Annotated in this window: 52 protein-coding genes (1 of these 52 running past the window's edge); 38 read left to right on the top strand and 14 right to left on the bottom strand. The window is 68.9% G+C overall.

The genetic code is table 11. The features are described 5' to 3' along the window. Positions 1-242: the start of a class I SAM-dependent methyltransferase gene (locus AC1DBL_RS16045; protein ID WP_441419404.1), read on the bottom strand. Its footprint begins 373 nt before the window's first position; the window shows 242 of its 615 coding nt (coding positions 1-242); its start codon is at positions 240-242; its stop codon lies beyond the left edge, outside the window. 559 nt (positions 243-801) lie between these two features. Here AC1DBL_RS16045 and hflX point away from each other — a divergent pair. Together hflX and AC1DBL_RS16035 are read left to right on the top strand one after the other, a co-directional pair. Beyond that, positions 802-2385 (top strand): GTPase HflX, encoded by a 1584-nt coding sequence (gene hflX, locus AC1DBL_RS16040; protein ID WP_476926463.1) that lies wholly within the window; start codon positions 802-804, stop codon positions 2383-2385. Continuing rightward, the gene (locus AC1DBL_RS16035) at positions 2378-4513 is read left to right on the top strand and encodes an ATP-dependent DNA helicase (protein WP_476926462.1); all 2136 of its coding nucleotides are present in this window, start codon (positions 2378-2380) and stop codon (positions 4511-4513) included. Before hflX ends, AC1DBL_RS16035 begins: the two co-directional genes overlap by 8 nt. A 256-nt stretch (positions 4514-4769) precedes the next feature. Here the strand turns inward: AC1DBL_RS16035 and lexA are convergent, their stop codons facing one another. After that, positions 4770-5519: a transcriptional repressor LexA gene (gene lexA / locus AC1DBL_RS16030; protein WP_175323240.1), complete on the bottom strand. Its 750-nt coding sequence runs from the start codon at positions 5517-5519 to the stop codon at positions 4770-4772. Between the two features lie 450 nt (positions 5520-5969). Between lexA and AC1DBL_RS16025 the strand changes: the two genes are divergently transcribed. The 8 genes from AC1DBL_RS16025 to AC1DBL_RS15990 all read left to right on the top strand — a co-directional run bounded on the left by AC1DBL_RS16025 (position 5970) and on the right by AC1DBL_RS15990 (position 12329). After that, the gene (locus AC1DBL_RS16025; protein ID WP_441419453.1) at positions 5970-6314 is read left to right on the top strand and encodes a LysM peptidoglycan-binding domain-containing protein; all 345 of its coding nucleotides are present in this window, start codon (positions 5970-5972) and stop codon (positions 6312-6314) included. A gap of 101 nt (positions 6315-6415) precedes the next feature. Beyond that, positions 6416-7534 carry a histidinol-phosphate transaminase gene (locus AC1DBL_RS16020; protein WP_476926461.1) on the top strand — a complete coding sequence of 373 codons (1119 nt, stop codon included), beginning with the start codon at positions 6416-6418 and terminating at the stop codon, positions 7532-7534. A gap of 67 nt (positions 7535-7601) precedes the next feature. After that, entirely contained in the window at positions 7602-8222 is a 621-nt protein-coding gene (gene hisB / locus AC1DBL_RS16015; protein ID WP_175323243.1) for an imidazoleglycerol-phosphate dehydratase HisB, read from the top strand. Continuing rightward, entirely contained in the window at positions 8219-8977 is a 759-nt protein-coding gene (gene hisH, locus AC1DBL_RS16010; RefSeq protein WP_476926460.1) for an imidazole glycerol phosphate synthase subunit HisH, read from the top strand. Before hisB ends, hisH begins: the two co-directional genes overlap by 4 nt. Further along, positions 8978-9136 (top strand): hypothetical protein, encoded by a 159-nt coding sequence (locus AC1DBL_RS16005; RefSeq protein WP_441419409.1) that lies wholly within the window; start codon positions 8978-8980, stop codon positions 9134-9136. A gap of 96 nt (positions 9137-9232) precedes the next feature. Continuing rightward, on the top strand, positions 9233-9979 hold the full coding sequence (priA, locus tag AC1DBL_RS16000; protein WP_441419410.1) for a bifunctional 1-(5-phosphoribosyl)-5-((5-phosphoribosylamino)methylideneamino)imidazole-4-carboxamide isomerase/phosphoribosylanthranilate isomerase PriA: 747 nt from the start codon (positions 9233-9235) through the stop codon (positions 9977-9979). 13 nt (positions 9980-9992) lie between these two features. Continuing rightward, on the top strand, positions 9993-10898 hold the full coding sequence (locus AC1DBL_RS15995; RefSeq protein ID WP_441419411.1) for an SseB family protein: 906 nt from the start codon (positions 9993-9995) through the stop codon (positions 10896-10898). A 63-nt stretch (positions 10899-10961) separates the two neighbouring features. Further along, entirely contained in the window at positions 10962-12329 is a 1368-nt protein-coding gene (locus AC1DBL_RS15990; RefSeq protein ID WP_476926459.1) for an MFS transporter, read from the top strand. Here the strand turns inward: AC1DBL_RS15990 and AC1DBL_RS15985 are convergent. Continuing rightward, a complete protein-coding gene (locus tag AC1DBL_RS15985; protein WP_476893583.1) occupies positions 12326-12712 on the bottom strand; it encodes a DUF1844 domain-containing protein in 387 nt (128 codons plus the stop codon). The genes AC1DBL_RS15990 and AC1DBL_RS15985 overlap by 4 nt on opposite strands. A gap of 394 nt (positions 12713-13106) precedes the next feature. Between AC1DBL_RS15985 and infC the strand changes: the two genes are divergently transcribed. From infC to AC1DBL_RS15965, 4 genes are all read left to right on the top strand, one after another. Next, positions 13107-14141: a translation initiation factor IF-3 gene (gene infC, locus AC1DBL_RS15980; RefSeq protein ID WP_476926458.1), complete on the top strand. Its 1035-nt coding sequence runs from the start codon at positions 13107-13109 to the stop codon at positions 14139-14141. Between the two features lie 115 nt (positions 14142-14256). Further along, the gene (gene rpmI / locus AC1DBL_RS15975) at positions 14257-14451 is read left to right on the top strand and encodes a 50S ribosomal protein L35 (RefSeq protein WP_009358635.1); all 195 of its coding nucleotides are present in this window, start codon (positions 14257-14259) and stop codon (positions 14449-14451) included. Positions 14452-14570: 119 nt separating this feature from the next. Next, on the top strand, positions 14571-15041 hold the full coding sequence (gene rplT, locus AC1DBL_RS15970) for a 50S ribosomal protein L20 (protein WP_175323251.1): 471 nt from the start codon (positions 14571-14573) through the stop codon (positions 15039-15041). A 65-nt stretch (positions 15042-15106) separates the two neighbouring features. Beyond that, the gene (locus tag AC1DBL_RS15965) at positions 15107-16006 is read left to right on the top strand and encodes a TrmH family RNA methyltransferase (RefSeq protein WP_441419415.1); all 900 of its coding nucleotides are present in this window, start codon (positions 15107-15109) and stop codon (positions 16004-16006) included. A 111-nt stretch (positions 16007-16117) separates the two neighbouring features. On the opposite strand, the gene AC1DBL_RS15960 is transcribed toward AC1DBL_RS15965, so the two are convergent. Further along, positions 16118-16384, bottom strand: coding sequence for a GlsB/YeaQ/YmgE family stress response membrane protein (locus AC1DBL_RS15960; protein WP_441419416.1), 267 nt, complete (start codon positions 16382-16384; stop codon positions 16118-16120). Between the two features lie 230 nt (positions 16385-16614). Here AC1DBL_RS15960 and AC1DBL_RS15955 point away from each other — a divergent pair, with 230 nt between their 5' ends. Beyond that, the gene (locus tag AC1DBL_RS15955; RefSeq protein WP_476926457.1) at positions 16615-17535 is read left to right on the top strand and encodes a cation diffusion facilitator family transporter; all 921 of its coding nucleotides are present in this window, start codon (positions 16615-16617) and stop codon (positions 17533-17535) included. 56 nt (positions 17536-17591) lie between these two features. Here the strand turns inward: AC1DBL_RS15955 and AC1DBL_RS15950 are convergent, their stop codons facing one another. Next, positions 17592-18800 carry an MFS transporter gene (locus AC1DBL_RS15950; protein ID WP_441419418.1) on the bottom strand — a complete coding sequence of 403 codons (1209 nt, stop codon included), beginning with the start codon at positions 18798-18800 and terminating at the stop codon, positions 17592-17594. Between the two features lie 186 nt (positions 18801-18986). On the opposite strand from AC1DBL_RS15950, the gene AC1DBL_RS15945 reads away from it, so the two are divergent. From AC1DBL_RS15945 to AC1DBL_RS15930, 4 genes are read left to right on the top strand one after another with little or no spacing between them, the layout of a single operon-like run. Then, complete coding sequence (locus AC1DBL_RS15945) at positions 18987-19430, top strand: (deoxy)nucleoside triphosphate pyrophosphohydrolase (RefSeq protein WP_441419419.1); 444 nt, start codon at positions 18987-18989, stop codon at positions 19428-19430. 42 nt (positions 19431-19472) lie between these two features. Then, positions 19473-20630, top strand: coding sequence for a Re/Si-specific NAD(P)(+) transhydrogenase subunit alpha (locus AC1DBL_RS15940; protein ID WP_441419420.1), 1158 nt, complete (start codon positions 19473-19475; stop codon positions 20628-20630). After that, the gene (locus tag AC1DBL_RS15935; RefSeq protein WP_476926456.1) at positions 20630-20980 is read left to right on the top strand and encodes an NAD(P) transhydrogenase subunit alpha part 2; all 351 of its coding nucleotides are present in this window, start codon (positions 20630-20632) and stop codon (positions 20978-20980) included. The genes AC1DBL_RS15940 and AC1DBL_RS15935 overlap by 1 nt, the downstream gene beginning before the upstream one ends. Continuing rightward, positions 20977-22350, top strand: a complete 1374-nt coding sequence (locus AC1DBL_RS15930; protein ID WP_476926455.1) for an NAD(P)(+) transhydrogenase (Re/Si-specific) subunit beta — start codon at positions 20977-20979, stop codon at positions 22348-22350. The genes AC1DBL_RS15935 and AC1DBL_RS15930 overlap by 4 nt, the downstream gene beginning before the upstream one ends. A 58-nt stretch (positions 22351-22408) precedes the next feature. Here the strand turns inward: AC1DBL_RS15930 and AC1DBL_RS15925 are convergent, their stop codons facing one another. Further along, positions 22409-23536: an Rv2578c family radical SAM protein gene (locus AC1DBL_RS15925; protein ID WP_441419423.1), complete on the bottom strand. Its 1128-nt coding sequence runs from the start codon at positions 23534-23536 to the stop codon at positions 22409-22411. A 93-nt stretch (positions 23537-23629) separates the two neighbouring features. On the opposite strand from AC1DBL_RS15925, the gene pcp reads away from it, so the two are divergent. Next, positions 23630-24271 (top strand): pyroglutamyl-peptidase I, encoded by a 642-nt coding sequence (gene pcp / locus AC1DBL_RS15920; protein WP_441419424.1) that lies wholly within the window; start codon positions 23630-23632, stop codon positions 24269-24271. Positions 24272-24307: 36 nt separating this feature from the next. Here the strand turns inward: pcp and AC1DBL_RS15915 are convergent, their stop codons facing one another. Together AC1DBL_RS15915 and AC1DBL_RS15910 are read right to left on the bottom strand one after the other, a co-directional pair. Further along, positions 24308-24946 carry an SIMPL domain-containing protein gene (locus AC1DBL_RS15915; RefSeq protein WP_441419425.1) on the bottom strand — a complete coding sequence of 213 codons (639 nt, stop codon included), beginning with the start codon at positions 24944-24946 and terminating at the stop codon, positions 24308-24310. Continuing rightward, positions 24943-25437, bottom strand: coding sequence for a hypothetical protein (locus AC1DBL_RS15910; RefSeq protein ID WP_441419426.1), 495 nt, complete (start codon positions 25435-25437; stop codon positions 24943-24945). The genes AC1DBL_RS15915 and AC1DBL_RS15910 overlap by 4 nt, the downstream gene beginning before the upstream one ends. A gap of 202 nt (positions 25438-25639) precedes the next feature. On the opposite strand from AC1DBL_RS15910, the gene pheS reads away from it, so the two are divergent. From pheS to AC1DBL_RS15895, 3 genes are read left to right on the top strand one after another with little or no spacing between them, the layout of a single operon-like run. Beyond that, complete coding sequence (pheS, locus tag AC1DBL_RS15905; RefSeq protein ID WP_476893576.1) at positions 25640-26701, top strand: phenylalanine--tRNA ligase subunit alpha; 1062 nt, start codon at positions 25640-25642, stop codon at positions 26699-26701. Positions 26702-26703: 2 nt separating this feature from the next. Then, positions 26704-29247: a phenylalanine--tRNA ligase subunit beta gene (pheT, locus tag AC1DBL_RS15900; protein WP_476909739.1), complete on the top strand. Its 2544-nt coding sequence runs from the start codon at positions 26704-26706 to the stop codon at positions 29245-29247. 55 nt (positions 29248-29302) lie between these two features. Further along, positions 29303-29980 carry a 4'-phosphopantetheinyl transferase family protein gene (locus tag AC1DBL_RS15895; RefSeq protein ID WP_476909738.1) on the top strand — a complete coding sequence of 226 codons (678 nt, stop codon included), beginning with the start codon at positions 29303-29305 and terminating at the stop codon, positions 29978-29980. A 28-nt stretch (positions 29981-30008) separates the two neighbouring features. Here AC1DBL_RS15895 and AC1DBL_RS15890 read toward each other — a convergent pair whose 3' ends face one another. From AC1DBL_RS15890 to AC1DBL_RS15875, 4 genes are all read right to left on the bottom strand, one after another. Next, the gene (locus AC1DBL_RS15890; RefSeq protein ID WP_476893573.1) at positions 30009-31385 is read right to left on the bottom strand and encodes a M1 family metallopeptidase; all 1377 of its coding nucleotides are present in this window, start codon (positions 31383-31385) and stop codon (positions 30009-30011) included. Positions 31386-31451: 66 nt separating this feature from the next. After that, entirely contained in the window at positions 31452-35384 is a 3933-nt protein-coding gene (locus AC1DBL_RS15885; protein WP_476926476.1) for a Pls/PosA family non-ribosomal peptide synthetase, read from the bottom strand. Between the two features lie 94 nt (positions 35385-35478). Then, complete coding sequence (locus AC1DBL_RS15880) at positions 35479-36444, bottom strand: quinone oxidoreductase family protein (RefSeq protein WP_476893572.1); 966 nt, start codon at positions 36442-36444, stop codon at positions 35479-35481. A gap of 128 nt (positions 36445-36572) precedes the next feature. Then, on the bottom strand, positions 36573-37676 hold the full coding sequence (locus AC1DBL_RS15875; protein WP_476926475.1) for a fatty acid desaturase family protein: 1104 nt from the start codon (positions 37674-37676) through the stop codon (positions 36573-36575). A gap of 185 nt (positions 37677-37861) precedes the next feature. Between AC1DBL_RS15875 and argC the strand changes: the two genes are divergently transcribed. The 10 genes from argC to AC1DBL_RS15825 all read left to right on the top strand — a co-directional run bounded on the left by argC (position 37862) and on the right by AC1DBL_RS15825 (position 48011). Further along, positions 37862-38893 carry an N-acetyl-gamma-glutamyl-phosphate reductase gene (argC, locus tag AC1DBL_RS15870; protein ID WP_476917648.1) on the top strand — a complete coding sequence of 344 codons (1032 nt, stop codon included), beginning with the start codon at positions 37862-37864 and terminating at the stop codon, positions 38891-38893. After that, entirely contained in the window at positions 38890-40056 is a 1167-nt protein-coding gene (gene argJ / locus AC1DBL_RS15865; protein WP_441419433.1) for a bifunctional glutamate N-acetyltransferase/amino-acid acetyltransferase ArgJ, read from the top strand. The genes argC and argJ overlap by 4 nt, the downstream gene beginning before the upstream one ends. 16 nt (positions 40057-40072) lie before the next feature. Further along, positions 40073-41005: an acetylglutamate kinase gene (argB, locus tag AC1DBL_RS15860; RefSeq protein WP_441419434.1), complete on the top strand. Its 933-nt coding sequence runs from the start codon at positions 40073-40075 to the stop codon at positions 41003-41005. A gap of 68 nt (positions 41006-41073) precedes the next feature. Beyond that, positions 41074-42303 (top strand): acetylornithine transaminase, encoded by a 1230-nt coding sequence (locus AC1DBL_RS15855; protein ID WP_476893619.1) that lies wholly within the window; start codon positions 41074-41076, stop codon positions 42301-42303. Between the two features lie 8 nt (positions 42304-42311). Continuing rightward, on the top strand, positions 42312-43307 hold the full coding sequence (gene argF / locus AC1DBL_RS15850; RefSeq protein WP_476926474.1) for an ornithine carbamoyltransferase: 996 nt from the start codon (positions 42312-42314) through the stop codon (positions 43305-43307). Next, positions 43307-43837: an arginine repressor gene (locus tag AC1DBL_RS15845; protein ID WP_441419436.1), complete on the top strand. Its 531-nt coding sequence runs from the start codon at positions 43307-43309 to the stop codon at positions 43835-43837. Before argF ends, AC1DBL_RS15845 begins: the two co-directional genes overlap by 1 nt. A 60-nt stretch (positions 43838-43897) precedes the next feature. After that, complete coding sequence (locus AC1DBL_RS15840) at positions 43898-45103, top strand: argininosuccinate synthase (RefSeq protein ID WP_175323273.1); 1206 nt, start codon at positions 43898-43900, stop codon at positions 45101-45103. A 5-nt stretch (positions 45104-45108) separates the two neighbouring features. Next, positions 45109-46545 carry an argininosuccinate lyase gene (gene argH, locus AC1DBL_RS15835; RefSeq protein WP_441419437.1) on the top strand — a complete coding sequence of 479 codons (1437 nt, stop codon included), beginning with the start codon at positions 45109-45111 and terminating at the stop codon, positions 46543-46545. 147 nt (positions 46546-46692) lie between these two features. Then, positions 46693-47214: a pyridoxine/pyridoxamine 5'-phosphate oxidase gene (locus AC1DBL_RS15830; protein WP_441419438.1), complete on the top strand. Its 522-nt coding sequence runs from the start codon at positions 46693-46695 to the stop codon at positions 47212-47214. A gap of 56 nt (positions 47215-47270) precedes the next feature. Continuing rightward, the gene (locus AC1DBL_RS15825) at positions 47271-48011 is read left to right on the top strand and encodes a maleylpyruvate isomerase family mycothiol-dependent enzyme (RefSeq protein WP_476893569.1); all 741 of its coding nucleotides are present in this window, start codon (positions 47271-47273) and stop codon (positions 48009-48011) included. Here AC1DBL_RS15825 and AC1DBL_RS15820 read toward each other — a convergent pair. After that, the gene (locus tag AC1DBL_RS15820; protein WP_441419440.1) at positions 48008-48523 is read right to left on the bottom strand and encodes a methylated-DNA--[protein]-cysteine S-methyltransferase; all 516 of its coding nucleotides are present in this window, start codon (positions 48521-48523) and stop codon (positions 48008-48010) included. The genes AC1DBL_RS15825 and AC1DBL_RS15820 overlap by 4 nt on opposite strands. Continuing rightward, on the bottom strand, positions 48520-50118 hold the full coding sequence (locus AC1DBL_RS15815) for a DNA-3-methyladenine glycosylase 2 family protein (RefSeq protein WP_476926454.1): 1599 nt from the start codon (positions 50116-50118) through the stop codon (positions 48520-48522). Before AC1DBL_RS15815 ends, AC1DBL_RS15820 begins: the two co-directional genes overlap by 4 nt. A gap of 102 nt (positions 50119-50220) precedes the next feature. Between AC1DBL_RS15815 and AC1DBL_RS15810 the strand changes: the two genes are divergently transcribed. From AC1DBL_RS15810 to tyrS, 5 genes are all read left to right on the top strand, one after another. Beyond that, positions 50221-50862 carry a DNA-3-methyladenine glycosylase gene (locus tag AC1DBL_RS15810; protein ID WP_476926453.1) on the top strand — a complete coding sequence of 214 codons (642 nt, stop codon included), beginning with the start codon at positions 50221-50223 and terminating at the stop codon, positions 50860-50862. Positions 50863-50871: 9 nt separating this feature from the next. Beyond that, positions 50872-51594, top strand: coding sequence for a hypothetical protein (locus AC1DBL_RS15805; protein WP_476926452.1), 723 nt, complete (start codon positions 50872-50874; stop codon positions 51592-51594). Continuing rightward, entirely contained in the window at positions 51591-52154 is a 564-nt protein-coding gene (locus tag AC1DBL_RS15800; RefSeq protein WP_476926451.1) for an adenine phosphoribosyltransferase, read from the top strand. The genes AC1DBL_RS15805 and AC1DBL_RS15800 overlap by 4 nt, the downstream gene beginning before the upstream one ends. Positions 52155-52282: 128 nt before the next feature. Beyond that, positions 52283-54511, top strand: a complete 2229-nt coding sequence (locus AC1DBL_RS15795) for a HelD family protein (protein WP_441419445.1) — start codon at positions 52283-52285, stop codon at positions 54509-54511. 148 nt (positions 54512-54659) lie between these two features. Continuing rightward, positions 54660-55973 carry a tyrosine--tRNA ligase gene (tyrS, locus tag AC1DBL_RS15790; RefSeq protein WP_441419446.1) on the top strand — a complete coding sequence of 438 codons (1314 nt, stop codon included), beginning with the start codon at positions 54660-54662 and terminating at the stop codon, positions 55971-55973. The last annotated feature ends 483 nt before the right edge of the window (positions 55974-56456 follow it).

Here is a 56456-nt window from a genome sequence, read left to right as displayed (position 1 = left end):
GCCCTCAGGGCCATGGTCAGCGCGATCGGCCCCCAGCCGCAGCCGATGTCCAGCAGGTTTCCCTGCGGTGCCGGGGCCGGGACGTCCGCCAGCAGGACGGCGGTCCCTTTATCGATTCCATCCGGGCTGAAGATTCCCGAGGACGTCTGCAGTTGCCGCTGCTCGCCGGCAAGCTCCACGGTCAGTGGCTTGCGGGTGAACGGCCCGGCGGGCTGGGCGCTGAAATAGTGTGCAGACTCCATAACTGGCCAGATTAGTTGGCGGTCCGGCGGTATGGGAAACCGGCCCGGACACGCCGGCGACCGGCACAGCCCCGCCGCGCCGTGGCTACCGCACGGTCTGCTAATCTTAAAACATGATCCTTAACTTCAAGTAACCGGCACGGGCCTTCGATTCGTTGTCGAATGTCCCGTCCCCGCAGCGACGCAGGTAGTTACCTTCCGCTCAGTGCGCCCCCTCCGTGATGCAAATGCCTCACCCGCTGGCGCCAGACCACTTGGAGTCAAGCCTTGAAGCCAAAGGGCTTTAAACCAAAGCAGTGCCCGGCAGCAGTTGCCGCAGTGCTGAACGGACCGTTTCTCCCCGCCACACGGCGCCATCAGACGCCATTCCCCTCCCATATCCACCGCCCCGCTCCCTTGTTTAGCGCTTTGCCAGGGAGCCCCGCCCGGCCAGCGGCGCCGCAGCCGCCAGGCAACCCAGGAGGCACGGATGACCAATAGTCGTCAGCCCAGCGCGAATACCGCGCCACGAAACACCGAACAGCACTATTCTGAAGTTGTAGACCCTTCAAAGGAGACCATGACCAGTCAGCCCAACACCGGACCCGATTCAGCCGCCCAGGACATGAGCCCTGCGGAAATCCAGGCTGTCATCGACCGGATCCTCTCCAAAGACGCCCCTGCCCCGAAGACCGGACGCAGCGCCGACGCCGGGCACCCCGGCGAGTCCAGGGCGGTGTTCGGCAAGGCCCAGGCGATTTCGCGGCTGGATGAGGAACACAGCAGCTACGACGGCGACCAACAGGACCTCGAGGAGCGCCACGCGCTGCGCCGAACCGCAGGCCTGTCGACGGAACTCGAAGATGTCACCGAAGTCGAATACCGGCAGCTGCGCCTCGAGCGCGTTGTGCTTGCCGGGCTCTGGACAGAAGGCACCCTCGCCGATGCCGAGAACTCCCTGCGCGAACTGGCAGCCCTCGCGGAAACGGCCGGTTCCGAGGTGCTCGACGGGCTCGTCCAGCGCCGCGCCAAGCCCGACCCTGGCACCTTCCTGGGCTCCGGCAAGGCCCAGGAGCTCAAGGACATCGTGATGTCCACCGGCGCCGACACGGTGGTGGTCGACGCCGAACTCGCCCCCTCCCAGCGCCGCAGCCTGGAAGACATCGTCAAGGTCAAAGTCATCGACCGCACGGCCCTGATCCTGGACATCTTCGCCCAGCACGCCAAGAGCCGCGAGGGCAAGGCCCAGGTGGAACTGGCGCAGCTCGAATACCTGCTCCCGCGCCTGCGCGGCTGGGGTGAGTCGATGTCCCGCCAGGCCGGTGGCCAGGTGGGCGGCGCCGGAGCCGGCATGGGTTCGCGCGGCCCCGGTGAAACCAAGATCGAGCTGGACCGCCGCCGGATCCGCACCCGGATGGCCAAGCTGCGGCGCGAAATCGCCGCGATGAAGCCGGCCCGGGAAACGAAGCGGGCCAACCGGCGTCGTAATGCCGTGCCGTCGGTGGCGATCGCCGGCTACACCAACGCCGGTAAGTCCTCGCTGCTGAACCGCCTGACCGACGCCGGCGTCCTGGTGGAGAACGCCCTGTTCGCCACCCTGGACCCGACGGTCCGCAAGGCTGAAACCTCGGACGGCCTGGGGTACACCCTCGCCGACACCGTGGGCTTTGTCCGCTCGCTGCCGACCCAGCTGGTGGAGGCCTTCCGCTCCACCTTGGAGGAGGTCGCCGACTCGGACCTGATCCTGCACGTCGTCGACGTCTCCCACCCAGATCCGGAAGGCCAGATTGCGGCCGTCCGCAAGGTGTTCAGCGAAGTCGACGCCCGCAAGGTGCCGGAAATCATCGTCCTGAACAAGGCCGACGCCGCCGACCCGTTCGTGATCGAACGGCTCAAGCAGCGCGAACCGCGCCACGTTGTGGTCTCGGCCCGCACCGGGGAAGGCATCTCGGAGCTGCTCAAGGCCATTAGTGAGGGCATTCCGCGGCCCAGCGTCAAGATGGAACTGATGATCCCGTACAACCGCGGGGACCTGCTCAGCAAGCTGCACGAGACCGACGCCGAGATCATCAGCCTCGACCACGAGGAGACCGGCACCCGAGCCGTGGTGATGGTGCGCGAGGGGCTCGCGGCCGAACTGGATTCCTTCGTCAGCAATGACTGAACCAGCGGTGGCCGAGGGGGCGGCCGGTCCTTCCGAAAGCGCGCCGTCCCAAAGCGGCCCGGATAAAGCCAAGGTTAAAAGCGGCCCGTCCGGCGAGCAGTTCGTGGTTGAACTGCTCGACCGGGCGGTCGCCGGCATGGGCGGCCAGAGCCGCGACGGCCAGCACGAAATGGCAAGGCAGGTGGCGCGAGCGATCGAGACCGGCGACCACCTGCTGGTCCAGGCCGGCACCGGCACCGGCAAATCCCTGGCCTACCTGATTCCGCTGATCGCCCACTCGCTGGTCAGCGACAAGCCCACCCTTGTCTCCACCGCCACCCTGGCACTTCAGACCCAGATTGTCGGCAGGGACCTGCCCCGGCTGCTCAAGACCATCACCCCGGCCCTGGAGCGGCCGGTGAAGGTCGCACTGGTCAAGGGCCGGTCCAACTATGTCTGCCGCCATAAGCTCGAAGGCGGCTTCCCCTCCGAGGAACCGTCCGAGGGCCAACTGTTCTCCCTCGGCGAGGACACCTCGGTGCCGCACTTCGCAGCCGCGATGGGCGGCCCGTCCTCGCAACTCGGCAAGGAAGTGGTCCGGCTCCGCGAATGGGCCGAGGACACCCAGACCGGGGACCGCGACGAGCTCATGCCGGGCGTGACCGACCGTGCCTGGCGGCAGGTCTCCGTTACCTCCATGGAGTGCCTGGGCGCGCAGAAGTGCCCGCTCGCCGCCGAATGCTTCAGCGAACTCGCCCGCCAGAACGCAGCCGACGCCGATGTGGTGGTTACCAACCACGCCATGCTGGCCGTCAGCGCCTTCGAGGGCCTGGCCGTGCTGCCCGAATACGACGTCGTGGTGGTGGACGAGGCGCACGAACTGCAGGACCGGGTCACGGGCGCCGTGTCCGGCCAGCTCTCCGTGGCCATGGTCCACGCCGCCGCCTCCGGCGCCCGCAAGCACACCGGGATCACGGTGGATGCGCTCAACAACGCCGCGTCCAACCTTGAACTCGCCATCGAGGGCGTTCCCAGCGGCCTGATGCCGAACGGACTGAACAGCGAACAGCTCGACTGCGTGGACCAGCTGCGCGACGCCTGCCGCGCCGCGCTCTCCGACTCAAAGGGGGACAGCGCCAACACGGCCGACGGCGGCCGGCAGCTTGCGCGGTCCCGGCTGATGGTGATCCTGGAACTGTGCGAACGGCTCCTGGCCGCCAAGGAGAACCGCGAAGTGGTCTGGTTCTCCCGCAACAGCAGCTTCGACCCGCAACAGGGCTACTCGCAGCCCGATGACTCCGCGCCGGCCCTGATCAACATCGCCCCGCTCAGCGTCGCCGGTCGGCTCCGCGAGGGACTGTTCGCCGACCATACAGTCGTCCTGACATCGGCAACCCTGGCGATCGGTTCGGCTTTCGAGCCGGCGGCCGGAGGGCTCGGCCTAGTGGGCCCGGGCGCACCCAGCTGGACGGGCGTCGACGTCGGTTCGCCCTTCGAATATCCGAAGCAAGGCATCCTCTACGTTGCCAAGCACCTGCCCAAGCCCGGCCGGGGAACATCCCCGGAAGCCCTCGATGAGCTCGAGAAGCTGATCCGTGCCTCCGGCGGCGGCGCCCTGTGTCTCTTCTCTTCCCGGCGCGCCGCCGAGGAGGCGGCCGAAGCGATGCGTCCCCGGCTGGGCCTGAGCATTCTCTGCCAAGGCGAGTCGACCATGACCGCGCTCGTGAAGCAGTTCGCCGACGAGCCCGACACCTGTCTCTTTGGCACCATGTCGCTCTGGCAGGGCGTCGACGTGCCCGGGAACTCCTGCCGCCTGGTAGTGATCGACAGGATCCCGTTCCCGCGGCCAGACGATCCATTGATGACCGCCCGCTCCCGGGCTGTGGCCCAGTCCGGCGGCAACGGCTTCATGAGCGTCTCGGCGACCCACGCGGCCATCCGCCTCGCCCAGGGCGCCGGCCGGCTGATCCGTTCGACGTCGGACAAGGGCGTGGTGGCGGTCCTCGATTCCAGGCTGTCCACCGAACGGTACGGAGCGTTCCTGCGGGCCGCCCTGCCCCCCTTCTGGCCCACTACCGACACCTCGGTGGCCTTGGCCGCCCTGGAACGCCTCGCCAAGGAGAGCCCCGCCAAGCAGCCCGCCACGTAACCGGTGAAGCGGCCCGCCACGCAGGCTGCCGCCGGCCGTGGCCGGGCCGGGGGTATGTGGGCCGGCGCTTGCGTTCCCGCCCGCTTTTTCCGCGCCCGGGACCGGCACTGCCGGGTCACCGCGGCACCGCGCGGGCGGGCGCGCCGTCAGTGTGCCAAGAACCGGGCGGGAGCGCAGAAGGCCCCGTCCGGAACTGCGGACGGGGCCTTCGAGCTGCCGGGAGATGGGCCGGCCGGAGAGTGGTGTGGCAGGGGCGCTACAGGGAGCGCAGCACCGAGACGACCTTGCCCATAATGACGGCATGGTCGCCGAGGATCGGCTCGTACTGGGTGTTCTGCGGGAGCAGCCAGGTGTGGCCGTCCCGCTGGCGGAACGTCTTGACCGTTGCCTCGTCATCGAGCAGGGCGGCCACGATATCCCCATTGACGGCATCGTTCTGACGTCGGACGACGACCCAGTCGCCGTCGCAGATTGCGGCGTCGATCATCGAATCGCCTGCCACCCGGAGCATAAACAGTTCGCCGTGGCCCACCAGTTGGCGCGGCAGGGGCATCACGTCCTCCACCACCTGGTCGGCCAGGATCGGCCCGCCGGCGGCGATACGGCCCACGAACGGCACCATGGCCGTGTCCGTGGCGCTGGCAAGCTCCGAGACGGCGAGGCCGCCGACAGCCCGCAGGCCGCTGGACTTCTCCACGCCGGAAATCCTGGTCGTGCCTTCATCCAGTGTCAGCGGCATGAGGACTTCCATGGCGCGCGGCCGCTTGGGGTCGCGCCGCAGGTAGCCGAGCTTTTCCAGTTGCGAGAGCTGGTGGGTGACGCTGGAGAGGCTGGCGAGCCCGACCGTGTCGCCGATCTCGCGCATCGAGGGCGGGTAACCGTTGTCCGTCACGGAACGCTGGATGGTCTCCAGGATCTTTTTCTGCCGGACGGTCAGGCTTTTCGGCGCCCGGCCGGTTTGGGGGCTGCGCTGGGAAGCCCTCCCGCCGGCGGCTTGTGCTGCCATGTTCGCCATGCCTTTCCATTCCGCCCGGCCGCTGTGGCTACCGGGACCTGCCGAGCTGAAAATGTCAGACCCCGCTGATCAACTGATGTTCATCAACACAAGTGGTTGTCCTGTGATTCAAAAGTAGGCCAGCCAACAAGGTTTTTCAAACATTTGTTCTAGCGAGTCTCGACAATGTTCGTTCATAAGTGCTAAAACAGGAACAGCAAAGTTCGAATATGTGTTCGAAGCTTCACCCGTAGTCCGGTCCGCTGGTTTCGGTTCTGTGTTCGAAGTTTCGGGTTCGATGGTTCGCATTCAAGGTTTTGCGTTTGAAGGTTAGGCCGGTTGGCGGCAGGTACGAGGAGTACGCCGGGCGGCACAGGTATTTCCAGTGGCACAGATAGGTCCAGGAGGGCTCAGCTCATGTCAGCAGTAAGCGCTATTTCCGGTTCGCTGGTTTCCATCCCCATGGAGGCCGCACCCGCGGCACCAGCCCGGCAGGCTCGGCTGCGGCTGACCCGCCGCGGCCGGTTCGTCTTCTTCGGGCTGCCGCTGGTTCTGTTGGCCGTCCTCGTCCTGTCACTGTCCGGCTTCCTGAATGCTCCGGCCAAGGCCGCCGATTCGGCCGCGGAGCTCTCGCTCACCCCGACGGTCACCGTCACGGTCCAGCCGGGGGAGTCCCTCTGGGCCATCGCCGGTGCCGTCGCCCCGGAGCGCGACCCCCGTGACGTGGTCGCCGACATCGTTCAGCTCAACAACCTCGGAGCCGCCCGCGTCCTCCCCGGCCAGCAGCTCTACGTACCCTCGAAGTAAGCCCTACCCGGGCGAGTGGCGCGCCGGGCCATCGGTGCCGCCGGGCGGCCCTTCGCGGTCACAGTTTCGGGGCGGGGCCGGGTCTCACTTAAACTGGGCAAGTGACTGACCAGCTAGAGCGCCTCAACCGACTGCCCCTCCGGACCAATCTGCGGGGACTGCGCCCCTACGGTGCGCCCCAACTGGATGTCCCCATCCTGCTGAACGTCAACGAAAACACCCACGGAGTCCCGGCGGACGTCCGCGCCGCCATCGCCGCAGCCGTGACGGAGGCCGCTGCGGGACTGAACCGCTACCCGGACCGCGAGTTCACCGAACTGCGGGAAGCCCTCGCCGAGTATCTCGGCCACGGACTGGATGCCACGAACATCTGGGCAGCAAATGGTTCGAACGAAGTACTGCAGCAAATCCTCCAAGCCTTCGGTGGCCCGGGACGGACCGCGCTCGGCTTCCCTCCCACTTACTCGATGTACCCGCTGCTCGCCGCTGGCACAGACACCGAATACATCGTCGGTGTACGCGCCGAGGACTACGGGCTGAGCGCCGACTCGGCGGCCCGCCAGGTCCGGGAGCTGAAGCCCAATGTCGTCTTCCTCTGTTCGCCGAACAACCCCACCGGCACAGGCCTGGGGCTTGACGTGGTCGAGGCGGTCTACGAGGCCGGAGAAGCAAGCCAGACCATCGTCATCGTCGACGAGGCCTACCACGAGTTCGCCCACGACGGGACGCCCAGCGCCCTGGCGTTGCTGCCCGGCCGGGAGCGGCTGATCGTCTCACGCACCATGAGCAAGGCCTTCGCCCTGGCCGGCGCCCGGCTCGGCTACATGGCGGCGGCGCCGGAGGTGACGGATGCCCTGCGGCTGGTCCGGCTGCCGTATCACCTCTCCGCCATCACCCAGGCGACGGCGCTGGCCGCCCTGCACCACCGCGTCGCGCTGATGGCCGACGTCGAGGACATCAAGCGCCAGCGGGACCGGATCGTGACGGAGTTGACCCGGATGGGCCTCAAGCCGGCCGCTTCGGATTCGAACTACGTTTTCTTCGGCGGCCTCGAGAACCCGCACGAGACCTGGCAGGGTCTGCTCGACGCCGGCGTCCTCATCCGCGACGTCGGCATTCCCGGCCACCTCCGCGTGACCGCCGGAACTGAGACGGAAACCACAGCGTTTCTGGAAGCCCTGGAACGGATCCTGACCGGCCACGAAGTACAGTCCGCCTAGACTTAAGCCAGGACCCACGCACACCGCCCCGTTCGCCGGGCGCCCGCCACATCCAAAGGACACCCACATGAGCAACACCGGATCAGCCGCTGCCCGGACCGCACGCATGGAGCGGACCACCAGCGAATCCTCCGTCCTGGTCGAGATCAACCTGGACGGCACCGGCGTCTCGGACATCAGCACCTCGGTACCGTTCTACGACCACATGCTGACCGCGCTGAGCAAGCACTCGCTGATCGACATGACGGTCAAGGCCACGGGCGACACCCACATCGACGTCCACCACACCGTCGAAGACGTCGCCATCACCTTCGGCGAGGTCCTCCGCACGGCGCTGGGCAATAAGGCCGGCATCCGCCGCTTCGGCGAGGCCACGGTCCCGCTGGATGAGGCGCTCGCGCAGGCCGTCGTCGACGTCTCCGGCCGGCCCTACCTGGTACACGCCGGCGAACCGGCCGGCCAGGAATACCACCTGATCGGCGGACACTTCACCGGGTCCCTGACCCGGCACGTCTTCGAAGCCATCACCCTGCACGCCGGGATCTGCCTGCACATGAATGTCACTGCCGGCCGGGACCCGCACCACATCGTCGAGGCCCAGTTCAAGGCCTTCGCCCGTGCGCTCCGGGCCGCCGTGGAGCCGGATCCCCGCGTCGAGGGCATTCCCTCCACCAAGGGCGCACTGTGACCGGCAAGGTGCTCCGGGACGGCGCCATCATCGACCCCGACGCCGAGAGGAAGCCGGCTTCGCCGGAGGGCAAGCCCACCGTCACCGTGCTCGACTACGGTTCCGGCAACGTACGCTCGGCCGTCCGCGCCCTGGAACGCGCCGGGGCCGAGGTCATCCTCAGCTCCAAGCCCGAAGACGTGCTCAACGCCGACGGGCTCGTTGTCCCCGGCGTCGGTGCCTTCGAAACCGTCATGAACGAGCTCAAGGCCGTTGACGCCGTACGCATGATCGGCCGCCGCGTCGCCGGCGGCCGGCCCGTGCTCGCGATCTGCGTCGGGCTGCAGGTCCTGTTCGAAGCCGGCGTGGAACACGGCACCGTCGCCGAAGGCATGGGGGAGTGGCCCGGCAAGGTCGAGCTCCTCCCGGCCGAGGTCGTGCCGCACATGGGCTGGAACACGGTCACCGTGCCGGAGGGCTCCCGGCTCTTCGCCGGCGTCGAGAACGAGCGCTTCTACTTCGTGCACTCCTACGGCGTCCAGCACTGGGACTTCGACGTGATCCAGCCGCGCATGGCGGCCCCGCTCGTTACCTGGTCCGAGCACGGCGCCCCGTTCATCGCGGCGGTGGAAAACGGCCCGTTGTGCGCCACCCAGTTCCACCCGGAGAAGTCCGGCGACGCCGGTGCGCGCCTGCTGCGCAACTGGGTCGACAGCCTGCGTGGCGGCGCCAAAGCCCGCACCGGCCATGCCGGCACCCCGGAACAGACCGCCTAGATGTGGTCCCTAGTCCTGATGGGCCTCGCCGGCCTGCTGGTCGGCGGCGCCTTGTCCTTCCGCCAGCAGAAAAGCCCGCTGTGGGTCCAGATCGTCTTCTACTTCCTGGCCGGGATGTCGCTGCTGGCCGCCTGGCTCTTGACCCTGCCGGGAAACTGACCCCTGCCGGGAAACTGGCCCCAGCCGGAAAACTGACCGGCCCGCAAGCACGCTCCCTATCCCGACCTGCCGCCCCAACACCGTGAGGACCCTACGATGACCACCGAAACCCCGCTGCCGGTACTCGAGCTGCTCCCCGCCGTCGACGTCGTCAACGGCCAGGCCGTGCGCCTGGTCCAGGGCGAAGCCGGCAGCGAAACCAGCTACGGCACGCCGCTGGAAGCCGCGCTCAACTGGCAGGAACAGGGCGCCGAATGGGTCCACCTCGTTGACCTCGACGCCGCCTTCGGCCGAGGCTCCAACGCCGAACTGCTGCGCGAAGTCGTGGGCCGGCTGGACATCAAGGTCGAGCTCTCCGGCGGCCTGCGCGACGACGAGTCCCTGGAAAAGGCCCTGGAGCTCGGCGTCGCCCGGGTAAACCTGGGCACCGCGGCGCTGGAGAATCCCGAGTGGACGCAGCGGGTGATCGAGCGCTTCGGCGACAAGATCGCCGTCGGCCTCGACGTCCGCGGCACCACCCTCGCCGGCCGCGGCTGGACCAAGGAAGGCGGCGACCTCTGGGAGGTCCTCGGCCGCCTCGAAGAGGCCGGCTGCGCCCGCTACGTCGTCACCGACGTCACCAAGGACGGCACCTTGCAGGGACCCAACGTGGAGCTGCTGCGCCAAATGGTGGAGAAGACCGGCAAACCCGTCGTGGCTTCCGGCGGCATCTCCAGCCTCGAAGACCTCAAGGTCCTGCGCTCCCTCGTGCCGCTCGGCGTCGAGGGCGCCATCGTCGGCAAGGCCCTCTACAACGGGAACTTCACGCTGCCCGAGGCCCTCGACGTCGCCGGCCGCCGCTAGGCACGTCCCAGCCATGGAGCACAGCACCCAGCCCGCCGGGCGGCCGTTGCCCGGGCATATCGCTGCCGCCCTCGCCGGTGCCGGCGGCGCGACGGACTCGGCCGGGCAGCCCTGGGCGGGCCGCAGCCTCAGCGGTGACGACGCCAGGATCCACAACTTCGAGGACGACGACGGCGCCGCCGACGCCGGCTACCTGGCGGCGCTGGCAGCGCTGGCCGCCGGCCAGGGCGACGAGGCATCGGTAGTGGCATCCCTGGCGACCGCACGTGTCTTCGTGCCGATCCTCGCCCGGCTCGCCGAAGAAGGCGAGGCTGTGATCGGCCAGGAAGGCAAGGAACAGTACGGCGGGGAACTACACGGGGACAAGCAGGCGGATATGGCCCTGGTGACCCTCAAGGCGCCCGACGGCCGGACCGCGCTGCCGGTGTTCACCTCGGCCGAAGCCCTGGCCGCGTGGCACCCCGAGGCCCGGCCCGTGGCGGTGTACGCGGCACGTGCCGCGCTCTCCGCCGTTGCCGAGGACGCCGAACTGCTGGTGCTGGACCCCGGCTCCGCCGCCACCTTCGTGGTGCGCCGCCCGGCCGTGTGGGCGCTGGCCCGGCAGCACGCCTGGACGCCGAGCTACAGCGATCCGGCGGTGGCGGAAGCGGTCGAAGCGGCCGCGGCCGGTGTTCCGGCGCTCCGGCGCGTGGAAATTCGTCCCGGCGGTGGCGTTGCGTCGGCGCAGGCCGGCGGCAGGCAGCTTCCCGGCGGTGGCGCCGGTCCGGAGCTGCGCGTTGTGCTGTACCTTGAAGACGGACTCGACGCCGCCGCGGTGCAGTCCATCGTGGCCGGCCTCAACGAAGCCTGGGCCCGGAATGAAACGTTTGCTGAACGGGTTGACTCGATCGAAATCAAGTTGCAGCGCGCAGCTCAATAGCCGACGGCCAGTTCGGAGACATCCCGGCGCTGCCGCAGGCAGTACTCAAAGGAATGCAGTTTCGTGAATTTCGCGCTTTACCGGGACCTGCTTGCCGTGAGGCCCATCAGGAACCTCCTGCTGGTCGGCATGGTCGCCCGCATCCCGCACTCCGCCGCAGGCGTGCTGTTGACCCTTCACATCGTCCTCACCCTGGGCCAGGGCTATGCCGCGGCCGGGGCGGCAGCCGCTGTCATGACGATCGGCATTGCCGTCGGCGCCCCGTGGCGCGGCCGCCGTGTGGATACCGTGGGTCTGCGGAGGGCGCTGATCCCCTCGGTCGTCTCCGAGACCGTCATCTGGTCGATCGTGCCGCACGTCAGCTATCAGCTGCTGCTGCCACTGGTCTTCGTGGGCGGCCTGCTGACGCTGCCGATCTTCAGCGTCGTGCGCCAGTCGCTGGGCATCCTGGCCAGCGGCGAGCAGCGGCGGACAGCCTTCGCCCTGGACGCGATCAGCACCGAACTGGTCTTCATGATCGGCCCCGCCGCAGGGGCCCTCGTCGCCACCGCGGGATTCTCCGTGTTGGGCCTGACCGTGGTGGGGGTCGCCACCTCCCTGTCCGGCCTGTTCCTGATGTGGATCAACCCGCCCACCCGCAGTGCCGCGCCCGGCGTCGAACCGGATCCGGCCTTCGAAGCGGGCCAGCAGGAGGGTGCGGAGACGGCCCTCGTCGCCGCGGCACCCCATGTCCAGGAGGCTGCAGCGGAACTGGCGCCGCTGGCCGCCGCGGAACAGCGGCGGCAGAGCAGGCCCGGCTTGCGGCACAAGGTCATCCACAACTTCGCCTGGTTCACGGCCGCCGTCGCGGCGGTCTTCGCCGTCGCAGCCGGGGCGGGCATGGTGCTGAGCGGCACCGACGTCGGCATTGTCGCCGCCCTGCAGACGGGTGGCCATCAGGCCGAAATCGGCATCGTGTTCCTGTTCTGGTGCGCGGCATCGGTGCTGGGCGGCCTGGTCTACGGCGCCATGCACCGGCCCGTCTCGCCGGTCCTGCTGCTGCTGGGCATGTCCGCACTGACCCTTCCAATGGCGTTCGCCCAGGACACCTGGACGCTCGCACTGCTCTCGCTGCTGCCGGGCCTGCTGTGCGCACCGGTGCTCTCTGCCGCGTCCGAGAAGGTGGCGGAACTGGTTGAGGAGGGCCGCCGAGGCGAGGCGATGGGCTGGTATGGCTCCGCCCTTACCGGCGGGGTGGCACTCGGCGCCCCGCTGGCCGGGCTTTTCATCGACGGCGTGGGCCCTGGCGCGGGCTTCGTCTCGGTGGGGCTGGCCGGCGGGGCGGACCGATGTGGTCCGCCCGCCGCCGTGGTCGTTGCCCGTTGGCCGTGGATGCCCGGCATGTGCCGGCAAACGGGGCCCTGTTGGCGGGCCCTGGTTGACTGGGCCTAGTTTACCGGTCCGGTGTACTTCTCGCCCGGACCCTTGCCCGGGGCGTCCGGAATGGCGGATTCCTCGCGGAAGGCCAGCTGCAGGGACCGCAGGCCGTCGCGCAACGGGCCGGCATGCTGGGAGCCGATCTCGGGGGCCGCGGCGGTGACCAGCCCGGCGAGGGCGGTGATCAGTTTGCGCGCCTCATCCAGGTCCTTGAGCTCCTCGGCGTTCTCCTCGGCGGCCAGGCCGAGCTTCACTGCGGCGGCACTCATCAGGTGCACGGCGGCGGTGGTAATGACTTCGATCGCGGGGACCTCGGAGATGTCGCGGATCTGCTGGGAAACATCGGCCTGGGCATCGGCCGGCTGGTAAACGTGTGAATTACTGTCTGGAGTGCTCATGCTGGTAAGCTTGTCACAGACCAACTGAATGTCGTTATTTCTGCAGAAGTCCACAAACGGAACAGAGACCCGGCGGCGCCACGTGCGTTGAGCCGGTATCTTTCTGTAGAATTGGTTTTCAGTTTGCAAGCGGAGTTCTCTCCCACCCGCGTCAGCCGCGAGTATTCCTCAGGAATCAAGGTTGCCGGGTACCTGGTCGGGCATTTTCTCCGGGCATTTAGCCTGGCGGGTATGCATGCCTCCTCCTCGCGGGGACGGCAGTACCGATCTTTGAGGCCTTCGATTGCTCCGGCAATTGGAGGCCTTCTTCATTTGCCGGCGGAGTACCCCTCACGAACACAGGAGCTTTAACATTAGCGAGCCAAGAATCAATGAGCGTATCCGCGTCCCCGAGGTGCGGCTGGTCGGCCCTGCAGGCGAACAAGTAGGCGTCGTCCGTATTGAGGATGCCCTGCGTTTGGCTGCCGAGTCCGATCTTGATCTCGTTGAAGTTGCACCGCAGGCCAAGCCTCCGGTGTGCAAGCTGATGGACTTCGGCAAGTACAAGTACGAAGCCGCCGTCAAGGCACGCGAAGCCCGGAAGAACCAGACCAACACGGTCCTGAAGGAAATCCGCTTCCGCCTGAAGATCGACACCCACGACTACGAGACGAAGCGCGGCCACGCGCTCCGCTTCCTCGGCGCCGGTGACAAGGTCAAGGCCATGATCCAGTTCCGCGGCCGTGAGCAGCAGCGCCCCGAGATGGGTATCCGCCTGCTCCAGCGCTTCGCTGACGACGTCGCCGAAGTGGGCGTCGTGGAGTCAAGCCCGCGCATCGACGGCCGCAACATGGTCATGGTTGTCGGACCGCTGAAGAACAAGGCAGAAGCCAAGGCAGAGGCCCGCCGTGCAACGCAGCGCGCAGAAGCCAAGGCCGAGAACGAAGCCAAGTCTTCGGGCGGAGGCCGCGTTGACTCGTCCGCCCCCGAGGCACCCCTGACGCAGTCGCTTGCCGACCTGCTGCCGGAGGGCTACCAGGTCCGGACCGAGGCGCCCAAGGCTGAGGAAGCCGCGACGGAGGCTCCGGCAACGGAAGCCCCCGCCGCTGAGGCGCCCAAGGCTGAGGAAGCCGCGACGGAGGCTCCGGCCACGGAAGCCCCCGCCCAGGAAGAGCCGAAGCAGGAGGCCCCCAAGGCCCCCAAGGCGGCTGCTCCGAAGCAGGCAGCTCCGAAGGCCGCCGCGAAGCCCGCAGTGACCAAGGCGCCGGCCGCTCCCAAGGCTGCAGCACCGAAGGCACCTGCGGCACCGGCAACGCCGGCGGCCGAGAAGCCTGCGCCGAAGCCGGCTGCGGCACCGAAGCCGGTCGCCCGGCCTGCGGCTCCGAAGCCTGCGGCACGGCCGGCGGCCCCCAAGGCCGCCCCGAAGCCGGGCAGCAAGAAGACCAACTAGTTCACGGCTGCCGGACAGCAATGTCCGGCAGCAAGCAACCAGCACGCCGCCCGCAGGGGTGGCTGCACGAAAGACTGCAGACCCCGTCTGCGGATACGTAAGGAGATCGGTTCCCATGCCGAAGATGAAGACCCACAGCGGTGCTAAGAAGCGCTTCAAGCTGACCGGTAGCGGCAAGCTGCGCCGCCAGCAGGCCAACCGCCGCCACTACCTCGAGCACAAGTCCTCCAGGCTGACCCGCCGCCTCGCCGGCGACAAGATCGTCTTCAAGGGCGACGCCAAGGTCATCCGGAAGATGCTCGGCATCTAAGTTCCAAGTTCTCGGATCGATTGCCACCTGGCAGCGGTCCACTACCAAAAAGGCTTCTCAGGCCAGCCGGATTTTCCGGCAGTAGATGCTTGGGATCAGAATTCTGAAGGAGTACGCACGTGGCACGTGTGAAGAGGGCGGTCAACGCCCACAAGAAGCGCCGGGTTATCCTCGAACGCGCAAAGGGCTACCGTGGACAGCGTTCACGCCTGTACCGCAAGGCCAAAGAGCAGCTGCTGCACTCGTTTGTGTACAGCTACGGCGACCGCAAGAAGAAGAAGGGCGACTTCCGCCGCCTGTGGATCCAGCGCATCAACGCTGCTTCCCGCGCCAACGGCCTGACCTACAACCGTCTGATCCAGGGCCTCAAGGCCGCTGAGGTCGAGGTTGACCGCCGTATGCTGGCCGAGCTGGCCGTCTCCGACGCCAACGCTTTCGCCGCGCTGGTCAAGGTCGCCAAGGACTCGCTGCCTGCCGACACGTCCGCTCCGGCCGTCCAGGTCGAGGCTGCTGCGGCCCCGAAGGCTGCGAAGAAGCCTGCCGCGAAGAAGCCTGCTGCCAAGAAGGCTGACGCCGAGGCCGCAAAGTAGTTCCTCCCGCCGTCGAAAGACAGCGTCGTTCAAGAACTGCTCGCGAGAGCAACTAAGGTTCTTATATGAACGAAACCGGGCGCCCGCAAGACTTTCCACTTTCCAACCCTCGAGCCGATCGAGTGAGGAAGGTGGCACAGCTTGCCGGGCGCCCGGCCCGTTTAAAGCGCAGCGAGTTCCTGGCGGAGGGGCCGCAGGCCGTCCGGGAAGCCCTGGTCCTGCACCAGAAGAGGGTTGCCGCGGGGGAGCCGGGCATCGTCTACGAGGTCTACGCGAGTGAGGCCTGCCTGGACCGGCACCCGGACCTGGAGGCACTCGCGGAGGGCACCAGCGCGTACCTGGCCACCGACGAAGTGCTGGCCGCGATGGCGGACACGGTCACCCCGCAGGGCATCCTCGCGGTCTGCGGGTTCCTGGACGTCGGCCTCGATCAGGTGCTGGACGCGGACCCGCAACTGGTCGCGGTCCTGTGCCAGGTGCGCGACCCCGGCAACGCCGGAACCGTGCTCCGGGCCGCCGACGCCGCCGGGGCGGACGCCGTCATCCTGACTGCCTCCAGCGTTGATATCTACAACCCCAAAGCCGTGCGCTCTACGGCCGGATCCCTGTTCCACCTGCCCGTGGTGCTCGGCGCCGATGTCGAGGAACTGGTGGCACGCTGCAAGGAACGCGGCATCGGTGTCCTCGCGGCGGACGGCCAGGGCCAGCTGAATCTGGACCGGCTCCAGGACGAGAACGCGGCCCGGCGGCTCGGCGCGTCCGCGGCCGAATCAGAGTACGCCCTGGAACAGCCAACCGCCTGGCTGTTCGGCAACGAGGCCCAGGGGCTCTCCGAAGAGGAACTCGCCCTAGCAGACCACCGTGTCGCCGTGCCGGTCTACGGGGCGGCGGAAAGCCTCAACTTGGGCACCGCGGCAACGGTCTGCCTTTACGCCAGCGCCCGGTCGCAGCAGCGCACTGCTTAGCCGGCAACACCTTTAGAAGAACCAACGACGGCGGGGGCCCACCAATTGGTGAGCCCCCGCCGTCGTGCCTTCACCGCTGCGGCATTGCTGCCGGGCGGTGGCGTGAGAGATTTACGTGGTCCGGTTTCGCCCGGTGATGGCGCCGTAGATGCCTGCTACGACGAGGCCGCCGACTATGGCCAGGATCCAGGAACCCAGGTTCCAGAATTCCATCTTGCCGCCGCCGAACAGCAGGTCGCCGATCCAGCCGCCGACAACGGCCCCGACGACGCCGAGCACGAGGCTGGTGACCCAGCCGCCGCCGACCCTGCCAGGCATGATTGCCTTAACGATTGCACCTACAATGAGTCCGAGAATGATCCAGCCTAGAAAGCCCATGTCTCCTCCTACATATTCGTCGGCATTCACCTTAGGAATCCCGATTATGGCTTCAAGCTAACACAGGCGTGATCGCGTGTCAGCAACATCACACTCAATCGTTACGTACCGCAAACCGGCCCCGCCGCGGTGCGGTGGCGGGCCCTAAACGGGTACGGTGTTCCTTGCGGACACGGGCCCCAAGCGCCTTCCGCACGTTCCCCTGAAAAACCTCCAAAGGAGAAGCTCTCTTGGCTGCAAACGGCGGTACCAAGGCGATTGTCGCGGCGTTGGCCGCCAACCTGACGATCGCCACCCTCAAGTTCGTCGCATTCATCCTGACGCTGTCCTCGTCGATGCTCGCGGAGGCCATCCACTCGCTCGCCGATTCAGGAAACCAGCTGCTCCTGCTGGTCGGCGGAAAGCGCGCCAAGAAGGAAGCAAGCCCTGAACACCCGTTCGGGTACGGCCGGGAACGGTACATCTACGCGTTCATCGTCTCGATCGTGCTCTTTTCCGTCGGCGGCCTGTTTGCGCTCTACGAGGCCTGGGGCAAGATCCAGCACCCGCACGGCATTGAAGGCGACTTCTGGTGGGTCCCTCTGGCCGTGCTGATCGGCGCCATCGTCGCCGAGTCCTTTTCGTTCCGGACCGCGATCCGGGAGTCCAACCCGCTGCGCGGCAACCAGAGCTGGGTCCACTTCATCCGCAACGCCAAACAGCCCGAGCTGCCCGTGATCCTGCTGGAGGACTTCGGCGCCCTGCTGGGCCTGGCCTTCGCCCTCTTCGGCGTGAGCATGACGCTGGTGACCGGCAACGGCATCTGGGACGCCCTCGGCACCGGGATGATCGGCCTGCTGCTGGTGGCGATCGCCGGGGTGCTGGCGGTGGAAACCAAGTCCCTGCTGCTGGGCGAGTCGGCGACCAAGGCCGACGTCGCAAAGATCCGCGGCGCCATCGAGTCCGACGGCACCAGCATCATCCACATCAAGACCATGCACCTCGGCCCCGAAGAACTGCTGGTGGCGGCCAAGATCGGCGTCGGCGCGGCCGACTCGGGCCGGGACATCGCGGCGGCCATCGACGCCACCGAGGTCCGGATCCGCGAAGCCGTGCCCACCGCACGGGTGATTTACCTGGAACCGGACGTGCAGCGCGTCAGCGCCAGCTAGTTCGCGCGTTCCACCCGTTCAACCCGAGGCCGCTGGGCCGGTACCGCATCAATCGGCTACCGGACCAGCGGCTTCCTGCGTTCGACCGCACCGCTGAGGGCGGCGACGCCGAGGCCCAGGATGGCCAGCACCGCCCCCACGAGGGCCGGCGCCACGTAGCCCCAGCCCCAAGCGATGACGAGGCCGCCGAGGAAAGCGCCCAGGGCGTTGGCCACGTTGAGGGCCGCATGGTTCAGCGAGGACGCCAGCGACGGCGCGCCGGGGGAGGCATCGAGGAGCCGCGTCTGCAGCGCCGGGACGAGCATGGAACCGGCGGCCCCCACGACGAAGACCATCACGTAGGCGGACCAGGGCCAGTGCACGGCCACCGCGTAGACCACGAGCGCCACGGCAACGCCGGGCAGGACCCAGTAGATGGTGCCCATGACGGACTTGTCCGCAATCCGTCCGCCGACGATGTTTCCCACCACCATGCCCACGCCGTAAAGGGCGACGACGAGCGGCAGCCACTCCGAGGGAATGCCCGCCACTGAGGTCATGGTGTGCGCGATGTAGGTGTACGTGGCGAAGAAACCGCCGAAGCCGACCACGCCGATCAGGACTGCGAGCCAGACCTGCAGCCGCTTCAGCGCGCCGAGTTCACGGCGGATGCTCGCGTCGGCGTGGGGTTTCTGGAACGGCACGAACTTCCACAGCATGGCCATGGTGGCGATGCCGATCAGGCCGACCAGCAGGAAGAGCAGCCGCCAGCCAAAGTTCTGGCCCAGCCAGGTCCCGAACGGCACACCGATGACGTTGGAAACGGTGAGGCCCGCCATCACCATCGAGATGGCCCAGCCCCGTTTGGTCGGGGCGACCAGGGACGAGGCAATGACCGCGGCAACCCCGAAGAAGGCGCCGTGCGGCAGACCTGCGGCGAAGCGGGACACCAGCATGGTGCCGTAGTCCGGGGCGATGAAGGAACTGAGGTTCGCGAGGCTGAAGAACAGCATGAGCCCCAGCGCGAGGTACTTGCGCGGCAGTTTGGCTCCGACGGCGGCCAGCACCGGTGCGCCGACCACCACGCCCAGGGCATAGGCGGAGATCAGGTGCCCGGCCTCCGGGGTGCCGATGCCCAGGCCCTGTTCCACCTCCTTGAGCAGGCCCATCATGGTGAACTCTGTGGTGCCGATGCCGAATCCGCCCATCGCAAGGGAAATGATGGCGAGGGCAAGGTGGCGGCTGCCGGTTTTCGGCGTCGCGGGGGCGTCTTTGGTGGTTGTCATTCATCTACTTTTCGGGAATGATCCCGGCTGGAGCCAGGAGAATGCGGCGCAGTGGTTCGGCGTGGAGTCTCTGAGCAGGGAATGCGGGGCGCAGGCTCCGGTATTCCAATATTCCAACGGCGTACGCCAGGTCTCCCATCATTGTCCCCCGGCAACCACGGCCGCGGCGCCCCTAGACTGGTGGACGTGACTGAACTCATCAACGTCGTCGGCGGCGCAGTAGTGGATTCCCTGGCCGACCCCCGGACCCTCCTGGTGGCGAGGCGGACCGCACCACCCCAGTTTGCCGGCATGTGGGAGTTCCCCGGCGGCAAGGTGGACCCGGGTGAGGCTCCGGAGCGTGCACTGCACCGTGAACTGCTGGAGGAACTCGGGGTGGAAGTCCGGCTGGGGCCGGAGCTGCCCGCTGAGGCACCGGCCGGCTGGCCGCTCAACGACCGGGCCGCGATGCGAGTCTGGTTCGCCGAGCTGGCGGCCGGCACGCCGCAGCCACTTCAGGACCATGACGAACTCCGCTGGGTGGCGCTGACGGACCCGCAGGAAGTCCTGGAGCTGCCCTGGATCCCGGCCGACCTGCCGATCGTGGAAGCACTCCTGGCGGCGGTCGCGGCGGAACCCTCGCCAAACTAAGCGCTGTGTGCCTACGCTGGGGCGAACCGAGAGGAGCTTGGCGTGCAGGTGGGGGTCAGACGGGAACAGCGTGCGGGGGAACGCCGGGTTGCGGCCACCCCCGAGACGGTGCGGCAGCTCACGGGCCTCGGCTTGTCGCTGCTGGTGGAATGCGGTGCCGGCGTCGAATCCGGCTACGGCGACGCCGACTATGAGGCGGCCGGGGCCAGCCTCACCCCGGAGCTCCCGCTGGACGCCGTGGATGTCCTGTTGCACGTCCGCCCGCTCTCCCCGGAAACCGCCGGCGCGCTGCAGCCCGGCACCGTCACCATCGGCTTTGCCTCACCGGCTTCGGAACTGCCAGCCGTGGGCGCCCTCGCCGCCGCCGGCGTGACGTCCTTTGCCCTGGAACTCGTGCCCCGGATTTCCCGTGCCCAGTCGATGGACGCGCTCAGCTCCCAGTCCCTGGTCGCCGGCTACCGCGCCGTGCTGGAGGCGGCACTGCGCTACCCGAGGTTCTTTCCGCTGTACATGACCGCTGCCGGGACCATCCCGCCGGCCCGGGTGCTGGTCCTCGGCGCCGGCGTCGCAGGCCTGCAGGCGATCGGCACCGCGAAACGGCTCGGCGCGCGGGTATCGGCCAACGACATCCGCGCCGCCTCCGCCGACGAGGTCGCTTCGATGGGCGGCACCTTCATCAACCTGGAGCTCGAAACTGGAGCTGCGAACGCGTCCGCTGAGGGCGGCGGCGGCTACGCCCGCGAACTCGCTGAGGACCGCGCCGCCCGGCAGCGCGCCTTGCTGGCGCCACACGTCGCTGCGGCGGATGTGCTGATTACGACGGCGGCGATTCCGGGCCGCCCCGCCCCGCTGCTTGTCACCGCCGACATGGTGGCCGGGATGCGGGCGGGATCGGTCGTCGTGGACCTCGCCGCTGAATCCGGTGGCAACGTCGAGGGAGTCATCGCCGGCCGGGACGTCCTGGTTCCGGTCCCGGGCGGCGCCGTGACGCTGGTAGGGATGCAGGACGCGGCGTCGGCCGTAGCGTCCGATGCGTCCCGGTTGTACGCCAAGAACGTCGCCAACCTGCTTGCCCTGATGACCCTGGACGGCAAGGTGGTCCCGGACTTCGACGACGACGTCGTCGCCGGAGCCTGTCTGACCCACGACGGCGCCGTCCGGCACGCCGGCACGGCGGCAGCGATGGAGGCCCACAACTAATGGATGCTGTCACGTTACTCACGGTGGTGGTGCTCGCCGTCTTTGTCGGCTTTGAGGTCGTCTCCAAAGTCACCAGCAAGCTGCATACCCCGCTGATGTCCGGCGCCAATGCCATCCACGGCATCATCCTGGTCGGAGCGGTCATCGTGGCGGGCCAGGCCGACGACCCCTGGCTGCTCGCCGTCGCCTTGCTCGCGGTGGTCCTCGCGACCGTCAACCTGGTCGGCGGCTTCGTCGTCACTGACCGGATGCTGGAGATGTTCGGCCCGCGGAAGGCCGCCGGTCCCGGTGGTTCGGCCGGAGCCGCCCCTCCTGCCGGCACCGCCCGGACGGGGGAGGAGGGCAAATGAGCGTCCTCGCCCCGGGCTGGACCGCGCTGTTCTACCTCGTGGCGGCCGTCTGCTTCATTCTCGCCCTGAAGGGCCTCAGCTCGCCCCGGACCGCCCGTCGCGGCAACGCCATCGGCGCGGCCGGTGCTGCGGTGGCCGTGGTGACCGTGTTCCTCTCCGCGCGGCTGGAGAACATTCCGCTGATCCTGGCCGCCATCGCCGTCGGCACCGCACTGGCCGTACCGGTGGCCCGGCGGGTGCAGATGACCCAGATGCCGCAATTGGTGGCCCTGTTCAACGGGGTGGGCGGCGGCGCGGCGGCGCTGGTAGCGGTGCTGGAACTCGGCCACAGCGCGGACTCCTGGGTGCGGCCGGCCGTCGTGTTCACCATGCTGGTCGGCGCGGTGTCCTTCGCCGGTTCGGCCGTCACGGTCGGGAAACTGCAGGAGCTGATCAGCACCCGACCATTGCTCTTCCCGGGTATGCCTGCCGTGATGGTGCTCGTCCTGGCGGGCGCCCTGACCGCGGGTGCACTCGTTGTGCTGACGGGGTCGGCGGCCTGGGCCGGGGCGCTGCTGGTGCTGGGCCTGGCCGCGGGGCTACTGCTGGTGCTCCCGGTCGGCGGCGCCGACGTGCCGATCGTGATCTCGTTGCTGAACGCCTTCACCGGCCTCGCCGTCGCGGCGTCCGGGATCGTGCTCGGCAACGTGCTGCTGCTCGTCGCCGGGACACTTGTGGGCGCCAGCGGCACCATCCTGACCAAGGTGATGGCCTCGGCCATGGGGCGCGGCGTGGCCGGCATCATGCTTGGCGCCTTCCGGGGCGGATCCGCAGCGGGTTCGACCGCCCTCAGCGACCGGCCGGTGCGCTCCTCCTCGGCCGAGGACGTCGCCGTCCAGCTCGGCTATGCCCAGCGCGTCGTGATCGTGCCGGGCTACGGCCTCGCCGTCGCCCAGGGCCAGCACACGGTAGCCGAGCTTGCCACCGCCCTCACCGCCAGGGGAGTCGACGTCGTCTTCGCCATCCACCCGGTCGCGGGCCGGATGCCCGGGCACATGAACGTGCTGCTGGCGGAGGCAAACGTGCCGTACGAGTCGCTCCGGGAACTCGAGGAGGTCAACCCGGAGTTCGCCAACACGGACATCGCCCTGGTGGTGGGCGCGAACGACGTCGTCAACCCGGCCGCGAAGTCGTCCCCGGGGTCGCCGATCTACGGGATGCCGATCCTCGAGGTGGTCCAGGCGCAGCAGGTGGTGTTCCTGAAGCGCTCGATGCGGCCGGGCTTCGCAGGCATCGAGAACGAGCTCCTGCATGACCCCAAAACCACCCTGCTGTTCGGCGACGCCAAGGATTCGCTCTCCAAGGTCCTCGGAGCGGTCAAAATCCTCTAGGCGCCGGACTAGGCACCGGCGAGGCGCCCTGCCGGAGAACAGGAAGAGGACGCGCCGGTCAGAAGAGCGTGGGCTGCGCTGTTCCGGCGTTGACGCCGGCACTGTAGGCCGCCGCTCCCGGCGCTCCCGGTCCGGGGATGCTGCCCGCCGGGTACTGGGCTTCCTCCTCCCGCGGATCATCGTTGAGGTCCCGGTGGCTGAACCCCGAGGATCCCAGGAAGCCGTGCCGGGACTTGAAATACCGGATGCGGCCCGCCAGCCACGCGCGGTATTCCTTGGAAGCGTAGGAACCGCTGCCATAGAGGCGGCGGTATTTTCCGGCGAGCTGGGGGTGCTCACGGGCGATCCACTGCATGAACCACTCCCGGGTGCCGGGCTTGAGGTAGAGCGCCCCTGCCGTGACGCCTGTGGCGCCAGCCGCTGCGAGCGAGCCGAAGAGCGAGTCCAACGCTTCGTCGGAGTCCGAGAGCCAGGGCAGGATGGGCATGGCCATCACGCCGCAGGGAAGCCCCGCGTCGCGCAGCCGGGAGACCAGCTTCAATCTGGCCCGCGGGCCCGGCGTTCCGGGTTCCACCGCCTCGGCGAGCCGCTCGTCGGTCATGGCCAGCGAGATCCCAACGCCCACCGGGACCTGGGCGGCGGCGTGCTTGAGCAGCGGGATGTCCCGGGCCAGCAGCGTGCCCTTGGTGAGGATGGACAGCGGAGTGCCGGAGTCGGCCAGGGCGCCGATGATGCCGGGCATCAGCTGGTAGCGGCCTTCGGCGCGCTGGTACGGGTCCGTGTTGGTTCCCAGGGCGACGTGGTGGCGCTGCCAGGAGGGCTTGGCGAGTTCCTTGCGCAGCACCTCGGCGGCGTTGATCTTGACTACTACCTGGCTGTCGAAGTCGAGGCCGGAGTCGAAGTCGAGGTAGGTGTGGCTCTTGCGGGCGAAGCAGTAGACGCAGGCGTGGCTGCAGCCGCGGTAGGGATTGACCGTCCACTCGAACGGCATGCGGGAACCGGCGGCCACCTTGTTGAGCACCGATTTGGCGGTGACCTCATGAAAAGTGACCCCGGCAAACTCAGGGGTGGAGACGGACCGCACGAGTCCGGCCAGCGGCAGCAGGGCCGGCGAGGCGGGCCCTGCGGCGGACCCTGCAGGGAGAGCTTCGCCGCTTGGCTTCAGTGCTTGCGCGTCCCATCTCATGGATACATTCGAATATATGTTCGATCTTAAGTCAAGGACCCGGGGCCAAAGAAACAGCGCCGGCACGGATCATAGCGTTGCTAGGCTGGGCGCATGATTCTCCTGACTGGCTTCGAACCGTTTGGCGGCGAAAGCACCAACCCGTCCTGGACCGCGGCGCGCGGTGCGGCGGCCCTGCTCGAAGCCGAAGGCCATGAGGTGACGGCGATCGAACTTCCCTGCGTCTTCGGGGAGGCCATCACGGTGCTGCACGCGGCCCTGTCGGAGCACCGCCCCGACCTCGTGGTCTGCGCAGGACAGGCCGGCGGCAGGGCACGCATTTCGCTGGAGCGGATCGCGATCAACTGCGATGACGCGCGAATCCCTGACAACGCGGGCAACGCCCCGGTCGACGAGCCTGTGGTGCCCGGCGCTCCAGCGGCCTACTTCAGCACGCTGCCGGTAAAGGCGGCGCTGGCGGCGCTGGGAGCGGCGGGCATTCCCGCCGAGGTGTCACAGACGGCCGGGACCTACGTCTGCAACCACGTCTTTTACGGCCTGATGCACGCCCTGCGGCTCACCCAGGGGGCGCGCGGCGGCTTTGTCCATGTACCGTACGGGCCGGACCAGGTCCCGCCGGGAAGCGGACTGGCCTCACTCCCGCAGGAGCAGATGGTGCAGGCGCTCGCCGTCGTCGTACGGACCGCGCTGGCGACGACGGCTGACCTCAAGCTCGCCGCGGGCGCCACCCACTAGCCCCGCCCCGCACGAAGTCCCGCCCGTCCGGCGAGCTCAGTCGAGCAGCTCCCAGACGACGTCGACAGTCGCCGTGACGCTCGAACCGCCCGCCTCGACGGTCAGCGGCTCGGATGCCGCCACGCGCTGCATCTTGGCCAGCGGGATGGGTGAGGCGGTCCCGGACTGCTGCGTTACCGAGAGTGTCCTGCCTAGCCGGGCGCCCGCCAGCGCGGCGAAGTGCTCGGCCGCGGTGCGGGCGTCGTTCCAGGCCGCCTCCCGGGCGCGCACCTCGACCGCCGACGGATCGGTAAAGCCGAGCTCCAGCCCGTTGAGGCGCACATCGTCCCCGCCTGCCGCGACCGCCGCGGCGATGAGCGCCGACGCGGCCGCCGGCTCGCGGAGCCGGACACTCAGCATGCTGGAGGCCAGGTATCCGGAGACGAGCTGCCCGCGGCCCTCCTGCCAGCTGACCTCGGCCCGGACGTTCAGCCCCGACGTCGTGATGTCCGCGTCCGGCACGCCGTGCCTCCTGAGCACGGCCGTGATCGCGGACGAGGCGAGGGCGGCGTCGCCATACGCCGCCTCCACGCCGGGCCGGCGGCATTCGACGCCGATGGCGAGGGTCAGCAGGTCCGGCGCGGCTTCCGCGGTGCCGGATCCGGTGACCGCAATGGACCGGGGAGTTTCCGTCATGTCATGCCTCGTTCCGCTCGGGGGGCCTTGCTGGCCGGTTTTCCTGGGGCGCCTTTTCCTGGGGGCCGTCGTCGGGAAGCGCTTGGGGAGGGCAGGAGGGGGTAACCGCCGGCGCGGAGCCCGGCGTGCCGTTCAAAGGGGTTGGCCGATCCGGGATTGCCCGTCCGCCACAGGGACCAGGCAGCGGACAGGAAGTACAGCGGCAGGAACGGCATGCCCAGGCACCAGGCGTACTGGGTGCTGTGGCGTTCCTCGTGTCCCAGCAGCACCGGGTTGCCCAGGGCTTCGGCGGGACCGGCCCGGAACAGCACCACGTTGCCCACGGTGAACGCCGCCGCGAACGGCAGCCGCCAGCGGTAGCCGGTGGCGAGGATCAGGCCGCGGGGGCCGCGACGGACCCTGGTTCGGGCGCAGGCTGCCAGCAGCAACCCCAGCGGGGTAGATGCATTCAACAGATTGGCAAGCTGCCGCAGCCGCTGTCCGGAGGTCATGAGGCCATGGTAGCGGGGGAGCCGTGCTGCCCGGCGGTCCCTGTCCGTCACGTTCGGGCGCCCGGACGCGTTCAACTAGACTGGACGGGAGCGCCCGCCGGGAAGTTCCGGTGAGCCCTGACCTTTGTCCATGCACCGGTCCCTGCACCCGTTGAGGCCCTGCGTGCGTTGGCATCACCCGACTCGTAGCTAAGAACAGTAGATGACTGAAACTTTGCCGGGCGCCCCCGTCCCGAACCCTCTGGATGAAGCCGCCATCACCGCCGCCGTAGACCAGGCCGTCGCCGCCATTGCCGCCGCCTCGACGCTCGATGAGCTCAAGGCCGTGCGCCTCGCCCACACCGGGGAGAAATCCGCGCTGAGCCTGGCCAACCGTGAGATTGGCGCCCTGCCCAAGGACCAGAAGGCCGCCGCCGGCAAGCTTATGGGAGCCTCCCGCGGACGCGTCAACAAGGCGCTCGCGGACCGCACGGTCGAACTGGAGGCGGAGAACGACGCCCGCATCCTGGTCGAGGAAACCGTGGACGTTACGGCTGCTCCGCGCCGCCGTCGCGCCGGTGCCCGCCACCCGCTGTCCACGCTGCAGGACCGCGTCGCGGACATCTTCGTCGGGATGGGCTGGGAGATCGCCGAAGGCCCCGAGGTCGAGTCGGAGTGGTTCAACTTCGATGCGCTGAACTTCAAGCCGGACCACCCGGCCCGCGAAATGCAGGACACCTTCTTCGTGGAGCCGCCCGAGGCCCACCTGCTGATGCGCACCCACACCTCCCCGGTGCAGGTCCGCTCCATGCTGGAACGCGAGGTGCCGATCTACGTGCTGTGCCCGGGCAAGGTCTTCCGCACCGACGAACTCGACGCCACGCACACCCCGGTCTTCCACCAGTTCGAGGGCCTCGCGATCGACAAGAGCCTGTCCATGGCGGACCTGCGCGGGACCCTGGAGCACTTCGCCCGCCAGATGTTTGGCGACGAGGCCCAGATCCGGTTGCGCCCCAACTACTTCCCGTTCACCGAGCCGTCCGCGGAGCTGGACATCTGGCACCCCGGGGCCAAGGGCGGCCCGCGCTGGATCGAGTGGGGCGGCTGCGGCATGGTCAACCCCAACGTGCTGCGCGCCGCCGGCATCGATCCGGACGTCTATTCAGGTTTTGCCTTCGGCATGGGCATCGAACGCACCCTCATGTTCCGCAATGAGGTCGGCGACATGCGCGACATGATCGAAGGCGATGTACGTTTCAGCGAGCACTTCGGGATGGAGATCTAACAGTGCGTATCCCACTTTCCTGGCTGCGTGAATTCGCAGCGGTACCGGCCGGAGCGACGGCCGAAGACGTGATGGCCGATCTGGTCAAGGTCGGTTTTGAAGAGGAAGCGGTCCACCGCCCCACGGATGCGCTCCAGGGCCCCATCGTGGTGGGCCAGGTCCTGAGCCTGGTCAAGGAGCCGCAGTCCAACGGCAAGACCATCAACTGGTGCCAGGTCCGTGTGGTCCCCGAAGGCCAGGAGCAGACGCTCACCGGCGACGGCATCGACCCCTCCGGCGTGCAGGGCATCATCTGCGGCGCCCACAACTTTGTGGAAGGCGACAAGGTGGTGGTCACGCTTCCGGGCGCTGTCCTGCCCGGCGACTTCCGGATCTCCGCCCGCAAGACCTACGGGCACCTTTCCGCCGGCATGATCGCCTCGGTCCGCGAACTCGGCATCGGCGAGGACCACGACGGCATCCTGGTGCTGTCCCGGATCGGCCTGGACCCGGAACTGGGTACCGACGCCATGGAACTGCTCGGCCTCTACGACCAGGCCGCGGAAATCAACGTCACTCCGGACCGGGGCTATGCCTTCTCGATCCGCGGCGTGGCCCGGGAATACGCGCACGCCACCGGCACGCCCTTCACCGACCCCGCGTCCAAGGTGCAGGCCCCCGCCGCCCTGGCCGGCGGCTACCCGGTCAAGCTCAACGACGACGCACCGATCTACGGCAAGCCCGGCTGCGACCGCTTCGTGGCCCGCACCGTGCACGGTGTGGACGCCACCCGTCCCACCCCGCCCTGGATGTCCGCCCGGCTCCGCCTCGCCGGCATCCGCTCCATCTCGCTGCCGGTGGACATCTCCAACTACGTCATGCTGGAGCTCGGCCAGCCGCTGCACTTCTACGACCAGGACAAGCTTTCCGGCGAGATCGTGGTCCGCCGCGCCGTCTCCGGCGAGAAGCTCAAGACCCTGGACGGCAAGGACCGCGCGCTCGACGCCGAAGACCTCCTGATCACGGACGGCTCCGGCCCGATCGGCGTCGCCGGTGTGATGGGTGGCGCCGCCACCGAAGTCAGCGACGCGACGTCGACCATCCTGATCGAAGCGGCGCACTTTGAGGAAGTCTCGATTGCCCGTTCGCGCCGCCGCCACAAGCTGCCCTCCGAGGCGTCCAAGCGCTTCGAACGCGGCGTGGACTGGCACGTTGCCCACGTGGCCGCCCAGCGCGCCGTCGACCTCCTCGTTGAACTCGCCGGAGGCACCGATGCGGCCGAGGGCACCGACGTTGGCACCGCGCCCGCTCCGGTTACCGTGCAGTTGCCGGCGGCGTTCGCCGCCGAGCGGATCGGCATCGACTTCACCGAGGAACAGATCCTGACCTCGCTCCAGGACCTCGGCGCCGTCGTCGAAAAGACCAGCACCGGCTACAGCGTCACGGCCCCGAGCTGGCGCAACGACCTGGAAACGAAGGAAGACCTCTCCGAGGAAATCGCCCGGCTGGTCGGCTATGACAAGATCCCCGCGACCCTCCCGGTGGCGCCCCCGGGACGCGGCCTTACTCGAGTCCAGCAGCAGCGCCGCCGGCTCGTGCAGGCCCTGGCCGACGCCGGCCTCACCGAGGTGATGGCGTACCCGTTCGTCTCCAAGGCCGCCAACGACACCTTCGGGGTCCCCGTGGCCGGCGCGGAGCGCAAGGCGCTCAAGCTGGCCAACCCGATCAGCGAAGAGCAGGGCTACCTGCGGACCTCCATCCTGCCGGGCCTGATCGAGGTCGCCAAGCGCAACCACTCCCGCGGCTTCCGCGACCTCGCGCTCTTCGAGTCCGGGCTGGTCTTCCTGCCCGGCGACACGCTGGGCACCGCCTCGATTCCGCCGCTGGGCGCCAAGCCCTCCGACGAGGTGCTGGACGGTCTGTACGACGGCGTCCCGGACCAGCCGCTGCATCTCGGCGCCGTGCTGACCGGCCACGATTCCCCGGCTGGGCCGGCACACACGCCCCGCGCCTGGGACTGGGCCGACGCGCTGGACATCGCCCGGCTCGCCGGCGATGTGCTCGGCGTCGAACTCGTGGTCAGCAAGGGCCAGCACCAGGCGTTCCACCCGGGCCGTGCCGCGCAGTTGGCGCTGCGCAGCGGCGAGGTCGTGGGCTACGCCGGCGAACTCCACCCGAAACTGCTCGCAGCGCACGACATGCCGGCCCGCTCGGTGGCGCTGGAGCTGGACGCCGAGGCGCTCTTCGAAGCCGCCGCCGACGTGATCGTCGCCCGGCACATCTCCAGCTACCCCGTGGCGACCCAGGACGTCGCCCTCGTGGTCGCGGCCGACGTTGCGGCGGACGAGGTGCTGGCCGTCCTGCGCGAGGGCGCGGGGGAGCTGCTTGAGGAGGTGTCCCTGTTCGACGTCTACGCCGGCAAGGGCATCGAGGAGGGTAAGAAGTCGCTCGCTTTCAACCTGCGCTTCCGGGCCGACGACCGGACGCTGACCGCGGACGAGGCTTCGGCTGCCCGCGACAGCGCGGTCGCTGCCGCCCACGAGCGTTTCGGCGCCGTGCAGCGCTAGCGGCCCGGAGGGGGAGCCCCTGACGGGAGAGCCTGAAATATAGGAGGGCGGGACCATGGCATCGCAGCTGATTGTGCGGTCGGTCCCGCCCTTTGGCGTACCTGGCGCACCCGGGTTACCGGACGCCGCCGCCCGCGAACAGCTGGACGACGTCGAGCTCGGGCGCGCCCTGGGCCTGGAGCCCGGTCCGCGGGCGGCGTTCCTGGCCGGCCGGCTGGCTCAGCGGCAGCTTGCCGCCGAACTGCTGGACGTGCCGCCGTCGGAGCTCACAGCCGCCTACGACTGTCCGCAGTGCGGTCCCGGCAGCCCGCACGGCAGGCCCGGCTACACCCTGGCCGGCGCGCCGGCTCCGCTTCTGCTCAGCCTGTCCCGCAGCGCGGGCTGGGTCCTGCTGGCCGCCGTGCTGGATCCTGACGCGGGGCTGCGCCTTGGCGTCGACGTGCAGGACCCGGCGGGTGCTGATTTTGACGGCTTCGATGAGGTGGCGCTGGGCCCGGCAGAACGCCAGAGCCTTCGCGGCCTCTCCGGCGCGGAGCTGTTGCACGGACGTGCCCGGCTCTGGGCACGCAAGGAGGCCTGGCTCAAGCTGTGCGGCGCCGGGTTGCGCACCGCGCCCGAGACCGTGGAGGTGCTGGACCAGCCCGGCATCCGGGACCTGCCACCCGATGAATCCGGACTGCCCGCGCAGTTCGCTGCCGCCGTCGCCCTTTCCGCGCTCCCGGCCCGGGATTAGCGCGGTCCCGGGGTCAGCTTTCAGGCGGTCAGCTGGCCGGAAGGGGCGGCAGCGCCTCTTGATAAAGCCAGGGGTGCAGCACAGCCTCGGCGTCCATCCCGGTGACGCGGTCCGCCGCCACGATGAAATCCTCGGTGGTGACGGAGCCGTGCCGGTGGCTGCCGGTCCACTCGTGCAGGAGCGCGAAGAAGGCAAGATCGCCGCAGTGGAGGCGGACCGCGTGCAGTGCGAGGGCGCCGCGCTTGTAGACGCGGTCATCGAACATCAATTCCGGCCCCGGGTCACCGACCAGCAGGTCCTGGCCCTCGCGGTTGAGCATCCGCCAGGCCGCCCGGGCGCGGTCGGCCACACTCATGATGCCGGCCTCCTCGGACCAGATCCACTCGGCGTAGCAGGCGAAGCCTTCGTGCAGCCAAATGTCCTTCCACGACGCTGCCGTCAGCGAATTCCCGAACCATTGGTGGGAGAGCTCGTGCGCGATCAGCCGCTGGGATTCCCAGTCCGGCGTCAGGTGGTTGCGCCCGAAAATGGACAGGGACTGGGCCTCCAGCGGGATCTCCAGGACGTCCTCGGTCACCACAACGGTGTAGTCGGCGAACGGATAGGGCCCGAAGCGGCTGGTGAAGGTACGCATCATCTGCGGCTGGCGGGCGAGCCCGGCGCGGGCCTCGGCCGACAGTTCGGCCGGCACCGCGGCGGTCTGGGCGACGTCGCCGGCCGTCCGGTCCGGGTTCAGCGGCAGCAGTTCGTACCGGCCGATCTGGACCGTGGCGAGGTAGCTGGCCATGGGTTCGGACTGCTCGTAGACCCAGGTTTCGCGGCTGGAACGGGCCTGGTGCGAGACCAGTACCCCGTTGCAGACGGCCCGGTAGTTGGCGTCGGTGGTGACCGCGATGCGGTAGCTGGCCTTGTCCCGCGGATGGTCGTTGCAGGGAAACCACGACGCCGCGCCGTTGGGCTGCCCGGCGACCAGGACGCCGTCGCTCAGTTCCTCCCAGCCCACCTCTCCCCAGAGCCCGCGGCGCGGCGCCGGGTTGCCCTCATAGCGGATGTCCAGGGTGAATTCGTCACCGGGCAGCAGCGCCGTGTCCGGCACCACGACCAGCCGCTCAGCCCGCTGGTTGAACTTGCGCACCTTGCGGCCGGGCATCAGCACCTTCGTGGCGCGGAGCCCGGTCAGGTCCAGGACAATCGCGGAGCTCTGGCGCCGGGCGACGGCGTGCAGCGTCGCCCGGCCGCCCAGATGGTTGCTGCTGATGCGGTAGTCGAGCTCCAGTTCGTAGCGCGTGACGCGGTAGACGTCGGTGCCATGGCCCGGCATGTACGGATCCGGAGCGGCTGCGGGCGTTGCGGGCGGCAATTCAGCGGGGAATTCCTCGGCAGCGGCTGAGGCGATGGGACTCATGGCACGGCTTTCGGTCGTTGCGGTGGACGGGAGGCGTCTTCCGGGCGGGGAACTACCCGGGCGGGGCTACTTGGGCTTGGGCGCCGGAACATCCGGGCCGACCCACGGGCTGACCGGATTTCCCATCCAGTACGTGGCGGCCGGGACCGTTTCGCCCCGCATCACGAGTGATGCAGGGCCCACCGTCCCGCCGTTGCCGATCCGGGCCCGCGGCAGGATGACTCCGTGCGGACCCATCGTGGCCCCGTCTTCGAGCGTAACAGTGTCGATGCTCATGACCCTGTCGTGGAAGAGATGGGTTTGGACCACGCAGCCGCGGTTGACCGTGGCGCTGCGGCCCAGGGTGACGAGGTCCGCCTCCGGCAGCCAGTAGCTCTCGCACCAGGTGCCAGCCCCGATCTTGGCGCCCAGGGCGCGCAACCACCAGACGAGGGCCGGGGTGCCGGATGCCGCGCGCGCGAACCATGGGGCGCTGACCATCTCGATGAAGGTGTCCACCACTTCGTTCCGCCAGATGAACGAACTCCAGAGCGGGTGCTCACCGGGGCGGATGCGTCCCACCAGGAGCCACTTCGCGACGACGGCGCTGCCGGCAGCGGCCGCGCCGGCCAGCAGGACCACGACGCCGCCCAGGAGGGCGGCTACGGCGTAGTTGAAGGTGCCGGCCAGCCAGTCCAGGGCCACGAGCACGGCCGCGGCGACGGCGACCGTGAGGACCACCGGGACAAAGCGGCAGAGCTCCCACAGGGCGCGGGCCAGTTTGAGCCGCAGGGGCGGCTGGAAGGTGCGGGTGTCATCGGAGGCGATGGCGGTCCTGCGCAGCCGCACCGGCGGGCTCCCCAGCCAGGAGGTCCCTGATTTCGCCTTCGCGGGGGTCGCGGAGAGGACCGCCACGAGGGAGTTCTTGGGCACGCTGCGCCCTGCGGCGGTCATGCCTGAGTTGCCGAGGAAGGAGCGTTTGCCCACCTTTGCCGGCGCGATCCTCATCCAGCCGCCGCCGAGCTCGTAGGACGCGATCAGGGTGTCGTCGGCCAGGAAGGCACCCTCGCCCACGGTCGTCATTTTCGGGATCAGCAGAACCGTGGAGGCCTCCACGTTCCGGCCGACCCTGGCGCCGAGCAGGCGGAGCCAGACCGGCGTGAAGAGGCTGGCGTAGACCGGGAAGAGCAGGTCTCGGGCCAGGTCGAGGACCCGTTCCGTCGCCCACACCTGCCAGCCGATCCGGCTGCGCACCCGGTAGTAGCCGGGGCGCAGCCCGGCGCCGAGCAGGCGCGTGGTCGCGAGAACCAGGACCAGGTTGGCGCCGAACCACGCGAGCGCGGCCGGCGGGAGTGAGACGGCCAGCTGCGGCAGGGCCGCGGCCAGCGAGTCGCGGCCCTGGATGAAGAGGAACATCACCAGTCCGGCCGCAGCGGCGGACAGGTAGGGGATCAGGGCCAGGAGAGCCGAGGCGGAGGCGAAACCGGCAAACCAGAGCCGGCCGATCAGATGGTGCTCCGGTGGCGTCGCGGGCCAGCCCTGTTTGGCTTTGCCCCGGCGTTCTGCCGGGGAGCCGGCCACCAAATGGCCGGCCTTGACCCGGCCAAGGACGGCCGAACCCGCCTCCACCTGCGCCCCGGCGCCGATGCTGGCACCCGGCATGAGCGTGCTGCGGGCGCCGACGACGGCACCGGCGCCGATCCGGATCGCGCCGATGTGGACGGAGTCGCCGTCGATCCACCAGCCGGAAAGATCGACTTCGGGTTCGATGTTGCAGCCGTTGCCGAGCGTGAGCAGCCCGGTCACCGGCGGCAGCGAATGGAGCTGGACGTTGTTGCCTATCGTGGCGCCCAGAGCCCGGGCGTAGTAGGGCACCCACGGGGCGCTGGCGAGGCTGACGGCCCCGGCCAGGTCCTGGATTTGTTCGGCCAGCCACAGGCGCAAATGCACTCGGCCGGAGCGAGGGTAGCTTCCGGGGGAGACGTTGCGCAGCAGGAGCCGGGCCGCGGCCACCGAAATAGCCATCCGCCCGGCCGGGCTGACGAACACCAGCCAGGAGGCTCCCACCCACCACCAGGACAGGGTCGGCGCCGCGGTGAACCCGGCGAGGGAGGCGAGCAAATTGTTCGCCACCATCAGGTAAGTCAGCCAGCGCATCCCGACGAGGATGTGCAGCGGAACACCCAGCAGCGTCTGGACCCACTGGGCGCGGCGGGACGTGGGACGGACCGAACGCTGGCCGGCCGCCGGGGCCCCGCCTTCCGGGAGGGACTGGCGTGCGGTGTCGATCAGGGCGCCGATCCGGGGCGTGGCGTAGATATCCGCCACCGTGATCGTCGGGTAGCGGACCCGCAGCGCGGAGACCAGCTGGGCCGCGGCCAGCGAGCCGCCGCCGAAGGCAAAGAAATCGGCATCGAGGTCCGAAACGGTCCCGCCCAGGACAGCGCTCCACTGCTCGACGATCCAGCGGGCGTCCTGCGGGAGGTCCATGGGCGCCGCCGCAGTATCCGCCGCCCCCGGGCCGGTCAGCGGCCACTGCAGTGCTTGCCGGTCCACCTTGCCGCTGGTTTTGGTCGGTAAGGCGTCCACGACGGTGAGCAACGGGATCAGCGGGGCGGGCAGGGTGGACGCGAGCAGCAGCCGGGCGGCTGCCAGGTCCAGTTCCCTGCCGTCGGCCGGTGAGAGGTAGCCGACCAGCACCTGGTTCCTGGCCGCCGTCGTCCGCACCGCTGCCGCCGCCCCGGCGACGTCGGGCAGCGACTGGAGGGCGGCGTCGATTTCGCCGAGCTCGATCCGGCGCCCACCCAGTTTGACCTGTTCGTCCGCGCGGCCGACGAAGAGCAGTCCCGCCCGCTCGTAGCGCACCAGATCGCCGGAGCGGTAGGCGCGGGACCAGCCCAGCGCCGGCAGGGGAGCATACTTCTCCGCGTCCTTGGCCGGATCGAGATAGCGGGCAAGCCCGACTCCGCCGATGATCAGCTCACCGATTCCGCCCTCGGAGACCGGCACCCCGTCGGAGTCGACGACAGCGAGGTCCCAGCCGTCGAGCGGTAGCCCGATCCGGACCGGTCCCGGGCCGCCCAGCGGCGCGGCGCAGGCGACGACGGTGGCCTCGGTGGGTCCGTAGGTGTTCCAGACTTCGCGTCCGTCCACGGCCAGCCGCTCGGCGAGTTCGGGCGGGCAGGCTTCGCCGCCGAAGATCAGCAGTCGGACGCTTTCGAGCGACTCCACCGGCCACAGCGCCGCGAGAGTGGGCACCGTGGAGACCACCGTGATGCCGTGGTTGATGAGCCAGGGGCCCAGGTCCATGCCGGTCCGGACCAGGGCGCGCGGCGCCGGGACCAGGCACGCACCGTGCCGCCAGGCGAGCCACATTTCCTCGCAGGAAGCATCGAAGGCCACCGAAAGCCCGGCCAGCACCCGGTCCTGGGGCCCGATCGGTTCGGCCTGGAGGAAGATCCGAGCCTCGGCGTCGGCGAAGGCGGCAGCCGAACGGTGCCGGACGGCGACGCCTTTGGGCGTGCCGGTGGATCCGGAGGTGAAGATGACCCAGGCATCGTCGCCTGGGACCGGCTCCCTGGCGGCCGGGAAGGGCCGGGGACGGCCGGAGTCCGTGACGATCGTCCCGCCGGCACGCAGCACGCCGGCAACGCCGGCCTCGCCGAACACCAGCGAGGCCCGCTCCTCGGGGTCGTCGGCGTCCACCGGAACGTAGGCGGCCCCGACGAACAACACCGCCAGGATGGAGATGTAAAGCTCGTTGGTGCCCGAGGGGATCCGGACGCCGATCTTGTCGCGCGCGCCCAGCCCGGCCAGGTGCAGCTTCCTCGCGGTGGCCCGGACCTCGTCCATCAGCTGGGCATAGCTTAGGGAGCGTCGGCCGTCGTCGAGCGCGGAGGCGTCCGGAAAGCGGTCGGCGGTCTCCCGCAGGACGTCGACCAGGGTCCGCTCCGGCGGCGCCGCGAAGGCGCCCGGCAGCTGCGGCTGATAGGCGGCGCCGGCCGGGCGGCCGCCGCCCAAGGGAACGCCGACGGCCGGCGTTTGCTGCTCAATCACAGGGTGATTCTCCCTGCAGCAGATGAACGGAAGACATCGGTGCCACTCCAGGGCCGATTCAGGGGACCAGGATGACCTTGCCGGTGGTGCGGCGCTGCTCCAGGTCGGTGTGGGCTGCGGCGGCGTCGGCGAGATCGTAGCGGGCGCCGATCCGGACCTTGAGGCTGCCGTCCGCCACTGCGGCGAAGAGTTCGTCGGAGCGCCAGCGGCGTTCCCGCGCGTCGCGGAGGAAGTGCGTGATGGTCGGCCGGGTCAGGTAGAGCGAGCCGCCGGCGTTGAGCCGCTGCGGGTCGAACGGCGGCACCGGACCGGACGCGGCGCCGAAGAGCACAAGGGTGCCGCGGATCCGGAGCGCCGCCAGGGAATCGTCGAAGGTGTCTTTTCCGACGCCGTCGTACACCACGTGCGCGCCGGCGCCGTCCGTCAGCTCGCGCACCTTTGCGGCGAAGCCGTCATAGCGCAGCACGTGGTCCGCGCCGGCGCCGCGGGCCAGCGCCTCCTTCTCATCGGTGGAGACGGTGGTGATGACGTTCGCGCCCTTGGCCTTGAGCAACTGGATCAGCAGCAGGCCGACGCCGCCGGCGCCGGCGTGCAGCAGCACGGTCTGGCCCTCTTCCACCTTGAAGGAGGAGTTGATCAGGTAGTGCGCGGTGATGCCCTGCAGGGGGAGGGCAGCGGCGGTGTAGTCGTCGACGCCGCGGGGCACCGGCAGCGCCTTGTCCGCGTCCACGAGGGCGTACCCGGCGTAGCAGTTGACACCCTCGGCGGTCGCGACCCGGTCGCCGGCGGAGAAGTTGCTCACGCCGTCGCCCAGCTCCTCCACGGTCCCGGAGGCCTCGGAGCCCGGAGTGAAGGGGTACTGCACTTTGTAGACGCCGCTGCGCTTGTAGGTGTCGATGAAGTTCACGCCCGCGGCGGCGACCTTGATCAGCAGCTGGCCGGGCCCCGGAACCGGCCGGTCGACTTCTGCCAGCTCGAGGACCTCCGGTCCGCCGGCCTGCCGGGCGAGGATTGCGTGCGTCATGTGTCTCCTTCTGAAGTGTCAGGGCCTTTTGAAGCGCCAGCGCTCCGGGCGAGGAAGCTTCCTCGGCGCGGATCCTGAGACCATCCTAGGGACACCGGCGCGCCGGGCGCAGTATGCCCGGCGTGCCGCTAGTAACGGCGGGTAACGGTGGCCATTGGGCACTCGAAGTGGCGGCCCGCGGCGAGGCCGACGTCGTTGAGGTAGCGCACGATGATGCCGTAGGACTGCAGCAGGGTGGTTTCGGTGTACGGGACCTGGTGCTTGGCGCAGAACTCGCGGACGATCACGGCGGCCTTGTCCAGCTGGGGGCGTGCCATGTCCGGGAAGAGGTGGTGCTCGGCCTGGCGGTTGAGGCCGCCGAGCAGGATGTCCATGAAGCGGCCGCCGGAGATGTTCCGGGACGTGAGGACCTGGCGGCTGAAGAAGTCCACCCGGCTGTCAGCCGGCAGCACGGGCATGCCCTTGTGGTTCGGTGCGAAGGAGGCGCCCATGTAGAAGCCGAAGACGGCGAGCTGCACGCCGATAAACGCCAGTGCCATGCCCCAGGGCAGGAACGCGAAGGCGAGAACGGGCAGCAGGCTCAGCCGGGCCGCGAGGATGGGGATCTCCACCCAGCGGTGCGTGACCTTGGCGCGGCGGACGATGAACCTGACCGAATCGATCTGCAGGCCCAGGCCCACGAGGAACAGCAGCGGGAAGAAGAACCAGCCCTGCTTGCGGGTCAGGAAGGAGAACCGTCCCTGCCGGGTCGCCGCGGCTTCGGGGAAGAAGGCGATCGCGCCGGTGGCGATGTCCGGATCCTTGGAAATCACGTTCGGGTGGTTGTGGTGCGCGCCGTGCTTCTGCTCCCACCAGGAGTAGCTGATGCCGGCCACCGACGTGGCCAGCAGCCGTGCGGCCCAGTCGTTGGCGCGGCGGGAGGCGAAGATCTGGCGGTGCCCGGCCTCGTGGGCCAGGAAGCTCAACTGGGTGCAGAGGATACCCAGGGCTGCCGCGATGAGGAGCTGGAACCAGCTGTCCCCGATCAGCGCGAAGCCGAACCAGGTGGCGGCCATCAGCAGGGCCAGGATGGAAAACACCGTCACGTAGAACCCGGTGCGGCGTTCCAGCAGGCCTTCGGCCTTGACGCGCTTCAGCAGTTCCGAATAGCTCAGGACGACGGCGTTGGGCTGCCGGACCCGCGGCTGCGGGTGCGCCGGGGAGTCGGCGGAAAGTGTGGTGGAGGGGGTCATGAAACGCATGCCTCGTAACTGTTACGGGCAACGCTGCAGCCGACATTTGCGGCCGCACGGTCTGGATCACCCTCTACCCAGCATACGCTGACGGTTTCGTCCGCGTCCGGACACGGCCTTCGGCATGGCCGCGCGCATGCATAAATATCGGGCTCTATGCATAGTCTTGCTGTACACTCGGTGCTATGACTATTTCTGTTGCCGTCTCCGGCGCAAGCGGCTACGCCGGCGGCGAAGTATTGAGGCTCCTGGCCGGTCATCCCGACGTCACCATCGGGGCCATTACCGCGCACAGCAACGCCGGTTCCAGACTAGGGGAATTGCAGCCGCATCTCCATGGCCTGGCGGACCGCATCCTCGAAGACACCACCGTGGAAAACCTGGCCGGACATGACGTCGTGTTCCTTGCCCTCCCGCACGGGGCGTCCGCCGAGATCGCGGCGCAACTGCCCGCCGGCACGGTCGTGATCGACGCCGGCGCGGACCACCGGCTGGAGGATCCGGCGGCGTGGGAGAAGTTCTACGGATCGCCGCACGCCGGCACCTGGCCCTACGGGCTGCCCGAGCTGCCGGGCCAGCGCGAGGCACTGCGCGGCGCCACCCGAATCGCCGTGCCCGGCTGCTACCCGACGTCGGCCCTGCTGGCCCTCACCCCGGGCTTCAGCAACCACCTGCTACAGGCCGACGACGTCGTGATCGTTTCCGCTTCCGGTACGTCCGGGGCCGGCAAGGCCGCGAAGGTGAACCTGATCGGCGCCGAGGTGATGGGTTCGATGAGTCCCTACGGCGTCGGCGGCGGGCACCGGCACACCCCGGAGATCGAGCAGGGGCTGTCCAAGGCGCTGAACGCGCCGGTGACGGTGTCCTTTACCCCCACGCTGGCCCCGATGAGCCGCGGCATCCTCACCACGGCCACCGCGAAAGTCCGGCCGGGCGTGACTGCTGAGGAACTGCGCCGCGCCTGGGCCGAGGCGTACGACGAGGAGCCGTTCGTGCACCTGCTGCCGGAAGGCCAGTGGCCCTCCACCAAGTCCGTGCAGGGCTCCAACCACGCCGTGATGCAGCTGGCCCTCGACGGACACACCGGCCGCGTGATCGTCACCTGCGCCATCGACAACCTCACCAAGGGGACCGCCGGCGGCGCCGTGCAGTCCATGAACATTGCCCTCGGCCTGGCGGAAACCGCCGGCCTCGACCTCCAGGGAGTCGCACCGTGAGCATCACCGCCCCCAAGGGATTCCGCGCTGCCGGGGTCAAGGCCGGCCTCAAGGCCTCCGGAAACCCGGACCTGGCCCTCGTGGTCAACGACGGCCCCAACAAAGCCGCCGCCGCCGTCTTCACCTCGAACCGGGTGGCCGCCGCGCCCGTGCACTGGTCCCGCGAAGTCATCAAGGACGGCCGGGTGGACGCCGTGATCCTCAACTCCGGCGGCGCCAACGCCTGCACCGGCCCGCAAGGCTTCCAGAACACCCACACCACCGCCGAAAAGACCGCCGAGGCACTCGGGGCCTCAGCGACGGACATCTTCGTCTGTTCCACCGGCCTGATCGGCGAACAGCTTCCGATGGACAAGCTCGTCCCCGCGATCGGCGTCGCAGCCGCGGAATTGAACGCCGACGGCGGCCCGGCAGCGGCTGCCGCAATCATGACCACCGACTCGGTGTCCAAGCAGGCGGTCTTCACCGGCGCCGACGCCGAGGGCCGGGAATTCACCATCGGCGGCATGGCCAAGGGAGCCGGCATGCTTGCCCCGGGCCTGGCCACGATGCTCGTGGTCCTCACCACGGACGCGGAGGTCCAGCCCGAACTGCTCGACGTCGTGCTCCGCGACGCCACCCGCGTCACCTTCGACCGGGCCGATTCGGACGGCTGCATGTCCACCAATGACACTGTGGTGCTGCTCGCCTCCGGCGCCACGGGCGCCGTGCCCTCCGCCGTCGACTTCGGCAAGGGGCTCACCCAGGTGTGCGCGGAACTGGCCCGCAAACTGATCGGCGACGCCGAGGGTGCCAGCCACGACATCGCCATCCGTACCTTCAACGCCGCGAGCGAGAAGGACGCCGAAGTGGTCAGCCGGGCCGTGGCCCGCTCCAACCTCTTCAAGACGGCGATCTTCGGCAAGGACCCGAACTGGGGCCGCGTGCTGTCCGCCGTGGGCACCACGGACGCGGCCTTCGAACCGGACCAGCTGAATGTCTCGATGAACGGTGTGCAGATCTGCCGCAACGGCAGCATCGGCGAGGACCGCGGCCTGGTGGACCTGGAGCCGCGCGAAGTCCTGGTCGAGATCGACCTGCAGGCTGGCGCCGCCGAGGCCACGATCTGGACCAACGACCTGACGCACGAGTACGTCCACGAAAACAGCGCCTACTCCAGCTAAGGGAATGACGAACGACATGAGCACCCAGACCCGCGAGACCACTTCCATGGCCGACGCGCAGGGCAAGGCCGGCACCCTGATCGAGGCGCTGCCCTGGATCCAGCGCTTCGCCGGAACCACCATGGTGATCAAGTATGGCGGCAACGCCATGGTCAACGACGAACTCCGCCGCGCCTTCGCCGAGGACGTCGTCTTCCTGCACCACGTCGGCATCCACCCCGTCGTGGTGCACGGCGGCGGCCCGCAGATCAACGCCATGCTCAGCCGGCTCGGCATCGAATCCGAGTTCAAGGGCGGCCTGCGCGTCACCACCCCCGAGGCCATGGACGTGGTCCGGATGGTCCTTACCGGCCAGGTGGGCCGCGAGCTCGTGGGCCTAATCAACTCGCACGGGCCCTACGCCGTCGGGATGTCCGGCGAAGACGGCGGACTGCTGCGCGCCGTCCGCACCGGCACCGTGGTGGACGGCGAAGAGGTGGACCTGGGCCTCGTCGGCGAAGTCGTCGGGGTGAACCCGGAAGGCATCCTGGACATCGTGGCGGCCGGCCGGATCCCGGTGATCTCGACCGTCGCGCCGGAGATCTCCCCGGACGGGTCCACCACCGGGCAGGTACTCAACGTCAACGCGGACACGGCTGCGGCGGCGGTCGCGTCGGCCCTGGGTGCCTCCAAGCTGGTCATCCTGACCGATGTCGAGGGCCTCTACGCCAACTGGCCGGACAGGTCATCGCTCATCTCGTCGCTGACGGCGTCGGAGCTGCGCGAGATGCTCCCGCGTCTTGAATCCGGCATGATCCCGAAGATGGCGGCCTGCCTGAAAGCGATTGACGACGGCGTCGAGCGCGCGCACATCGTGGACGGCCGGCTGCCGCACTCGATGCTGCTGGAAACCTTCACGACCGCCGGCATCGGCACCCAGGTCGTCCCGGACGAGGAAGTGAACGCATAGTGAGCAGCACTGAACTGAGCCATTCCGCCGAAGCCTCCAGCGCCGGCTCGGCCCCCACAGCTTCGGTTATGACTGGAACGGGCAGCGGCGCGCAGTGGCTGTCCCGCTACTCGTCCTCGCTGCTTGGCGTCTTCGGCACCCCGCAGCGCGTACTGGTCCGCGGCGCCGGCTGCCTCGTCTGGGACGCGGACGGCAAGGAATACCTGGACCTGCTTGGCGGCATCGCGGTCAACGCGCTGGGCCACGCCCATCCCTTCGTCACCTCGGTGATCTCCAGCCAGTTGGCCACCCTGGGCCACGTCTCCAATTTCTTCACCAGCCCCACCCAGATTGCCTTGGCGGAGAAGCTGCTGGAAATTTCCAAGGCACCGGCCGGGTCCAAGGTGTTCTTCGCCAATTCCGGCACCGAGGCGGTCGAAGCGGCGTTCAAGCTGGCACGGCGGAATGCTGGCGTCAGCCAGACAGACACGGACGCGCAGCCGCGGACAAAGATCATCGCCCTCGAAGGCGCCTTCCACGGCCGCACCATGGGCGCCCTGGCGCTGACCTCGAAGGAAGCCTACCGGGCGCCGTTCGCGCCGCTGCCCGGCGGCGTCGTCCACGTCCCCTTCGGTGACATCGACGCCCTCCGCGCCGAGATCGACGACACCACCGCCGCGGTCTTCCTCGAACCCATCCAGGGCGAGGCGGGCGTCCGCCCGCTGCCCGCCGGCTACCTCCGGGCCGCCCGCGAAGCCACCAGCGCCGCCGGCGCCCTGCTGATCCTGGACGAGGTCCAGACCGGCATCGGCCGCACCGGCAAGTGGCTGGCCAGCGAAGACGCCGGAATCGTTCCCGACGCCGTGACCCTCGCCAAGGGCCTGGGCGGCGGGTTCCCAATCGGCGCCCTGCTCACCTTCGGCCCCGAGGTGTCCGCACTGCTGTCAGCCGGCCAGCACGGGACGACATTTGGCGGCAACCCGGTCGCCACCGCGGCCGCCCTGGCCACCCTGCACGTGCTGGAGAACCAGCAGGTGCTCGCCCACGTCCGGGAGGTGGGGGAGCACCTGCGCACCGGGCTCGCCGGAATCGCCGGCGTCACCGAAGTCCGCGGCGAAGGCCTGCTGATCGGCTTCGACCTCGACGCCGACGTCGCCCCCGCCGTCGTCACCGCCGGACTCGACGCAGGATTCATCGTCAACAGCCCCGGCCCGCACACCATCCGGCTCGCGCCGCCGCTGATCCTCACCGAGGCCCAGGCCGACCGCTTCCTCGCCGCCCTGCCGGCCCTCCTCCAGACCGCAAAGGACGCCCAGTGACCGCCTCCATGACCGCATCCGTGCCGACCCGCCACTTCCTCAAGGACACGGACCTCACCCCGGCCGAGCAGGCCGAGGTCCTGGACCTCGCCCTCCGGATGAAGGCGGCCCCGTACAGTGTCCAGCCCTTCGCCGCGGAAGGCAGCGGCCGCAAGACCGTGGCCGTGATCTTCGACAAGACCTCCACCCGGACCCGTGTCTCCTTCGCCACCGGCATCGCGGACATGGGCGGCAACGCCCTCATCATCAACCCGGGCGAAGCCCAGATCGGCCACAAGGAGTCGGTTGAGGACACCGCCAGGGTCCTCGAACGCATGGTTTCCACCGTCGTGTGGCGGACCGGGGCGCACGCCGGCCTCGTCGCGATGGCCGAACACTCGCGCGTCCCGGTGATCAACGCCCTGTGCGACGACTACCACCCCTGCCAACTCCTCGCCGACCTGCTGACCGTCAAGGAGCACAAGGGCACGCTGGCCGGCCTCACCATGAGCTACCTCGGCGACTCGGCCAACAACATGGCCAACTCCTACCTGCTGGCCGGCGTCACCGCTGGCATGCACGTGCGCATCTCCGGCCCGGAGGGCTACCTGCCCGCGGCGGAGATCGTCGCCGCCGCGGAGGAGCGCGCCGCGGAGACCGGCGGCTCGGTGCTGGTAACCGTGGACGCCGCGGAGGCGCTCCGCGGAGCCGACGTCGTCGCCACCGACACCTGGGTGTCGATGGGCCAGGAGGACGAGAAGGACGCCCGGCTGCAGCTGTTCCGCGACTACTCCGTGGACGAGGACGCGATGACGCTTGCCGCGCCGGACGCCGTCGTGCTGCACTGCCTCCCGGCCTACCGAGGCTACGAAATCTCCGCCGGCGTGATCGACGGCCCGCAGTCCGTGGTCTGGGATGAGGCCGAGAACCGGTTGCACGCGCAGAAAGCCCTGATGGCCTGGCTCATGCACCGCTCCGGCCTGGCAGTTGTTGACGGGCTCGCGCCAGTGGACGGGCTGGGCTGATGTCCGTCCAGCCCGCCGCCCAGGGGGCCAGCCCGGCCACCAAGACGGCCCGGCAGGCGCGGATCACCGCGATCCTGACCGGCGAATCCGTCCGCTCGCAGGCCGAGCTGGCGGCCCTGCTCGCGGACGACGGCGTCCAGGTCACCCAGGCCACGCTGTCCCGCGACCTCGTGGAGCTCGGCGCCGTCCGGGTCCGCGGCAAGGAAGGCGTGCTCGTGTACGCCGTGCCGGGGGAGGGCGGGGAACGCGCGGCCAAAAGCGGCGTGACGCAGGAAATCCTCGACGCCCGGCTGGCGCGGCTCTGCGGCGAACTGCTCGTCACGGCCGAGGCCTCCGCGAACCTTGTGGTGCTCCGCACCCCGCCGGGCGCCGCGAACTTCCTGGCCCTCGCGATCGACCACTCGGTGATGCCCTCGATCCTCGGCACCATCGCCGGGGACGACACCGTGCTGCTGGTCACCCGCGACCCGGCCGGCGGCGCCGCGGTCGCCGCCCGTTTCCTGTCACTGGCCGAAGAGGCCGGCCAATGACCCCCACCCGTGAACTTTCACCAGAGACCCCAAGAACCCAACAACTAAGGAGCATTTGAAGTGACTGAGCGTATTGTGCTGGCCTACTCCGGTGGCCTGGATACTTCCGTAGCCATCGGCTGGATCGGAGAAGCGACCGGCGCCGAGGTCATTGCCGTGGCGGTCGACGTCGGACAGGGCGGCGAGTCGCTGGAGACCATCCGCCAGCGTGCCCTCGGCTGCGGCGCCGTCGAAGCGTACGTGGCCGACGCGTCCGACGAGTTCGCGAACGAGTACTGCATGCCCACCCTGAAGGCGAACGCCCTCTACCAGGGCCACTACCCGCTGGTCTCCGCAATCTCCCGCCCGGTGATCGTCAAGCACCTGGTCAAGGCCGCCCGCGAATTCGGCGCCACCACGGTGGCCCACGGCTGCACCGGCAAGGGCAACGACCAGGTTCGTTTCGAGGTCGGCATCCAGACCCTCGGCCCGGACCTGAAGTGCATCGCCCCGGTCCGCGACCTCGCCCTGACCCGCGACAAGGCCATCGCCTTCGCCGAGGAGAAGGGACTGCCGATCGAGACCACCAAGAAGAACCCGTACTCGATCGACCAGAACGTCTGGGGCCGCGCCGTCGAGACCGGCTACCTTGAGGACATCTGGAACGCCCCCACCAAGGACATCTACGACTACACCGCCACCCCGGAGTTCCCGCCGGCCCCGGATGAAGTCACCATCTCCTTCGAAGCCGGCGTGCCGGTCGCAATCGACGGCGTCAAGGTCACCCCGCTGCAGGCCATCAAGGAACTGAACCGCCGCGCCGGCGCCCAGGGCGTCGGCCGGATCGACGTCGTCGAGGACCGCCTGGTCGGCATCAAGTCCCGCGAAATCTACGAGGCGCCCGGCGCGATGGCGCTGATCACCGCGCACAAGCACCTCGAGGACATCACGATCGAACGCGAGCAGGCCCGCTTCAAGGCCACGGTCGGCCAGCGCTGGTCCGAGCTGGTCTACGACGGCCAGTGGTTCTCCCCGCTCAAGCGCTCCCTGGACGCCTTCATCGAAGACACCCAGCGCTACGTCTCCGGCGACATCCGCATGGTGCTGCACGGCGGCCAGGCGATCGTCAACGGACGCCGCTCCGAGACCTCCCTCTACGACTTCGACCTCGCCACCTACGACACCGGCGACACCTTCGACCAGTCGATGGCCCGCGGCTTCATCGAGCTGTGGGGCATGTCCGCCAAGGTTGCCTCCGGCCGCGACATCCGCGTCGCAGGAAAGTAGCCCCTGTGGCTGAGTCGGAATCCACCAAGTCCGAGGCTACGAACACGGGTGCGTTGTGGGGCGGCCGGTTCGCCGGCGGCCCCGCCGACGCCCTCGCGGCGTTGAGCAAGTCCACGCACTTTGACTGGCGGCTGGCCCGCTACGACATTGCCGGGTCGCAGGCGCACGCCCGCGTGCTGCACAAGGCCGGTCTGCTGGACGACGCCGAGCTTGAAGGCATGCTGGACGCCCTGGGCCGGCTGGATGCGGACGTCGCCTCCGGCGCCTACACCCCGGCCGAGTCCGACGAGGATGTGCACGGTTCGCTGGAACGCGGCCTGATCGAGCGTGCCGGCAGCCAGCTGGGCGGCAAGCTCCGCGCCGGCCGGTCCCGCAACGATCAGGTGGCCACGCTGGGCCGGATGTTCCTGCGCGACCACGCCCGGATCATCGCCCGCGGCGTCCTCGCCACGATCGACGCGCTGATCGGCCAGGCCAAGGAACACCGCGGGGTGGCCATGCCCGGCCGCACCCACCTCCAGCACGCCCAGCCGGTCCTGCTCAGCCACCACCTGTTGGCCCACGCCTGGGCGCTGCTGCGCGATGTGCAGCGGCTGGCCGACTGGGACAAGCGCGCTGGGGTCTCGCCCTACGGCTCCGGCGCCCTCGCCGGTTCCTCGCTGGGCCTGGACCCGGAGGCCGTCGCGGCGGACCTCGGCTTCAACTCGGCCACGCACAACTCGATCGACGGCACCGCCTCCCGCGACGTCTTTGCCGAGTTCGCGTGGGTGTCGGCGATGATCGGCGTGGACCTGTCCCGGGTCTCGGAGGAAGTGATCCTGTGGGCCACCAAGGAGTTCTCCTTCGTGACCCTGCACGACTCCTACTCCACCGGCTCCTCGATCATGCCGCAGAAGAAGAACCCTGACGTGGCCGAACTGGCCCGCGGCAAAGCCGGCCGGCTGATCGGCGACCTGACCGGGCTGCTCGCCACGCTCAAGGGCCTGCCGCTCGCGTACAACCGCGACCTGCAGGAGGACAAGGAACCGGTCTTCGACGCCGCCGACACCCTGGAGCTGCTGCTCCCGGCCGTGTCCGGCATGATCGCGACCCTGAAGTTCAACACCGAACGGATGGAAGCGCTGGCACCCCAAGGCTTCGCACTGGCCACGGACATTGCCGAATGGCTGGTCCGGCAGGGAGTTCCGTTCCGCGAGGCGCACGAGCTCTCCGGCGCCGCCGTGAAGCAGGCCGAAAGCCGCGACGTGGAACTCTGGGACCTGACGGACGAGGAATACGCCGCCATCTCGGAGCATTTGACCCCGGAGGTCCGCACGGTGCTGTCAACCGAGGGCTCGCTCAACAGCCGCAACTCGCAGGGCGGCACCGCGCCGGCCGCCGTCGAACGCCAGCTGCTGGCGCTCGAGGCGGAGCTCGACGGCGTGCGCGCGTACGCGGGGTAGCACTTCGACACCCGCGAGATGGGGCCCACACCCGCAGGGTCCCCTGACCGAGCTTGCGAGGTTAGGGGGCGGGTGGGGACACTTCGCGGCAATGTTTTTCGTAAACACTGCCGCGAAGTGTCATCTCGTGGCGCTTAAGGTGGGTGCATGAGCGAATCGTTCCGCCAGTTCCTGCGTGCCCTGCCCGACTTCCCGGACGTGCTCCCGGACTTCGACCCGGCGACGGCACCCGAGGACCCGGGGGAACTGTTCCGGCAGTGGCTCGCCGAAGCCCTGGCGGCCGGAGTTCCGCAGCCCAACGCCTGCAGCCTGGCCACCGCCGACGCACTCGGACGTCCGTCCTCGCGGATGCTGATCCTCAAGGACATCGACGACGACGGCTGGCACTTCGCGACGTCCCGCCAGTCGCGCAAGGGCCGGGAACTGGCAGAGAACCCGAGCGCTGCGCTGAACTTTTTCTGGCAGCAGCAGGGCCGCCAGGTCCGTGTGGCCGGCCAGGTTGTGGCGCTCTCCGCGGAAGCCTCCGCCGCCGACTGGCACGATCGGCCCGGCGCCGACGGCAGCGAGAACCCCAGCTGGCAGCTCTACGCGCTCCGGCCCCGCGAACTCGAATTCTGGCAGGCCCGGCATGACCGGCGGCACATCCGGCACCGCTACGGGGCGCGCTGAGACGGCTCAGCCCAGTTAATCACCGTTAATCCGGAGGCTCCGTTAGGATGGGCGCCATGACCTCAATCACCCCTGAAAACCTGCTGGAGGAACTCCGCCGCGCCGCGGACGTCGTGACCGGAATCGCCGCCAAACTCAACGACCAGGACGTCCTGGCCGCGTCCGAACTCCCTGGCTGGACCCGCGGGCACGTGCTGGCCCACCTGGCCGGAATCGCCAACGCGATGGCCCGCCAGGTTGAGTACGCCGGCCGCGGCGAAAGCATCGAACTCTACGACGGCGGCTTCGAGGGACGCACCCGCGCCATCGAACTGGCGGCCGGCCACAGCGCTGAGCAGCACCGGGCCGCGCTGGCCGCGGCCTTCGAGCGGGCCCTGGGCGCCTTCGGTGCGCTGGAGGCGGCGGGCTGGCGGGAGCCGATCAGTTACCGCGGCGGCGTTGTGTTCGACGGCGGCCTGGCGCTCTGGCGCGAACTCACCATCCATGCCACGGACCTGGGCACCGGCCGCGGCCCCGAAACGTGGAGCAAGCCGTTCTGCGAGCATCTCTTCGAGTTCCTGGCCGCCCGGGTGCCTGAGGGCGAGCGTTTTGTGCTCCAGCCGCTCGGCCTGCCCTCCGTCGCGATCGGCGCCGCCGGCGGACGCTCCACCGCCATCAACGGCATGCTCACCGACATCGCGGCGTGGCTGGCCGGCCGCACCCCCACCCTGGGGAGCCTGCGCGCCACGGCAGCGGCCGACGGCGTCGAGCTGCCCGCGCTGTTGCCGTGGCCCGCGGGCGTTCCAGTGACGAACTAGGCCCGCACGGCCAGGGCCAGCTGCCGTTCGCGGTCCAGCAGGCTCTTTTTGATGGCGAGTCCCCAGCGGAACCCGCCCAGGCTCCCGTCGGTGCGGATCACCCGGTGGCATGGCACGAATAGAGCGGCCGCGTTGAAGGCGCAGGCGCTGGCCGCCGCCCGGACGGCCTTCGCGTTGCCGGACAGTTCCGCGTACTCGGTGTACGTCACCGGATGCCCCGGCGCCACGGTCCGCAGCATGTCCCAGGCATGGCTGCGGAAGGGGCCCGATTTCTGCAGCACCGGGACTTCCATCGCGGCTCGCGGGTTGCCGGCGTAGAACTCCTCGACGGCGGCCGAGATGCCGCGCAGTTCCGACACTGGTTCGTAGCCGCCGGGCAGCAGGTCCGGGTGGATCTGGCCCGTGAGTTCGCCGGGCACCGCGGTCCAGCCCGAGGCCAGCACCGCGCCGTCCCGGGCAATGATGGTGAACGGACCGTCCGGGGTGGAGATGGTCAAAAGCTGGGCTTTCATGTCGTCACTTTCTTCGAAGCTGCTGTCTTGGGCCGGGCTGACTTGGTCCGGGCTGCCATGGTCCGCGCTGCGGACTGGGCCGCTGCGGCCGCACGCCAGAGGTGCATGGTGGCGTAGGAGCGCCAGGGACTGACCTCCCGAAAATCGGGAGAGAGCGAATCGGGGGCGATCGGGTCGGCGGGCAGGCCATCCGCAGCCGCGGCGGCGCCACCGGCGTTATCGTCTGACGCCTGCGCCAGCGAGCGGATACCATTGCGGACCGCGGCGTCGTTGGCCAGGAAAACGTCCGGGGCGCCGATCACGCGCATTGCGACATAGCCCACAGTCCAGGGCCCGACGCCGGCCAGCGGCAAGAGCTTGGCCTGCAGGCCGGCGAGGTCGTCGCCGTAGCCAAAATCCAGGTCACCGGCGGCCATTGCCACGGCGGCGGCACGGACCGAGTCGATGCGGCGCTGAGGTCCGCGCAGCAACTGGAACCCGGTGTCCGCGATGTCCGCCGCCGTCGGGAAGAGCCGGTGCAGGCCGTCCGCCGGAACCAGGCTCTCGCTGCCGCACGCGGAAAGCTGGACCAGGGCCGTCCTCGCAGCCGCCACGGTGATCTGTTGGCCGATCATGGCGCGAATCAGCAGCTCCTGCGGATCCACGGCCCCGGGCATCCGCATGCCGGGGGCGGCGGCAACGCTGGCCGCCAGCCGCGGATCGGCGGCGAGGGAGGTATCGATCGCGACCGGGTCGGCGTCGAGATCCAGCAGGCGCCGCACCCGGCTGAGCAGCGAGGCCAGGTCCCGCAGGTCCACGGCCCCAATCGTCAGCCTCAGGGGCCGGCCCGGGGAGCCGGCGTCGTAGTCCACCCGGAAGCGGGCATCCCCGTGCGCCAACCGCAGGGTGCGGGCGTAGGAGGTGGAGCTTCCTTCCTCGATGCCCGGAATGGCTCGGACGGCCAGGAATGCGAACACCCCAGGATCGAACGGCTCCCGGTACGGCAGGTTCAACGTAAGCGCCGTGGAGGCCACCGCCGTCCGGGCCGTCGCCTGCTGGTGCCGCGCCGTGGCCCGCAGCGCCGAGGGGGTCATGGCAAAGACCTCGGTGATGGTCTCGTTGAACTGCCGGACGCTGCTGAAGCCCGAGGCGAATGCGATGTCGGCGGCCTTCATTGAGGTGGAGACCAGCAGGGTCCGGGCGGTCTGCGCACGGCTGGCCCTCGCCAGCGAGAGCGGGCCGGCACCGAGTTCGTGGCTGAGGATGCGGTTGAGCTGGCGCGAGGAGTAGCCGAGCCGCGAGGCGAGCCCTTCCACGCCGTCGCGGTTGATCACGCCGTCGTTGATCAGGCGCATGGCCCGGCCGGCGATGTCCGAGCGGACATTCCACGCCGGGGTGCCCGGCACGGCTTCGGGGAGGCAGCGTTTGCATGCCCGGTAGCCTGCGTCATGCGCGGCGGCGGACGTCTCGTAAAAGCTGACATTGCCGGCCTTCGGGGTCCGCGCCGGGCAGGAGGGCCGGCAGTAGATGCCGGTGGTGCGGACAGCGGTATAGAACTGCCCGTCGAAACGGGGGTCCCGGGCATCGATTGCCCGGTAGCGCTGCCAAAAGTCCATGGCTCCATCCTGCCAGCTTCCGGCGGACCTCTGCTAGCGGAAATCGGACACGGCCGTGAGGGGCCGCTATGCCGCGATTCAGGGGTTTGTTAAAGTCGGAGGATGGATTCCAGCCTGACGCCAGACGCCCTGCGCGGGCTGCTGTCCGCCGACGCCCGAACCGTGGCCCCGCTGCTGCTCGGCGCAGTGCTGACGCACAGCAGCCATGGTGGGCCGGTAGCGGTGCGGATCACCGAGGTCGAGGCCTATCTGGGGCCGGAGGACTCGCTGCACCCTGATCCCGGCTCGCACACTTTCCGCGGCCAGACCCGGCGGAACGCCCCGATGTTCGGCCCGGCGGGGCACCTCTACGTCTACTTCACCTACGGGATGCACCATTGCGCCAACATCGTCTGCGGCCCCGAGGGAGTGGCCTCCGCCCTGCTCCTGCGCGCCGGTGAAGTCGTGGTCGGGGAGGAACTGGCCCAGGCGCGGCGGCCGACGTCGAAAGCCCCGAAGCACCTCGCCAGCGGTCCGGCCCGCTTCGCCACCGCCCTGGGACTGACGACGGCGGACAGCGGCCGCGACGCGCTCAGTGCACCGTTCCGGCTCGAGCTCCCGGCCGTGCCGGCGGCCGCGATCAGTTCCGGGCCGCGGGTGGGCGTCTCTGGCGCCGGCGGCACCGACGACTACCCGTGGCGCTTCTGGCTCAGCGGCGACCCGACTGTATCCCGTTACAAGGCCGCGAAGGTCCGAACGGCTTAGCCGGCAATCATGGGCGAAGGCAAGCGCGGGAAGCCAGGCAGCGAGCTCGAACGGCTGGTGATCTTTGAGCAGCTCGCCGCCGAGTACTTCCGGATGGTGGCGCTGTTCCAAGCCGACGCGGAGCCGCCGGCGGTGCCCTCCAGCGCGGGTGGGACAGAGGGGGAGCGCCGGCATTGGATCGAGCTTTTTCGGGCCGCACTGCTGCGCAAATTCATCGTGCGCGACGAACACGTTTCACTCAAGCTGGTGGTGAGGGCACTCCGCCTCTGCAACTACTCGGCGGACCGACACCTGACGGAAGGCACGGAACACGTGGTTGAGCTGTTCACCGCGGAGATGGTCCAGGGACGTCAACGTGTGCTGCCAGGGCCCGGCCATGACGAAGTGCCGGCCCCGGATGAAGGGCCGGACCGCTTCGAGGACGTTCTCTATGGACGGCTTTTGCACGGCGACGCCGACCGCTTCCGCCGGTCCGGTTGGGCAAACGACTACGCCCGCCTCAGCGCCGCAGCGGACAGCCGGTTCGACGCGGAGCACGCGCTCGCCAAGGCGCTGGAACTCGTCAGGTACGGATTTGCCCATGACCTCTTGCGGTCCCCGGAAGCAGCGAGTGACGCGGCCGGGCCCCCGACGCGGGGCCCCCGACGGCCGGGCCCCCGACGGCCGGAGGGTAGGCCGGTAGCCCGCGGCCGGAACGGCCGTTTGCTACCAGCCAGTAAGATTGATGGGTGAAACAAAGCGAGCAGGCCCAGCCCCAGACCAGCAACGCAATCCCGGTGGACGAGCTGATCGCCAGCCTGTGCGCCACGGTCCCTGACTACCCCAAGCCGGGAATCATCTTCAAGGATCTGACCCCGGTCTTCGCCGACGGGGCCGCCCTCAAGGCTGTAGTCGGTGCGCTGGTGGCGCCCTTCCACGGCCAGTTCGACGCCGTCGCCGGGGTGGAAGCCCGGGGCTTCCTGTTGGCTGCGGCCGCCGCCTACGCCACGGACACCGGCGTCGTCACCGTCCGCAAGGCCGGCAAGCTGCCGCGCGAAGTGGTCTCCGAGGACTACTCGCTGGAATACGGCACCGCCACCCTGGAACTGCACAGCTCGGACCTGGCGCCGGGTACCCGGGTGCTCATCCTCGATGACGTCCTCGCCACCGGCGGCACTTTGGGCGCAGCCTCACGGCTGTTCGAACGCTGCGGCGTCGAGGTGGCTGGCGTCGGCGTCGTGATGGAGCTCGGCGACTTGAACGGCCGCGCGGCCCTGGCTGGCCACCGCATCCACTCCCTGCTGAACCTCTAGCGGCCGGCAAACGCCTCGGTAGAATGCCTGCAAAAAGTCCAGTCTGATGAAAACTGACATATTTCGGGAGCGAACACCGAAATGGTTGTAGAATGGTTGGTCTGTCTTTTTCGATAGGGGAACGTTCGATGCACGACGCTGATTTGGCCCATGAACGCGACTATGTAGCCGGACTGTATGCCCGGCTGGATGAGCTGCGGGCGGAGAAGCGCGCCCAGCTCGCCCAGGTTCGCCGCGCCGGTGCCGTGGGCACCATGCAGAACGTCTCCGAGCGGGACGCGTTCGCCGCACTCTACGAGGACCGCCTCGCCCAGCTCGACGCCGTCGACGACCGCCTCGTGTTCGGCCGCCTCGACCTCGACTCCGGGGAAGCCCAGTACATCGGCCGCATCGGCCTGACCACCGAGGACCTGCAGCGGCTGATGGTGGACTGGCGGGCGCCCGAAGCCGGCCACTTCTACCAGGCCACCGCCTTCGACCGTCAGGGTGTACGCCGACGCCGGCACCTGATCCTGCAGGGCCGCGAAGTCAAGGCCATCGAGGATGACGTGCTCGACGCCGACATGCTGGCCGACAACGCCTCCCTGCAGGGCGAAGGCGCGCTGCTCGCGGCCCTGAACTCCAAGCGCACGGGCCGGATGTCGGACATCGTGGGCACCATCCAGTCCGAGCAGGACCGGATCATCCGTTCGTCCATCTCCGGGGCCCTCGTGGTCCAGGGCGGACCGGGTACCGGCAAGACCGCCGTCGCCCTGCACCGCGCCGCCTACCTGCTCTACACCCACCGGGACCGGCTCAAGACCGCCGGCGTGCTGCTGGTGGGCCCGTCGTCGTCGTTCATGAACTACATCGAACGGGTGCTGCCGTCCCTGGGCGAGACCGGCGTCGTGATGGCCAGCCTGGGCCGGCTGATGCCCGGCATCCACGCCGTCGCCGAAGACGATTCCGACGTCGCGGCGATCAAGGGCCGGCTCGACATGGCCGAGGTCGTCGCCAACGCGGTCGCCAACCGGCAGCGGATCCCGGCCGAAAACCGTGTCCTCGAAGTGGACGGCCGCAAGCTGGTGCTGACGCCCCGGCAGGTCCGCCGTGCCCGCGAAAAGGCGCGCGCCACCGGGAAGCCGCACAATGAGGCCAGGGTCTCCTTCGTCAAGATCCTGCTGCGCGAACTGACCGAGCAGATGACCGAACTGGTCGAGGCCAGCAGCATCGGCAACAACGCCGACCGTTCCTACCTCGCGGAGGACGTCCGTTCGGCGCGTGACGTGCGTGTGGCCCTGAACCTGTGCTGGATGCCGATGACCCCGGAGAAGCTGGTGGGCGAGTTGCTGAGCAAGCCCGCCATCCTCGAGGCCTGCACCCCGAACCTCAGCGCGGCCGAACGCGCCCGACTGCTCCGGCCGGCCGGTTCGCCGTGGACCGAGGCCGACGTGCCGCTGCTGGACGAGGCCGCCGAACTGCTCGGCGAACTGGATCCGGCTGCTGGCCGTGGCCTGGCCCAGCAGGAGCACGACCGGGCCCGCGACCTCGCCAACGCCAAGCAGACCCTGGTCAACATGGAAACGGCCGGGGTGGATGTCCTCATCTCAGCCGAAGAACTTGTGGACCAGAACCAGGAACGCGAGGCGCGGCTGACCGCGGCGGAGCGGGCCACGAGCGACCGCAGCTGGGCGTTCGGGCACATTGTGGTGGACGAGGCGCAGGAGCTCTCGCCCATGCAGTGGCGGCTGCTGGTCCGCCGCTGCCCGCTGAAGTCCTTCACGATTGTCGGCGACATCGCCCAGACGAGTTCGGTGGCCGGGGCGAAGTCCTGGCAGAGCGCGCTGGCCCCGATGTTCGGGGACCGCTGGCAGCTTGAGGAACTCACCGTCAACTACCGCACCCCGTCGCAGATTGCCGAGGCGGCGGCCCGGATGGCCAATGCCGCCGGACTCGTCGTCTCCGCGCCAAAGGCAGTCCGCGAGGGACGCTGGTCGCCGGTGATTGATCGCGTCGAGCCCGGGGCGATCGTGGACCGGCTCCTTGAGGTGCTCCCCGAGGAACTGGATGCGCTCGACGGCGGCCTGCTGGCCGTGATCGCCGACGGCGGGCTCTTGCCGGAGGCCACCGCCGCGTTGCGCGCAGCGTACGGCCGCCGCGTCGGCACGGGCGCCGGCAGCTACGAGCAGGACATTGTGGTGATCAGCCCCCGCGAGGCCAAGGGCCTGGAGTTCGACGGCGTCGTGGTGCTGGAACCGTCTGCCATGCTCAACCACGAGCACGGCCGGGTAGGCGATCTGTACGTCGCGATGACCCGCCCCACCCAGCGCTTACGGCTCATCGCGGCTGCTCCCGTACCGGCAGGCATCGAAGACTGAGGCTCCCCTCCCCGGTGGCGGCGGCCTGGGTTGCCGCCCCGGACGCTGCGGCTGTGCCGGGCCCGTCACGACGGCGCCGTCGCGCCCGGCGCCGTCACGAGCTGGAGCGGGGCCGTCCGGCCCTGTCGATCCTGCTAACTTAGATTCCGTGTCCCAGCTAAATGATCTTCAGTCCCAGCAGAACGACCCCGGCTTCGCCAACATCTGGCAGGAGCTGAAATGGCGCGGCCTTGTGCACGTTTCGACGGACGAGGCGGAGCTGGAGAAACTGCTCGCCGGCGCCCCCGCAACGTACTACTGCGGCTTCGACCCCACCGCGCCAAGCCTGCACCTGGGCAACCTCGTGCAACTGCTGCTGATGCGCCGGCTCCAGCTGGCCGGGCACAAGCCCCTCGGGTTGGTGGGAGGTTCCACCGGACTGATCGGTGACCCCCGGCAGACCGCCGAGCGGGTGCTCAACACTCCGGAGACCGTGGCGGAATGGGTCGGCCGGCTGCAGGGCCAGGTCCAGCGCTTCCTCAGCTTCGAGGGCGATAACGCGGCCCGGATGGTCAACAATCTCGACTGGACCGCCCCGCTGAGTGCCATTGATTTCCTGCGCGGCATCGGGAAGCACTTCCGCGTCGGCACGATGATCAAGAAGGACATCGTTGCCACCCGCCTGAACTCGGATGAGGGGATCAGCTACACCGAGTTCAGCTACCAGATCCTGCAGGGCATGGACTACCTGCAGCTGTTCCGCGACTACGGTTGCGTGCTGCAGACCGGCGGCTCGGACCAGTGGGGCAACCTCACCAGCGGCACGGACCTGATCCGCAAAGTGGAGGGCAAGCACGTCCACGCGCTGGGCACGCCGCTGATCACCAACTCGGACGGCACCAAGTTCGGCAAGAGCGAGGGCAACGCGATCTGGCTGGACGCGGAGATGTGCAGCCCGTACGCCTTCTACCAGTTCTGGCTCAACACCGCCGACGCCGACGTCGCGGCCCGCCTCAAGGTCTTCACCTTCCTCAGCCGCGCCGAAATCGAAGCCCTCGAAACCTCGGTTGCCGAGCGCCCGTTCGCACGTGTTGGCCAGCGGAAGCTTGCCTACGAGGTGACCTCGCTGGTGCACGGCGTCGAGGCCACCGAAAAGGTCATTGCCGCCTCGGCAGCCGTGTTCGGCGGCGGGGACCTGACCGCACTGGACGCAGAGAGCCTCAAGGCCGCGACGGCGGAACTGCCCTCCGCCACCGTGGACGGCTCCGGGCTCGGCATCATTGACCTGCTGGTGGCTACCGGGCTCTCCGAAAGCAAGTCCGCGGCCCGGCGTACCGTGGGGGAGGGCGGGGCTTACGTGAACAACACCAAGATCTCCGACCCCGACGCCGTCATCACGGCCGACGAACTGCTGCACGGGCGCTACCTGTTGCTGCGCCGCGGCAAGAAGAACCTGGCAACCGTGGAGGTTTCGGGAGCCTAGCCGGCACTGCACGGCTAAGCAGCGGTTCAGCCTCATGCACGCTCCCCTCCGGCCGATTTGCACGGCCGCAGGGGAGCGTGTATTGTTTTCTGAGTCGCCGCCGTTGAGCGGTGACCAACCCCCAACAAAAAAGAAGCAATTCTTCCTGCGCAAGATGTGGGAAAGCGAAATTGCTTCGCATTTTGCTGGGCGGATTCGCTTCTTCGGAGTGAATTTCGGAAGAACTTCCGGGTTTGCAAAGTGGAAATGAATGAAATAAGCTAAATACATCGCAGCGAAGAAATGCGGAACAAAAAGAAATTCACTGAGTGAATTGTTTCGAGAAGTATTCGAATGTGTCTGTTGTTTGAGAACTCAATAGTGTGCCAAGTTTGTTGATACCAATTTTGTATTGAATTGGTTGATTGTGCCGGGCCTGCCACCCCGTGGTTGGGTCCGGTGTTTTTAGCTGGTTTCAAATTTTGTGCATTGTGTTTATCCCGT

The organism is Arthrobacter sp. 10T44, assembly GCF_056393885.1.
This window is presented reverse-complemented; position numbering and strand designations above follow the sequence as displayed.

Excerpts from the sequence above, each read along its gene's own strand:
- hflX (WP_476926463.1), top strand. The coding sequence starts at position 802 with ATGACCAGTCAGCCCAACACCGGACCCGATTCAGCCGCCCAGGACATG.
- AC1DBL_RS16035 (WP_476926462.1), top strand. The coding sequence starts at position 2,378 with ATGACTGAACCAGCGGTGGCCGAGGGGGCGGCCGGTCCTTCCGAAAGC.
- lexA (WP_175323240.1), bottom strand. The coding sequence starts at position 5,519 with ATGGCAGCACAAGCCGCCGGCGGGAGGGCTTCCCAGCGCAGCCCCCAA.
- AC1DBL_RS16025 (WP_441419453.1), top strand. The coding sequence starts at position 5,970 with ATGGAGGCCGCACCCGCGGCACCAGCCCGGCAGGCTCGGCTGCGGCTG.
- hisB (WP_175323243.1), top strand. The coding sequence starts at position 7,602 with ATGAGCAACACCGGATCAGCCGCTGCCCGGACCGCACGCATGGAGCGG.
- AC1DBL_RS16005 (WP_441419409.1), top strand. The coding sequence starts at position 8,978 with ATGTGGTCCCTAGTCCTGATGGGCCTCGCCGGCCTGCTGGTCGGCGGC.
- priA (WP_441419410.1), top strand. The coding sequence starts at position 9,233 with ATGACCACCGAAACCCCGCTGCCGGTACTCGAGCTGCTCCCCGCCGTC.
- AC1DBL_RS15995 (WP_441419411.1), top strand. The coding sequence starts at position 9,993 with ATGGAGCACAGCACCCAGCCCGCCGGGCGGCCGTTGCCCGGGCATATC.
- AC1DBL_RS15985 (WP_476893583.1), bottom strand. The coding sequence starts at position 12,712 with ATGAGCACTCCAGACAGTAATTCACACGTTTACCAGCCGGCCGATGCC.
- rpmI (WP_009358635.1), top strand. The coding sequence starts at position 14,257 with ATGCCGAAGATGAAGACCCACAGCGGTGCTAAGAAGCGCTTCAAGCTG.
- AC1DBL_RS15965 (WP_441419415.1), top strand. The coding sequence starts at position 15,107 with ATGAACGAAACCGGGCGCCCGCAAGACTTTCCACTTTCCAACCCTCGA.
- AC1DBL_RS15960 (WP_441419416.1), bottom strand. The coding sequence starts at position 16,384 with ATGGGCTTTCTAGGCTGGATCATTCTCGGACTCATTGTAGGTGCAATC.
- AC1DBL_RS15950 (WP_441419418.1), bottom strand. The coding sequence starts at position 18,800 with ATGACAACCACCAAAGACGCCCCCGCGACGCCGAAAACCGGCAGCCGC.
- AC1DBL_RS15935 (WP_476926456.1), top strand. The coding sequence starts at position 20,630 with ATGGATGCTGTCACGTTACTCACGGTGGTGGTGCTCGCCGTCTTTGTC.
- AC1DBL_RS15930 (WP_476926455.1), top strand. The coding sequence starts at position 20,977 with ATGAGCGTCCTCGCCCCGGGCTGGACCGCGCTGTTCTACCTCGTGGCG.
- AC1DBL_RS15925 (WP_441419423.1), bottom strand. The coding sequence starts at position 23,536 with ATGAGATGGGACGCGCAAGCACTGAAGCCAAGCGGCGAAGCTCTCCCT.
- pcp (WP_441419424.1), top strand. The coding sequence starts at position 23,630 with ATGATTCTCCTGACTGGCTTCGAACCGTTTGGCGGCGAAAGCACCAAC.
- AC1DBL_RS15915 (WP_441419425.1), bottom strand. The coding sequence starts at position 24,946 with ATGACGGAAACTCCCCGGTCCATTGCGGTCACCGGATCCGGCACCGCG.
- AC1DBL_RS15910 (WP_441419426.1), bottom strand. The coding sequence starts at position 25,437 with ATGACCTCCGGACAGCGGCTGCGGCAGCTTGCCAATCTGTTGAATGCA.
- pheS (WP_476893576.1), top strand. The coding sequence starts at position 25,640 with ATGACTGAAACTTTGCCGGGCGCCCCCGTCCCGAACCCTCTGGATGAA.
- AC1DBL_RS15895 (WP_476909738.1), top strand. The coding sequence starts at position 29,303 with ATGGCATCGCAGCTGATTGTGCGGTCGGTCCCGCCCTTTGGCGTACCT.
- AC1DBL_RS15890 (WP_476893573.1), bottom strand. The coding sequence starts at position 31,385 with ATGAGTCCCATCGCCTCAGCCGCTGCCGAGGAATTCCCCGCTGAATTG.
- AC1DBL_RS15880 (WP_476893572.1), bottom strand. The coding sequence starts at position 36,444 with ATGACGCACGCAATCCTCGCCCGGCAGGCCGGCGGACCGGAGGTCCTC.
- AC1DBL_RS15875 (WP_476926475.1), bottom strand. The coding sequence starts at position 37,676 with ATGACCCCCTCCACCACACTTTCCGCCGACTCCCCGGCGCACCCGCAG.
- argC (WP_476917648.1), top strand. The coding sequence starts at position 37,862 with ATGACTATTTCTGTTGCCGTCTCCGGCGCAAGCGGCTACGCCGGCGGC.
- argB (WP_441419434.1), top strand. The coding sequence starts at position 40,073 with ATGAGCACCCAGACCCGCGAGACCACTTCCATGGCCGACGCGCAGGGC.
- AC1DBL_RS15855 (WP_476893619.1), top strand. The coding sequence starts at position 41,074 with ATGACTGGAACGGGCAGCGGCGCGCAGTGGCTGTCCCGCTACTCGTCC.
- argF (WP_476926474.1), top strand. The coding sequence starts at position 42,312 with ATGACCGCATCCGTGCCGACCCGCCACTTCCTCAAGGACACGGACCTC.
- AC1DBL_RS15845 (WP_441419436.1), top strand. The coding sequence starts at position 43,307 with ATGTCCGTCCAGCCCGCCGCCCAGGGGGCCAGCCCGGCCACCAAGACG.
- AC1DBL_RS15830 (WP_441419438.1), top strand. The coding sequence starts at position 46,693 with ATGAGCGAATCGTTCCGCCAGTTCCTGCGTGCCCTGCCCGACTTCCCG.
- AC1DBL_RS15825 (WP_476893569.1), top strand. The coding sequence starts at position 47,271 with ATGACCTCAATCACCCCTGAAAACCTGCTGGAGGAACTCCGCCGCGCC.
- AC1DBL_RS15820 (WP_441419440.1), bottom strand. The coding sequence starts at position 48,523 with ATGAAAGCCCAGCTTTTGACCATCTCCACCCCGGACGGTCCGTTCACC.
- AC1DBL_RS15815 (WP_476926454.1), bottom strand. The coding sequence starts at position 50,118 with ATGGACTTTTGGCAGCGCTACCGGGCAATCGATGCCCGGGACCCCCGT.
- AC1DBL_RS15810 (WP_476926453.1), top strand. The coding sequence starts at position 50,221 with ATGGATTCCAGCCTGACGCCAGACGCCCTGCGCGGGCTGCTGTCCGCC.
- AC1DBL_RS15805 (WP_476926452.1), top strand. The coding sequence starts at position 50,872 with ATGGGCGAAGGCAAGCGCGGGAAGCCAGGCAGCGAGCTCGAACGGCTG.
- AC1DBL_RS15795 (WP_441419445.1), top strand. The coding sequence starts at position 52,283 with ATGCACGACGCTGATTTGGCCCATGAACGCGACTATGTAGCCGGACTG.